At 70.0% G+C, this 57,671-nt stretch carries 42 protein-coding genes and 1 riboswitch (1 of these 43 running past the window's edge); of the genes, 36 read left to right on the forward strand and 6 right to left on the reverse strand.

Annotated elements, in window-relative coordinates; genetic code table 11:
* Positions 1-153: 153 nt before the first annotated feature.
* Both E0L17_RS00005 and rpmB read left to right on the forward strand, forming a co-directional pair.
* A complete protein-coding gene (locus E0L17_RS00005) occupies positions 154-1,512 on the forward strand; it encodes a thiamine diphosphokinase (protein WP_167929258.1) in 1,359 nt (452 codons plus the stop codon).
* A 101-nt stretch (positions 1,513-1,613) separates the two neighbouring features.
* Entirely contained in the window at positions 1,614-1,802 is a 189-nt protein-coding gene (gene rpmB / locus E0L17_RS00010; protein ID WP_072371255.1) for a 50S ribosomal protein L28, read from the forward strand.
* 329 nt (positions 1,803-2,131) lie between these two features.
* On the opposite strand, the gene E0L17_RS00015 is transcribed toward rpmB, so the two are convergent.
* Positions 2,132-3,283: an amidohydrolase gene (locus tag E0L17_RS00015; RefSeq protein WP_167929259.1), complete on the reverse strand. Its 1,152-nt coding sequence runs from the start codon at positions 3,281-3,283 to the stop codon at positions 2,132-2,134.
* Between the two features lie 77 nt (positions 3,284-3,360).
* Positions 3,361-3,531: riboswitch (Lysine riboswitch) on the forward strand.
* Between the two features lie 6 nt (positions 3,532-3,537).
* On the opposite strand from E0L17_RS00015, the gene E0L17_RS00020 reads away from it, so the two are divergent.
* From E0L17_RS00020 to ffh, 18 genes are all read left to right on the forward strand, one after another.
* Entirely contained in the window at positions 3,538-4,860 is a 1,323-nt protein-coding gene (locus tag E0L17_RS00020) for a diaminopimelate decarboxylase (RefSeq protein WP_167929260.1), read from the forward strand.
* Positions 4,861-4,918: 58 nt separating this feature from the next.
* Positions 4,919-5,809, forward strand: coding sequence for a 4-hydroxy-tetrahydrodipicolinate synthase (gene dapA / locus E0L17_RS00025; protein WP_206108915.1), 891 nt, complete (start codon positions 4,919-4,921; stop codon positions 5,807-5,809).
* Positions 5,802-6,521, forward strand: coding sequence for a 4-hydroxy-tetrahydrodipicolinate reductase (gene dapB, locus E0L17_RS00030; protein WP_167929261.1), 720 nt, complete (start codon positions 5,802-5,804; stop codon positions 6,519-6,521). Before dapA ends, dapB begins: the two co-directional genes overlap by 8 nt.
* 731 nt (positions 6,522-7,252) lie before the next feature.
* Positions 7,253-7,954, forward strand: a complete 702-nt coding sequence (dapD, locus tag E0L17_RS00035) for a 2,3,4,5-tetrahydropyridine-2,6-dicarboxylate N-acetyltransferase (RefSeq protein WP_167929262.1) — start codon at positions 7,253-7,255, stop codon at positions 7,952-7,954.
* Positions 7,955-8,255: 301 nt separating this feature from the next.
* Entirely contained in the window at positions 8,256-8,603 is a 348-nt protein-coding gene (locus tag E0L17_RS00040) for an Asp23/Gls24 family envelope stress response protein (RefSeq protein ID WP_167929263.1), read from the forward strand.
* Between the two features lie 34 nt (positions 8,604-8,637).
* Positions 8,638-10,305 carry a DAK2 domain-containing protein gene (locus E0L17_RS00045; RefSeq protein ID WP_167929264.1) on the forward strand — a complete coding sequence of 556 codons (1,668 nt, stop codon included), beginning with the start codon at positions 8,638-8,640 and terminating at the stop codon, positions 10,303-10,305.
* Positions 10,306-10,310: 5 nt separating this feature from the next.
* Positions 10,311-12,473 carry an ATP-dependent DNA helicase RecG gene (locus E0L17_RS00050; protein WP_167929265.1) on the forward strand — a complete coding sequence of 721 codons (2,163 nt, stop codon included), beginning with the start codon at positions 10,311-10,313 and terminating at the stop codon, positions 12,471-12,473.
* A complete protein-coding gene (locus tag E0L17_RS00055; RefSeq protein WP_167929266.1) occupies positions 12,470-13,087 on the forward strand; it encodes an RsmD family RNA methyltransferase in 618 nt (205 codons plus the stop codon). The genes E0L17_RS00050 and E0L17_RS00055 overlap by 4 nt, the downstream gene beginning before the upstream one ends.
* A 2-nt stretch (positions 13,088-13,089) precedes the next feature.
* Positions 13,090-13,599 (forward strand): pantetheine-phosphate adenylyltransferase, encoded by a 510-nt coding sequence (gene coaD / locus E0L17_RS00060; RefSeq protein ID WP_167929267.1) that lies wholly within the window; start codon positions 13,090-13,092, stop codon positions 13,597-13,599.
* Between the two features lie 140 nt (positions 13,600-13,739).
* The gene (locus E0L17_RS00065; protein ID WP_167929268.1) at positions 13,740-14,237 is read left to right on the forward strand and encodes an ATP synthase subunit B family protein; all 498 of its coding nucleotides are present in this window, start codon (positions 13,740-13,742) and stop codon (positions 14,235-14,237) included.
* 2 nt (positions 14,238-14,239) lie between these two features.
* Positions 14,240-14,833 carry a YceD family protein gene (locus E0L17_RS00070; protein ID WP_167929269.1) on the forward strand — a complete coding sequence of 198 codons (594 nt, stop codon included), beginning with the start codon at positions 14,240-14,242 and terminating at the stop codon, positions 14,831-14,833.
* Positions 14,834-14,956: 123 nt separating this feature from the next.
* A complete protein-coding gene (gene rpmF / locus E0L17_RS00075; protein ID WP_075280041.1) occupies positions 14,957-15,136 on the forward strand; it encodes a 50S ribosomal protein L32 in 180 nt (59 codons plus the stop codon).
* Positions 15,137-15,596: 460 nt separating this feature from the next.
* A complete protein-coding gene (gene plsX / locus E0L17_RS00080; protein WP_167929270.1) occupies positions 15,597-16,586 on the forward strand; it encodes a phosphate acyltransferase PlsX in 990 nt (329 codons plus the stop codon).
* 68 nt (positions 16,587-16,654) lie between these two features.
* Positions 16,655-16,894: an acyl carrier protein gene (locus E0L17_RS00085; protein ID WP_075280043.1), complete on the forward strand. Its 240-nt coding sequence runs from the start codon at positions 16,655-16,657 to the stop codon at positions 16,892-16,894.
* A 12-nt stretch (positions 16,895-16,906) separates the two neighbouring features.
* On the forward strand, positions 16,907-17,635 hold the full coding sequence (rnc, locus tag E0L17_RS00090) for a ribonuclease III (RefSeq protein ID WP_167929271.1): 729 nt from the start codon (positions 16,907-16,909) through the stop codon (positions 17,633-17,635).
* A gap of 16 nt (positions 17,636-17,651) precedes the next feature.
* On the forward strand, positions 17,652-21,191 hold the full coding sequence (smc, locus tag E0L17_RS00095; protein WP_167929272.1) for a chromosome segregation protein SMC: 3,540 nt from the start codon (positions 17,652-17,654) through the stop codon (positions 21,189-21,191).
* Complete coding sequence (gene ftsY / locus E0L17_RS00100) at positions 21,192-22,091, forward strand: signal recognition particle-docking protein FtsY (protein ID WP_167929273.1); 900 nt, start codon at positions 21,192-21,194, stop codon at positions 22,089-22,091.
* Between the two features lie 9 nt (positions 22,092-22,100).
* On the forward strand, positions 22,101-23,489 hold the full coding sequence (ffh, locus tag E0L17_RS00105; protein ID WP_167929446.1) for a signal recognition particle protein: 1,389 nt from the start codon (positions 22,101-22,103) through the stop codon (positions 23,487-23,489).
* A gap of 225 nt (positions 23,490-23,714) precedes the next feature.
* On the opposite strand, the gene E0L17_RS00110 is transcribed toward ffh, so the two are convergent.
* Positions 23,715-25,232, reverse strand: coding sequence for a L,D-transpeptidase family protein (locus E0L17_RS00110; protein WP_167929274.1), 1,518 nt, complete (start codon positions 25,230-25,232; stop codon positions 23,715-23,717).
* 135 nt (positions 25,233-25,367) lie between these two features.
* Between E0L17_RS00110 and E0L17_RS00115 the strand changes: the two genes are divergently transcribed.
* Positions 25,368-26,183 (forward strand): TrmH family RNA methyltransferase, encoded by an 816-nt coding sequence (locus E0L17_RS00115; protein ID WP_167929275.1) that lies wholly within the window; start codon positions 25,368-25,370, stop codon positions 26,181-26,183.
* A 414-nt stretch (positions 26,184-26,597) separates the two neighbouring features.
* On the opposite strand, the gene E0L17_RS00120 is transcribed toward E0L17_RS00115, so the two are convergent.
* The 3 genes from E0L17_RS00120 to E0L17_RS00130 form a co-directional block, all read right to left on the reverse strand.
* On the reverse strand, positions 26,598-27,578 hold the full coding sequence (locus tag E0L17_RS00120; protein ID WP_167929276.1) for a hypothetical protein: 981 nt from the start codon (positions 27,576-27,578) through the stop codon (positions 26,598-26,600).
* Between the two features lie 891 nt (positions 27,579-28,469).
* Positions 28,470-30,374, reverse strand: coding sequence for an ATP-dependent zinc metalloprotease FtsH (ftsH, locus tag E0L17_RS00125; protein WP_206108918.1), 1,905 nt, complete (start codon positions 30,372-30,374; stop codon positions 28,470-28,472).
* A 134-nt stretch (positions 30,375-30,508) separates the two neighbouring features.
* A complete protein-coding gene (locus E0L17_RS00130; RefSeq protein WP_286163172.1) occupies positions 30,509-32,401 on the reverse strand; it encodes a fructose-1,6-bisphosphatase in 1,893 nt (630 codons plus the stop codon).
* Positions 32,402-32,909: 508 nt separating this feature from the next.
* Here E0L17_RS00130 and ileS point away from each other — a divergent pair.
* The 5 genes from ileS (at position 32,910) to E0L17_RS00155 (ending at position 40,518) form a co-directional block, all read left to right on the forward strand.
* Entirely contained in the window at positions 32,910-35,687 is a 2,778-nt protein-coding gene (ileS, locus tag E0L17_RS00135) for an isoleucine--tRNA ligase (RefSeq protein ID WP_286163189.1), read from the forward strand.
* Positions 35,688-35,689: 2 nt separating this feature from the next.
* Complete coding sequence (gene lspA / locus E0L17_RS00140; RefSeq protein WP_286163173.1) at positions 35,690-36,205, forward strand: signal peptidase II; 516 nt, start codon at positions 35,690-35,692, stop codon at positions 36,203-36,205.
* 70 nt (positions 36,206-36,275) lie between these two features.
* Positions 36,276-37,304, forward strand: a complete 1,029-nt coding sequence (locus E0L17_RS00145; protein ID WP_167929279.1) for an RluA family pseudouridine synthase — start codon at positions 36,276-36,278, stop codon at positions 37,302-37,304.
* 51 nt (positions 37,305-37,355) lie between these two features.
* The gene (locus E0L17_RS00150; protein ID WP_445331026.1) at positions 37,356-38,648 is read left to right on the forward strand and encodes a glycosyltransferase family 2 protein; all 1,293 of its coding nucleotides are present in this window, start codon (positions 37,356-37,358) and stop codon (positions 38,646-38,648) included.
* A 259-nt stretch (positions 38,649-38,907) separates the two neighbouring features.
* Positions 38,908-40,518 (forward strand): ATP-binding cassette domain-containing protein, encoded by a 1,611-nt coding sequence (locus tag E0L17_RS00155; protein WP_167929281.1) that lies wholly within the window; start codon positions 38,908-38,910, stop codon positions 40,516-40,518.
* Positions 40,519-40,823: 305 nt separating this feature from the next.
* Here E0L17_RS00155 and E0L17_RS00160 read toward each other — a convergent pair whose 3' ends face one another.
* Positions 40,824-41,651: a helix-turn-helix domain-containing protein gene (locus tag E0L17_RS00160; RefSeq protein ID WP_167929282.1), complete on the reverse strand. Its 828-nt coding sequence runs from the start codon at positions 41,649-41,651 to the stop codon at positions 40,824-40,826.
* Between the two features lie 177 nt (positions 41,652-41,828).
* Here E0L17_RS00160 and E0L17_RS00165 point away from each other — a divergent pair, with 177 nt between their 5' ends.
* The 10 genes from E0L17_RS00165 to rpoD all read left to right on the forward strand — a co-directional run.
* Positions 41,829-43,340, forward strand: a complete 1,512-nt coding sequence (locus E0L17_RS00165) for an IMP dehydrogenase (protein WP_167929283.1) — start codon at positions 41,829-41,831, stop codon at positions 43,338-43,340.
* A gap of 233 nt (positions 43,341-43,573) precedes the next feature.
* On the forward strand, positions 43,574-46,135 hold the full coding sequence (leuS, locus tag E0L17_RS00170; RefSeq protein WP_167929284.1) for a leucine--tRNA ligase: 2,562 nt from the start codon (positions 43,574-43,576) through the stop codon (positions 46,133-46,135).
* A gap of 634 nt (positions 46,136-46,769) precedes the next feature.
* Positions 46,770-47,276, forward strand: a complete 507-nt coding sequence (gene rimP, locus E0L17_RS00175; protein WP_167929285.1) for a ribosome maturation factor RimP — start codon at positions 46,770-46,772, stop codon at positions 47,274-47,276.
* 10 nt (positions 47,277-47,286) lie between these two features.
* A complete protein-coding gene (nusA, locus tag E0L17_RS00180; protein ID WP_167929286.1) occupies positions 47,287-48,531 on the forward strand; it encodes a transcription termination factor NusA in 1,245 nt (414 codons plus the stop codon).
* Positions 48,532-48,589: 58 nt separating this feature from the next.
* Positions 48,590-51,220 carry a translation initiation factor IF-2 gene (gene infB / locus E0L17_RS00185; protein ID WP_167929287.1) on the forward strand — a complete coding sequence of 877 codons (2,631 nt, stop codon included), beginning with the start codon at positions 48,590-48,592 and terminating at the stop codon, positions 51,218-51,220.
* 51 nt (positions 51,221-51,271) lie between these two features.
* On the forward strand, positions 51,272-51,703 hold the full coding sequence (gene rbfA, locus E0L17_RS00190) for a 30S ribosome-binding factor RbfA (protein ID WP_167929288.1): 432 nt from the start codon (positions 51,272-51,274) through the stop codon (positions 51,701-51,703).
* Positions 51,704-51,712: 9 nt separating this feature from the next.
* Positions 51,713-52,759, forward strand: a complete 1,047-nt coding sequence (locus E0L17_RS00195; RefSeq protein WP_286163174.1) for a DHH family phosphoesterase — start codon at positions 51,713-51,715, stop codon at positions 52,757-52,759.
* A gap of 2 nt (positions 52,760-52,761) precedes the next feature.
* On the forward strand, positions 52,762-54,906 hold the full coding sequence (gene truB / locus E0L17_RS11180) for a tRNA pseudouridine(55) synthase TruB (protein WP_353652917.1): 2,145 nt from the start codon (positions 52,762-52,764) through the stop codon (positions 54,904-54,906).
* Positions 54,903-56,864 carry a DNA primase gene (gene dnaG, locus E0L17_RS00205; RefSeq protein ID WP_167929290.1) on the forward strand — a complete coding sequence of 654 codons (1,962 nt, stop codon included), beginning with the start codon at positions 54,903-54,905 and terminating at the stop codon, positions 56,862-56,864. Before truB ends, dnaG begins: the two co-directional genes overlap by 4 nt.
* A gap of 44 nt (positions 56,865-56,908) precedes the next feature.
* A protein-coding gene (rpoD, locus tag E0L17_RS00210; protein ID WP_167929291.1) for an RNA polymerase sigma factor RpoD crosses the window boundary here: on the forward strand, positions 56,909-57,671 show its 5' portion. Its footprint extends 593 nt past the window's final position; the window shows 763 of its 1,356 coding nt (coding positions 1-763); its start codon is at positions 56,909-56,911; the stop codon falls past the right edge of the window.

Consider the following 57,671-nt stretch of genomic DNA (forward strand, 5'->3'; position numbering starts at 1 on the left):
GCTTCCCACTATCCGCCCGATTGCAGGGAGGGGGCGGATTTCTTCGCACTATCCGCCTGATTGCAGGACCTGTCCCTCGGCCGAGGGCGGCCACGGCACGCCCAGCTGCTATCATGTGCGCTTGGTGACCCAACGGGAGGCAATGGGGGAGCAATGGAGATTACGGGCGCGATCTTTGACTGCGACGGGACGCTCGTCGACTCGATGGGCATGTGGTCTCACGCGTTCGCGTGGCTCTGCGAGCGCTATGGCGTCGAGGGCGTGCCCATGGAGCGCGTGGAGTCCATCTCGCTGCGCGACGGCTGCGCCCTGCTGCACGACGAGTACGGCGCGGGGTCCTCGGTCGACGAGGTCTACGAGGACATGTGCGCCCACGTGCGCGACGCCTACGAGCACGAGGTCCCGCTCATGCCGGGCGCCCGGGAGTTCCTCGAAGAGCTCGCCGCGGCGGGGGTGCCGATGATACTCGCCTCCTCGACCCCGGTCCGGGAGCTGCGCTGCGCGCTCGCGGCCAACGACCTCGCCGGCTACTTCGTCGACGTGGTGAGCACGGAGGACGTGGGCGGGCGCGACAAGGAGTTCCCCGACGTCTACCTCGAGGCGGCGCGGCGCCTGGGCACGCCGCGCTCGTCCACCTGGGTCTTCGAGGACGCCCCCTTCGGGGTGCGGACCGCCCGGCGCGCGGGCTTTCCCGTCGTCGGCCTCATGAACGACCACGACGGCCGGCGCGAGGAGGACGTCCGACCGTGGTGCGACGTCTTCGTCCACGGCTACGCCGAGCTCTCGCTCGCCCTCCTGCGCGACTACGAGCGGCCCGCCAGGGCCGCGGGGGAGCCGCTCCGCGCGCTCGTGGTCGCAGGCTCCCCGGAGCCGAGCGCGCCCGGCCTCGTCTCCCTGCTCGCCGAGGGCGCCGACTACGTCGTCTGCGCGGACGGCGGCGCGGACGTCTGCCGCGCGGCGGGCGTCGTGCCCGACGTCCTCTGCGGGGACGGAGACTCCGCGAGCGCCGCCGCGGCGGCCTGGGCCGCCTCCGCAGCCCGCACGCGCGTGACGTTTCCCTCAGAGAAGTACGCGACCGACCTCGCCCTCGCGATCGACTGCGCGCGGCACGAGGCGTCCCGTCGCGAGGCACCGCTCGCCCTCACCGTCACCTGCGCGTCGGGCGGCCGCCCGGACCATGCGCTCGCGGTGGTGGGCCAGCTCGCCGGCTCCGGCGCGGCGTCCGCGCGCATCGTCGAGGACGGATACGAGATGCGCATCGTCTCCGAGAAGGGCGAGCGCGCGTGGCGGCTCGGCCCGGACGCCGTGGGGCGCACCTTCTCCGCCGTCGCCGTGGCGCCGGGGACGCGCATCGACGAGCGCGGCATGCGCTGGGAGCTCGAGGACAGGCCGATGGGCCTCCTCGACGACCTCGGGATCTCCAACGTGGTCTCTAGCCCGGAGGCCGAGGTCGTCTGTCGCGCGGGCGCCGTGGCGGCGTTCCTGCTGGGCGCAACAAAAAAGCCACAATAAGTTGGGGTTTCTTGTTGCAGCCGCCACCGCATGTGCTATATTCGTACGGCTATGAAAGATGCGGGCGCGAGAGAGCGCCGCGCCCCCGAGGAGGTACGAGCATGTCCAAGGTCTGTGAGTTCTGCGGCAAGCACGCCGTTGCCGGTCATTCCATCAGCCACTCCCACCGTGTGGTGAACCGCACGTTCAAGCCGAACATCCAGCGCGTCACCGTCGTCGTGGACGGCCACCGTCGCAAGGCCAACGTCTGCTCTCGTTGCCTCAAGTCCGGCAAGATCGCCCGCAGCTAGTTCGCTGCCACATCGAGCATCGCAAGGGGAGGTCGCCTCGGCGGCCTCCCTTTTCGCGTCCGCGGGAGGGGGCTCGCGGCGGCCGCGGCCCCGTTGCGGGATCCGGGCTCGTGGCAGTCCCGGGCGAGCGGGCGTTGCGCGGGTGGGGGTCGTGGCAGCCCGCACTTCTCGCCATCTGCGGCTCTTCTCGACGCCGTTGCGAAAAGGGGGCCTGTGGCAGCGCCGTTTCTGCCACAGGCCCCATCCGCGCAACGCGCCCGTCCGCGCCGCTGCCGTAACCCCGCTTTCCGCAGCGGGCCCGCCGACGCCGGCGTCCGCCGCCGCCCGCGCTACGCCATCCGCAGCAGCCTCCGGTACGTCTCCACCCCCGCGAGCAGCACCCGCTCGTCGAAGTCGAACCGGTCGGCGTGGAGCGCGATCCCCGTCCCCGTGCCCAGCAGAAGGAATGCGCCGGGCAGGCACCGCTGGTAGAACGCGAAGTCCTCGGCTATGAGCAGCGGCTCCTCGACGCGCCCCATCTCCGGCAGCGCGCGCTCAACCAGCGAGAAGAGCTCGGCGTCGTTGTCCACGGGCGGGTAGCCCTCGGAGAACGTCACGTCGACCGTGCAGCCCTCGGTCCTGGCCGCCCCCTCGGCGAGCGTGCGCAGCGCCCCCCGCGCCCGGTCGAACATCTCGTCCGAGAACACGCGCAGGCTCCCCTCGGCCCGCGCCTCGCCGGCGATCGCGTTTCTCACCGTCCCGGCCTCGAGCCGGCCGAAGCGCAGCAGGCACGGCTCGCCCTTCTCGCGCGAGAGCCGCCCGCACATGGCCTCGGCCGACGGCACGAAGCGCGCCGCCGCTGCCAGCGCGTCCGCGCCCTCCTGCCAGCGGGCGATGTGGCTCGAGCGCCCGTGGAAGCTCACCGTGGTCTCGCTCGAGCGCGCGAGGAGCGGCCCCGGCCGGGAGGCGAGCGCCCCCGCGGGCAGGTCGGGCCAGAGGTGGAAGCCGAAGATCCGCGTGGCGCCCACGCGCCCGAAGACGCCGCTCTCGCAGACGACCCGCGCGCCGCCCGTGGTCTCCTCGGCGGGCTGGAACACGAGGAGCACGTTCCTCGGCAGGTCCTCGGCGCGCGTCCCCGACTCGCGGCCGGCCATCACGCGGTCGACCCACGTCGCGGCGCCGAGCGCCATCGCCATGTGGCCGTCGTGCCCGCAGGCGTGCATGCGCCCGGGACGCTCGCTCGCGTACGGGGCGCCCGTCGCCTCCGCCACGGGCAGGGCGTCCATGTCCGCGCGCAGGGCCACCGTCTCGGGCCGGCCGAGGTCGAAGTACGCGCAGAGCGCGCCCGCGCACGGCTCCCACACCTCGCAGGAGAGACCGTCGAGCACGCCGCGCACGTAGGCCGTGGTCTCGGGCAGCTCGAAGTCGAGCTCGGGAATGCGGTGCAGGTCGCGCCGCCAGCGCGTGAGGGCGGCGAGCTCCGGGTTCTTCTCGTCAGGCATGGGTCCTCCAATCGTTACGAGAGTATATCAGCCGCACATTTCCGGGCGCGCCCGGGCGGGCTCGTGCTAGAGTGACCTCACTCGATAGAGGCGCGGGCGAGAAGATCCGCGGGGCAGCCGGCAGGCGTCACGACCCCGCGGGGAGGCGAGCCCGCCGAACTCGGCGCCCGGGCGCGGGCGCGGGGTGGGCCTGCGGGAAAGACCCGCAGGACTGTCTGCATGAAACCTGCAGGAGCGCTATCAAGGGAGCTTGCATGACGTGCGTGAAGCAGCCTTTTGTGACCACCGACCAGCTCGTCGACATCGCCGAGCGGTACCCCACCCCCTTCCACCTGTACGACGAGGCCGGCATCCGCCGCAACGCGGAGGCGGTGCTCGACGCCTTCTCGTGGAACCCGGGCTTCAGGGAGTACTTCGCCGTCAAGGCCAACCCCAACCCCGCGCTCATCAAGATCTTGCTGGAGTACGGCTGCGGCTGCGACTGCTCCAGCTACACGGAGCTCCTCATCGCGCGGGCGCTCGGCGTGCCGGGCGAGAAGATTATGTTCTCGTCCAACGACACGCCGGCCGAGGACTTCCGCCTCGCGCGCGAGCTCGGCGCCATCGTGAACTTCGACGACATCTCGCACATCCCGTTCTTCGAGGAGGAGGCGGGGCCCGTTGGCCCGGTCGCGAGCTGCCGCTTCAACCCCGGCGGACTCTTCCGCCTGGCCAACGGCATCATGGACAACCCGGGCGACTCCAAGTACGGCATGACCGAGGAGCAGCTCTTCGAGGCGTACCGCATGCTCGTCGAGCGCGGCTGCACCACGCTGGGGCTGCACGCGTTTCTCGCCAGCAACACGCACGGCAACGACTACTATCCCGCGCTCGCGCGCATCCTCTTTGGGCTGGCGGTCCGCCTGCGCGATGAGACCGGCGCGCACGTCGGGTTTGTCAACCTCTCCGGCGGCGTGGGGATCCCGTACCGGCCTGAGGAGGAGCCCTGCGACATCCGCGCCATCGGCGAGGGCGTGCGGCGCGCCTTCGAGGAGGTCCTCGTGCCCGCCGGCATGGGCGACGTGGCCATCTTCGCCGAGATGGGCCGCTTCATGATGGGGCCGTACGGCTGCCTGGTCACGCGCGCCATCCACGAGAAGAACATCTACAAGGACTACCTCGGCGTGGACGCGAGCGCCGTGGACCTCATCCGTCCCGCCATGTACGGCGCCTACCACCACATCACCGTGATGGGGCAGGCGGGCGGCCCGGACAAGTGCGCGTGGCCGGCCACGCGCACCTACGACGTCACGGGCAGCCTCTGCGAGAACAACGACAAGTTCGCCGTGGACCGGGAGCTCCCCGAGGTCGAGCGCGGCGACCTGCTCGTCATTCACGACACCGGGGCCCATGGCTACTCGATGGGCTACAACTACAACGGCCGGCTTCGGTCCGCGGAGGTTCTGCTGCGCGAGGATGGCTCCACCGAGCTCATCCGCCGCGCCGAGAAGCCCTCCGACTACTTCGCCACGCTGGCGTGCAACGGGGCCGTGCAAAGGGGACAGTCACTTTTGCACGCGAACACCGTGCAAAAGTGACTGTCCCCTTTGCACGATCGCACGCCCTCCGCACACGACACGAGAGAGAGGTACCACCATGGACATGACCAACCTGACTGGATCGATCGTCGCGCTGGTGACGCCGTTCGCCGAGGACGGCTCCGTCGACTACCCCGCGCTCGAGCGCCTCGTGGACTTCCACCTGGCAAACGGCACGGACGGCATTCTCGTGCTCGGCACCACCGGCGAGTCCTCCACGATGACCGACGAGGAGGACCTCGAGGTCGCGCGCTGCGTGGTGGAGCGCGTTGGCGGTCGCATCCCCGTGATCGGCGGCGCGGGCTCCAACGCGACCTTCGAGTCCGAGCGCAAGGCCGCCGGCCTCGTCAGGATCGGCGTGGACGGGCTGCTCCTCATCACGCCGTACTACAACAAGTCCAACGAGGAGGGCATCTACCGCCACTTCACCGCCGTCCTCGACAAGGTGGACGTGCCGTGCATCCTCTACAACATCCCCGGCCGCACCGGCTGCTCCATCAGCGAGAAGAACCTCGCCCGCCTGGCGCAGCACCCCAACGCGTGGGGCATCAAGGAGGCCTCGGGCTCCATCGGCTACGCGACCATGGCCGCCCAGTACCTCTCCGACGACTTCCGCATGTTCTCCGGCAACGACGACATCGTGGTGCCGCTCATGAGCCTCGGCGCAAAGGGCGTCATCTCCGTGTGGGCCGACGTCGCGCCCGCCACGGTGCACCAGATGTGCGCGGACTTCCTCGCCGGCGACGTCGAGTCCGCGCGTCGCACGCAGCTCGAGAACCTCGAGCTCATCCACGCCCTCTTCTGCGAGGTCAACCCAATCCCGGTCAAGTGCGCCCTGGCCGAGATGGGCATGATCGGCGAGCACTACCGCCAGCCGCTCTGGACGATTTCCGACGCCGGCCGCGAGCGCCTCGTCGCCGCGATGAGGGGGGTCGGTCTCCTTGGCTAGCGCGATCGTCATCGGCGGAAACGGCCGCATGGGCCGCCTCGTGTGCGAGGAGCTTCTCGCCCGCGGCTTCGAGCTTCTCGGCTCCTACGACGTGGACAACATCGACGAGCTTGACGGGGCCGCGCCGGCGGCGGACGTTGCCGTGGACTTCTCCGCGCCCGCATCGCTGCCGCACGCGCTGGCGTACGCGCGCCGCACGGGCGCGGCGGTGGTCTCCGGCACCACGGGCCTCTCGGAGGAGCAGCTCGGCGAGCTCCGCGCGCTCGGCGAGACGAACCGCGTGATCTGGGCGTCCAACTACTCCCTCGGCGTCGCGGCCCTGCGCCGTGCCACGGCGATGGTGGCCCGCACGCTCGCGGGCTGGGACGTGGAGATCGTGGAGACGCACCACAACCAGAAGGTGGACGCGCCCTCCGGCACCGCAAAGGCGCTGCTCGCGGCCATCGACCCAGAGGGGGAGCGCCGCGTGGTGAACGGGCGAACCGGCCAGGTGGGCGCGCGCGTCCCCGGCGAGATCGGCATGCACGCCATCCGCGGCGGCACCGTCGCCGGCACGCACGAGGTGCACTTCTTCGGCACCGACGAGGAGGTCTGCCTCACGCACCGCGCCACGAGCCGGCAGATCTTCGTCACCGGCGCCGTCGCCGCCGCGGCGCGCCTGCTCGAGCGGCCCGCGGGGTTCTACGACTTCGACGAGCTGATGTTTGGCTGACGCACGTCCTTCTCGCCCCATGGCGAGAAGGACGGCGCGGCCGTCGGGGCGTCGCCGCCGATCCTGCGGCGGCGGCACTCAGTTCCGCATCTGCGTACGGGGCCGTGCGCAGTTCCGGAACTGAGTGACGGGCCTCGACTCAAATCCGGATTTGAGTCGTCTTCTGGCTCGGAACGGACGCGCAATACGCGATGTGACGTGGCCGGGGAGCCCAGGCCGGCGCTCAGTTCCGGATTTGAGCGACGGCCCGCACTCAGTTCCTGATCTGAGCAACGGCCCGCACTCAGTTCTGGATTTGAGCGCCGGGCCGCGGGGCATCGCGGGCGGCGCGCGACCTCGACCTGCGCGAACGTGGCCGGCCGGGGGCGGACGTCCCGGGCGCCGGCGGGCAGGGCCCGTCGCGCCGCTCAGTTCCGGATTTGCGTGCCGACCCGTGCTCAGTTCCGGAAATGAGTGCCGGCCCGCACTCAAATCCGGAAGTGAGCGCCGAGCCGGGCTGGGCTAGGCGGCGCGTCGGTCATCGACGTGCCGGCACCTGTGGGAACGTCGGAGCCGCGCGAGCCGCGGGGCAAGTGGCCGCGAGGCGCCGCTCAGTTCCGGATTTGCGTGCCGACCCGTGCTCAGTTCCGGAGCTGAGCGCCCGACCGAGGCACGCCCCGGTCAGGCGCCGGGGCGGCTACCATGGAGGAGACAGGACGAGACGCGGCGGGGGCCGCCGGGGAGGGGAACACATGGACGCTCAGGAGATCATCGACTTCATCGCGACGGCGCCTAAGAAGACGCCCGTCAAGCTGTACGTGCGCGAGAAGGGCGGGGCGCGCCTGGACTGGGGCGACGCCCACGTCTACGGCGGGCCCGAGGGCCGCGTCGTCTTCGGCGAGTGGGCCGACCTCGAGCCCGTCCTTCTCGCCAACGCGGACGCCGTCGAGTACGCGGACGTGGAGGCGGACCGGCGCAACTCCGCGGTGCCGCTCCTCGACCTCAAGGGCGTGAACGCGCGCATCGAGCCGGGCGCCATCATCCGCGACCGCGTGGAGATCGGCGACAACGCCGTCATCATGATGGGCGCCGTCATCAACATCGGCGCCGTCGTCGGCGAGGGCACCATGATCGACATGGGTGCCGTGCTCGGTGGCCGCGCCATCGTGGGCCGAAACTGCCACGTGGGCGCCGGCACCGTGCTCGCCGGAGTCGTGGAGCCCGCGAGCGCCACGCCCGTCGTCGTTGAGGACGGCGTCATGATCGGCGCCAACGCGGTGGTCCTCGAGGGCGTGCGCGTGGGCGCGGGCGCCGTCGTGGCGGCGGGCGCCGTCTGCGTGGAGGACGTCCCCGCCGGCGCCGTCGTTGCCGGCGTGCCGGCGCGCGTCATCAAGATGCGCGACGAGCGGACGGACGGCAAGACGGCCCTCGTCGAGGAGCTCCGCCGGCTGTAGCTCGGAGCTCGTTGACCGCACGGAACGATGCGTCGCCAGACCCCCGCACGGCCGCCCCGCGGGGGCGAGGCGACATTTCCGCGGAGAAAAACGTCGCCTCGGCCCCGCACGCCCGCCGCGCGGGGGTCCCGCGACACCCTCGGAGGGGAAACCGTCGCCAGACCCCCGCACGCCCGCCGCGCGGGGGCGAGGCGACGGATTCCGGTCGGCGCCCGCCGCCCCGCCGCCGCGTTCTTCTCGCCCGCGCTATAATCAGATGGATTCCGATAAGGAGCACTTCCTGCCAGCGAGAGGAGACCGCATGTCTGGTGTCGTTCCGGGAACGCTGAGGGTGTCAAACGACTGCATTGCCGACCTCGCCGGCTACGCCGCGCTCGAGTGCTACGGCGTCGTCGGCATGGCCGAGATTGACGAGCAGGCCGGCGTCGCCCGCCTGCTGCCGTCCTTCCGCCTGAGGAAGGGCATCGACGTCGCCTCCGCGGGCGGCCGCGTCGCCGTGGACCTCCACGTGATCGTGGAGCAGGGCGTCAACATGTCCTCCGTCGTGGGCAACCTCACGAGCTCGGTCAAGTTCCTGCTCAAGCAGATCGCCGAGCTCGAGAACGTTGACGTGAAGGTGCACATCGTGGGACTGCGCAACGCGCGCTAGGCGCCCCCGTCGAGAAGAACCGAGGTACCCCAAGATGATTTCGACCGTCATCCGCACCTGCTTCCCCGTCGCCGCGAAGGTCGTGGCCGACCGTGCGGAGGAGATCAACAAGCTCAACGTGTTCCCGGTCCCTGACGGCGACACCGGCACGAACATGTCCCTCACGCTCAACACCGTGGTCAAGGAGGTCGAGGCCCTCCCCGCGAGCGCCACGATCGACGACATCGCCAAGGCGATCACCCACGGCTCGCTCATGGGCGCGCGCGGCAACTCGGGCGTCATCACGAGCCAGATCCTGCGCGGCATCGCCGAGGGCCTCTGCGACGCGAAGAACCAGGACCACCCCACGCCCGGCGACATCGCGCACGCCTGGCGGCGCGGCGTGAAGGTGGCCTTCAAGGCCGTCCGCAAGCCGGTCGAGGGCACCATCCTCACGGTCCTGCGCGACGTCTCGGCCAAGGCCGACCAGCTCGAGAAGCGCCGCGACCTTACCTGCCACGAGATGCTCGACGCCCTCGTCGTCGAGGCCTACGAGTCCGTGGCCCGCACGCCCGAGCTCCTGCCCGTCCTCAAGGAGAACGGCGTCGTGGACTCGGGCGCCTTCGGCTTCGCCACGTTCCTCGAGGCCTTCGTGAACGCCGCCACCGGCAAGGCCGGCGAGCTCACCGACTTCAAGACCACCGTCGACGCCAAGGCCGACGTCTCCGCCAAGGTGCAGATCGAGCTCAACGACGACTGGGAGGGCTCGGAGTTCCGCTACTGCAACGAGTTCCTCTTCAAGGCCGAGAAGGACTTCGACGTCGACGCGTCTCTGGCCTACCTCGCCACGCTCGGCGACTGCGAGCTCATCGTGGGCGCCTACCCCGACTTCAAGGTGCACGTGCACTCCAACGAGCCCAACCGCGTGCTCGAGTACATGCTCCAGTTCGGACAGGTCTACGAGGTCTTCATTCACAACATGGACATGGAGTCCCACGACCGCACCGCCAAGATCGCCGCCGACCAGGCCGGCGAGGCCGAGAAGGACGGGCCGCGCAAGGCCCTCGGCTTCGTAGCCGTGGCCGCCGGCTCGGGCGAGGAGGAGATCCTGCGCTCCCTCGGCGTCGACGTGGTGGTCTCCGGCGGCCAGACGATGAACCCGTCGACGGCCGACATCCTCACCGCCATCGAGGAGGTCAACGCGGAGAACGTGATCGTCCTGCCGGGCAACGGCAACATCCGCATGGCCGCCGAGGCCGCGGCCTCGGCCTGCGAGGGCTCGAAGGTGGCCGTGGTCCCCACCAAGACCGTGCTCCAGGGCTTCTCCGCGATGTTCGTCGTGGACCCGGAGGGCACGCTCGAGGACAACGTCGAGGCCATGACCGAGGCCATCGCCGACGTCCGCGGCGGCGAGGTCACCACCGCCGTGCGCGACTCGCAGGCCGCCGACGGCAGCCCCATCCACGCGGGCGACGTCATGGGCATCCAGGACGACTCCATCGACGTGGTGGGCTCCTCCGTGGAGCAGGTCACGCTCGACCTCATCGCCAAGATGCAGGACGAGGAGGAGGGCGACTCGCTCACCATCCTCGCCGGCCAGGACATGGACGACGAGGCCTTCGAGGCGCTCGTCGCCGCCATCGAGGAGGCCCAGCCCGACCTCGAGGTCGACCCGCACCGCGGCGAGCAGCCCCTCTACCCGGTGATCTTCTCCATAGAGTAGGTCCCTTGGCGGCGCGACCGTCCATACCGGCAGCTGCGGAGAGGGTGCAGAGAACCTGCGCCCTCTCTGACTCTGTGTCGCGCCTGCGCTACGTCTCGGGCGCGCGCGAGGAGGCGCTGCGCCGCCTGGGGCTCGCGCGCGTGCGCGAGCTCATGCTGCACGTGCCGCACCGCTACCTCGACTTCACGCGCGTGACCAAGATCGCCCGCGCGGACGTGGGGACGGACGCCACGATCGTGGCGACGGTCGACCGCGTGGAGCTCAAGCGGCCGCGCCCCCGCATGCAGATCGTCGAGCTCTCGGTGATGGACGAGACGGGCGTGCTCGTGGCCACCTTCTTCCGCCAGCCCTGGATCGCCGAGCAGGTGCGCGTCGGCGACCGCGTGGCCCTCTCCGGCAAGGTGGAGTTCTCCTACGGCTTCAAGCGCATGAAGGCCCCGTTCCACGAGGTCCTGGGCCCCGCCGCCGGGGCGGGCGGCTACGCCCGCGTGCTGCCGGTCCACCCGGTGGGGGAGGGCGTCACCGCCTCGTGGATGCGCCGCATCGTGGCCGCGGCCCTCGCGGACGTGGGCGACGTCTGCGACTGGCTCCCGGCGGGCCTCGTCGCCCGGCGCGGGCTCATGACGCTCGCCCGCGCGCTTCGCGAGGTGCACTTCCCCACGTCGGTCGCCGCGGCGGGGCGCGCCCGGCGCCGCCTCGCCTACGACGAGCTCCTCTGCCTGCAGCTCGCGCTGCTCTGCCGCCAGAGCGTGGAGCTCGCCGGCGTGGAGCCGGTCTCGCACGTGACGTCCGGCCCGCACATGGACGCGCTTCTCGCCGCGCTGCCCTTCTCGCTCACCGACGAGCAGCGCGCCGCCGCCGACCGGGTCCTGGCCGACATGGCCGCCCCGCGCGTGATGAACCGCCTGCTCCTGGGCGACGTCGGCACCGGCAAGACCGCCGTCGCCGCCGTGGCGCTCGCCGCCGTCGCGGACACCGGGACGCAGGCGGCCGTCATGGCGCCCACCTCCGTCCTCGCCCGGCAGTACGCCGAGAAGCTCGGCCCCGTCCTCGACGAGGCGCGCGTGAGCTGGGCCCTCGTGACCGGCTCCACGCCGGCCGACGAGCGCGCCATCGCCGAGATGGCCGCGGCCCGCGGGGAGCTCACGGTGCTCTTCGGGACGACGGCGCTCCTCTCCGAGGGCGTCGAGTTCGCCGCGCTCTCGCTCGCGGTGATCGACGAGCAGCACCGCTTCGGCGTGGACCAGCGCGCGGCGCTCCGGCGCAAGGGGGCGGGCGCGGACCTGCTCGCCATGACGGCCACGCCCATCCCACGCACGCTCGCGCTCTCGTTCTACGGGGACGTGGAGCTCTCGGAGATCCGGCGCCGCCCGCGCCCCGGCGCCGGCGTCGAGACCCGGCTCGTGACGCCCGACAGCCTCGACCTCGCCTGGGGGGCCATACGCGAGGCCGCAGCGGCGGGGCACCAGGCCTACGTGATCTGCCCGCTCGTCGACGACGCGGACGACGGCGCCGAGCTCGACGACGTGCCGGAGGGCCTCACCTCGGCCGCGCCGCGCCTGCGCTCGGCCACCTCCACCCTCGCCGACCTGCGCTCGCACATCCTGCCGGAGCTCTCGTGCGACCTCCTCACGGGCCGCATGGCGGCGGGCGAGAAGGACCGCGCGATGGAGCGCTTCCGCTCCGGGGAGACGCAGGTGCTCGTCTCCACGACGGTCGTCGAGGTGGGCGTGGACGTCCCCAACGCCACCGTCATGGTGGTGCTCGACGCCGACCGCTTCGGCCTCGCGACCCTGCATCAGCTGCGCGGTCGCGTGGGCCGCGGCGACGTCGCGGGCACCGTCTTCCTCTCGAGCGCCGCGAAGCGCGGCTCCACCGCGAGGCGGCGCCTCTCCGCGCTCGAGCGGACGTCGGACGGCTTCGAGCTGGCGGAGCTCGACCTGCGCCTGCGGCACGAGGGGGAGGTGCTCGGCTATCGCCAGCACGGCGGCGTGACGCTCAGGATCTCCGACCTCGAGGCGGACCGCGACCTCGTGGAGGCCGCGCACGCCGACGCCCGGGCCATCGCGGACGACGACCCGCGCCTGCGCGCGCCCGCCCACCGGGCGATGGCGCTCGAGGTGCGCGACCGCTTCGGCGCCTACTTCGAGGAGCTTGACCGAGCATGAGGATCGTTGGGGGAAAGTGGCGCGGTCGCGCCATCGAGGCGCCCAGGGGGCGCGACGTCACGCGGCCGACGACGGACCGCACGCGCGAGCGCGTGGCGTCGATGGTCCTTTCGGCCATGGGGCTCGACCTCTCGGGCCGCTCGGTGCTCGACGCGTTCGCGGGGTCGGGCGCCATGGGGTTCGAGCTGCTCTCGCGCGGCGCCGCGCGGGCGACCTTCGTGGACCGCGACCGCAGGGCCGTGGCGCTCGTCCGCCGCACCGCGGCCTCGCTCGGGGCGCGCCCCGGCGAGTTCTTCTCGCTCGCGGGCGACGTCTGCGCGCTCGCGGGCCGGGGGCTCCCGGGGGCGCCCTTCGACGTCGTCTTCCTCGACCCGCCCTACGCCATGGGGGCCGACGCCGTGAGCGGGCTCGTCTCCGGGCTCGCCGGGACGGGGCAGCTCGCCCCGGGCGCCGTGGTGGTGTACGAGCACGCGGCGCGCACGCCCGGCCTCTCGTGCGCGGGCCTCGACCTCGTCCGCTCGAAGACGCACGGCGTCTCGACGGTGGACCTGCTGACCTATGACACCCCGGCCGAGGGCGCGCACGCCCCCGCCGCGGGACCGGAAGGGGAGTGAGCATGAGCTCTGAGACCATCACCCACGTCGTCGTCCCGGGCACCTTCGACCCGGTGACGCTCGGACACGTCGACGTCATCCGCCGCGCCCGGAGGCTCTTCCCCCGGGTGACGGTGGCCGTGGCGGCGTCCGTCAACAAGAACGGGCGGGGCACCGCCTTCACCCTCGAGGAGCGCGCCGACATGATCCGCGAGGCCATCGCGCTCGAGGGCATGCCCGCCGACATCGAGGTCATGCCCTTCACCGGGCTTCTCGTCGACTTCTGCAAGGAGCTCGGCGCGGGCGGCGTCGTGAAGGGCCTGCGCGCCATGACCGACTTCGAGTACGAGCTGCAGCAGGCGGACCTCAACTTCCACCTCTCGCCCGACATCGAGTCGGTCTTCGTCATGTCGAGCCCCGAGTACGGCTACGTCTCGTCCTCCATCGTGCGCGAGATCGCGTCGATGGGGTCGGACGTGAGCAGCCTCGTTCCCGCCAACGTGGACGCGCGCCTGCGCGCCCACTACGCCTGACGAAGCTGCCCCACATCCCTGACGTTCTCGTTGAGCAGGGCGTCTGCTGCCTTTGCCCGTCGCGAATCTGCTACCATGCTGAGAGATAGGGCTCGACCATCGGGCTTGGCGCCCGACGAATCACGCGAAAGGAACCATAGATGCAGCCAGGTGAGGAGATCGAGAGCTTGGTCGACGAGCTCGAGCAGATCGTGACCGAGGCTAAGTCCCCGATCATGGACAACGGGCAGAAGAAGATCGTCGACGCCCAGGACATCTACGAGATCCTGGACGAGATTCGCCGCGTCTTCCCGCAGGAGTTCGCCGACGCGCGCCGCATCCTCAAGGAGGAGCAGGAGACCATCGACCGCGCCCAGCAGCAGGCGAGCTCCATCATCGCCGACGCCCAGCAGCAGGCGATGATCCTCGCGGGCGACCAGGAGATCGTCCGCCTCGCCCAGCAGCAGGCCGACGGCATCCGCGACCAGGCCGCGCAGTACGAGCGCGACACCCGCTACAACGCCGAGGAGTACGCCGACACGGTGCTCGCCCACCTCGAGGAGAACCTCAAGAGCCTCACGAGCTCGGTCACGCGCGTGCGCCAGACGCTCGACGAGAACTCCGGCCCGCGCAACACCACCAACAACGTCCCCTGGTAGCCATGGACCCCATCATCCTGCCCATCGACGAGCGCCTCGCGGCCGCGGGCGACACCTGGTCGCTCGCGGGGCACCTCGACGAGCCCGGCTACGTCGTCGGCGACCACGAGTTCTCGCTTCCCTCCGGCATCGACTACGACGTCGTGCTCACCAACTCCGGCGAGGGCATCCTCGCCACGGGCATCCTGCGCGCCCACGTTGTGGGCACCTGCGACCGCTGCCTCGAGGACGCCGAGTTCGACGTCGACGCCGAGGTGGACGGCTACTACCTCTTCGAGGAGCCCGAGCAGCTCTCCGATGACGAGGACGAGGCCGACTTCGAGCTCGTCTCGGCCGACCGCACGATCGACCTCTCGGGCGCGCTCGTCTCCGCGCTCGTGATGGAGACGCCCTTCGTGGTGCTCTGCCGCGAGGACTGCGCCGGGCTCTGCCCCGTGTGCGGCGCCAACCTCAACGAGGAGGACTGCGGCCACGCCGCGCAGCTCGAGGCCCGGCGCGAGGCGGACCGGATCGCGTCGTCGCCCTTCGCGGCGCTCGCCGGCCTCGACCTCGGCGGGGAGGGCCCCTCGGACGCGGCCGCGCCCGACGCGGAGTGAAGAATTGCTGATGAGGTGTTCTTTGTCTCGCCCAGTCGTGCTATAGTGTCTCTTCGCATGACTGGCGACACGCCATCTCCGTGCGTGCGGAGGGGCAGAGGTTTGTGAACAGGAGAGTCTGACATGGCAGTACCCAAGCAAAAGAAGGGCCGCGGCGCCACCCACACCCGTCGTTCGGCCAACAGCAAGCTCGAGGCCTCGGCCCGTTCCGTGTGCCCCCAGTGCGGCGCCCCCAAGCTCCCGCACCACGTGTGCCCCAACTGCGGTCACTACAAGGACCGCGAGGTCATCGTCACCGAGTAGGCACGCCAGGCCGACTCATCGGAGCCTTCGGGGCCGTCCCGCTCGGGGACGGCCCCTTTTCGTTGCCTAAATGGGGACAGGCCCCTTTTAGGCAAGTTTCGCCGTGCGCCCCGCCCTTCGCCGAGCATGCCCCGGAGCACGGAAACGACCGGTTCGGGGCCAGGTCCGTGCACCAGGGCATGCTCGGCGGGTCCCGGGGCCTCACGGGGGACGGGCCGTTGCTGCCCTGAGCATGCCTCGGCGCACGCTTCCGGCGAGCATGCCCCCGTGCACGGTTTGTGTCCCCGAATCGGCTCATTCCGTGCGCCGGGGCATGCTCGGCGATTCCGTGCGAGGGGGCATGCTCGGCGAAGGGCGAGAAGGACGTGCCGCCCGCGTGGCGAGAAGAACGCGCGCCTGCTACTTGCGGCATAATGAAGGGGTATGTGACGGGGCGCGACCGCCCCACTAAGGAGGAAGCATGACCACCATCTGCGTCGACGTCATGGGGGCGGACAAGGAGCCGCCCGTCCTTCTCGAGGGCGTCGAGGCCGCGCTCGCCGCGGACCCCGAGCTCGAGGTGCTCGTCGCCGGGGCGGCCGACGTCGTGGAGCCCTTCGCGGCCTCGCACAGCCGCGCCCGCGCGCTCGTCACCACCGAGGTCATCGCCATGTCCGAGCATCCCGCCAACGCCGTGCGCGTGAAGAAGGACGCGAGCATCGTGCGCGCCGCCGCCGCGGTGCGCGCGGGCGAGGCCGACGGCCTCTTCTCGGCCGGCTCCACCGGCGCCGTGCTCACGGCCGCGACCTTCGGCGTGGGCCGCATCAAGGGCATCAAGCGCCCCGCGCTCTCGCTGCCGTTCCCGGGCGTCTCGGGCAAGGCGACCGTGTTTCTCGACATGGGCGCCAACGCGGACGTGAAGCCCGACGTGCTCGTGCAGTTCGCCCACATGGGGCGCGCCTACAGCCGCGCGATCATCGGGGTCGACGAGCCGCGCGTGGGCCTGCTCTGCAACGGCTCCGAGGACACCAAGGGCTCCGAGATGGCGCTCGCGTACCACGCCGCGCTCGAGGCCGGAGACTGCGGCTTCGCGGGCAACGCCGAGGGCACCGACCTGCTCGCCGGGACCTTCGACGTCATCGTGGCGGACGGCTTCACCGGCAACGTGGCCCTCAAGTCCATCGAGGGCACGGGCAAGTTCGTCATCAAGCGCCTGAAGGCGGCGATGGGCGAGTCGCTCGGCAACAAGATCGGAATGGCGCTTCTCGCCAAGTCGCTCAAGTCGCTCGCCGCCGAGATGTCCGGCGACGAGTACGGCGGCGCCATCCTGCTGGGGCTGCGCGCCCCGGTGGTGAAGGGCCACGGCGCCACGAGCGCCCGCGCCGTCTGCCAGGGCACGCTCGCCGCGGCCGCGGCCGTGCGCGCCGGGCTCACCGACAAGATCGCCGCCGCCTGCGAGATCGCGGGCTAGGGCCGGGGCGCGCCGACGCGCCCGGGACGGGTAGAATCACGGGGGATACCCCTTCGGAAGGAGACACCATGGATCATGAGGCCACGCTCGCAAAGGTCATCGAGGTCGTCGACGACACGCTGCAGCTCGGCGAGGGCGTGCAGCTCACCGAGGACACCAACCTCAAGGAGCTCGGCGCCGACTCGTTCGACCTGCTCGAGCTCGTGACCGCGCTCGAGGACGAGTTCGGCATGACGTTCCAGGACGACGCCGTCGGCAGCATCGTGACGGTCGGCCAGGTCGTCGCCGCCATCGAGGCCGCCAAGTAGGGGGCCCGTTCATTGAAGATGCACCAGCGGGTGGTCGCGGCCGAGGAGGTCTGCGGCCACCACTTCGAGAACCAGGACCTCATCGTGGCCGCGCTCACGCACCCGTCGGCCGCCGAGGGCAAGTCGCACGCGGCGTCCTACGAGCGCCTCGAGTTCCTCGGGGACTCCGTCCTGGGGGCCATCGTCGCCACGGACCTCTACGGCCGCTTCCCGGACATGGACGAGGGCGAGCTCACGCAGGCCAAGATCAGCCTCGTCTCGGGCAGGATGCTCTCGAGCGTAGCCGAGAAGATCGGCGTGGCCCCGCTCATCCTCATGGGGGAGTCCGAGAGGGGCACCGGCGCCCGCGGCATGCACTCCGCCCTCGAGAACGTCTACGAGGCCATCGTCGGCGCGCTCTACCTGGACGCCGGCTACGGGACCACGCACGAGTTCGTCATGCGGACGCTCGGGCCCGAGGTGTCCCCCGCGCTCGCCAAAAAGCCCATCAGCCCCAAGTCGCGCCTGCAGGAGGTCGCGCAGCGCGACATGCACTGCGGGCCCGAGTACAAGCTCGTCTCCGAGGACGGCCCCGCGCACGACCCCACGTTCACCTCCGTGGCCATGGTGGGGGGCAGGAGGATCGGGCGCGGGTCCGGGCCCTCCAAGAAGTCCTCGGAGAGCGCCGCCGCGATCGACGCCCTCGTCCGGCTCGGCTATGCCGAGCAGGACGACTTCGAGGGCGCCGGCATCACCAACTAGCACGAAGGCAGGCCCCGTGTACCTCAAGTCGCTCACGCTCAAGGGTTTCAAGTCCTTCGCGGACAAGACGCAGATGGTCTTCGACCCCGGCCTCACCGTGGTCGTGGGCCCCAACGGCTCGGGCAAGTCCAACGTCTCCGACTCGATCCTCTGGGTCCTCGGCGAGCAGAGCGCCAAGCAGCTGCGCGGCCAGGCCATGGAGGACGTCATCTTCTCCGGCTCCTCGGCGCGCGGCGCCGTGGGCGTGGCCGAGGTGACGCTCGTGCTGGACAACTCCGACCACACGCTGCCGATCGACTTCTCCGAGGTGGGCATCACGCGACGGATGTACCGCTCCGGCGAGTCCGAGTACCTCATCAACGGCGCCCCCTCGCGCCTCATGGACGTCCAGGACATCCTGCACGACTCGGGCCTCGGCAAGGACACCCACTCGATCATCTCCCAGGGCAAGCTCGACTCCATCCTCTCGAGCCGCCCCGAGGAGCGCCGCGCCCTCATCGAGGAGGCGGCCGACATCTCCAAGCACCGCCGCCGCAAGGAGCGGAGCCTCCGCAAGCTCGCCTCGATGGACGAGAACCTCTCGCGCGCCAAGCTCCTCTCGCGCGAGATATCCCGCCAGCTCAAGCCCCTCGAGCGCCAGGTCGACAAGGCGAAGCGGGCGCACGACCTCGAGGACGAGCTCAAGGGGCTCAGGGTGCAGCTGGCGGTCGACGACCTGCGCACGCTCCAGGAGGGCTACAACCGGCTCTCCGCTCGCGGGCGCGAGGCCGACGCGGCCATCGAGCTCGCCCAGTACCGCTTCGACGAGAAGAGCGCGGAGCTCGAGAAGCTCCAGTCGCTGCTCGAGCAGAAGGGCCTCTTCGTGGGGGACCTCGGCGAGCAGCGCCGGCGCATGCAGGACCTCCTCGGCCGCATGGACTCCGACATGCGGCTGCTCGAGGAGAAGGGCAAGAACATGGTCTCGCGCCTCTCCGACATGCGGATGCAGCTCTCCGCGATGGAGAAGCAGCGCGCCGACGCCGCCTCCGAGCACGAGCGCCTCGCGGCGGAGCTGTCCGACACCGCGGTTCGCGAGGAGGACCTCAAGCGGCGCGCCGCCGAGCTCGCCTCGGCCTCGCACGGGGCCGTGGAGCGCCGTCGCGCGCTCGACGCGGAGATCGGCCGCATCACCGCCGCCGAGCGCGCGGCCCGCTCCGAGGCCGACCGCGAGACGCTCGCCTATGCGAAGCTCGAGGAGCAGATCTCGAGCGCCGAGGTCGAGGATCAGATGTTCGTCTCGCGCATCGACCAGCTCGACGAGACCGCCCGGACCGCCGAGGAGGCGCTCGAGGAGCGCGTTTCGGCGGCGGAGCGCCTCGAGGGGGAGCTCACTGCCGCCCGCGACCGGGCCGACGCGCTCGCGCGCGAGATCGCGGCGCACGACGCCGCGCTTTCCTCCGCGCGCCGCGAGGAGTCGGCCGCCCGCGCCGAGCTCTCCTCGGCCGAGGCCACGCTCGACGCGCTGCGTGCCGTCGACGCGGACGTGGAGTCCGCGAGCCCGCTCGTGGCCGCCCTCGCCGAACGCGCCGGGGAGCGCGTGGAGTGCCGCCTCGCCGACCTCATCGACGCCGAGCCGTCCGTGGAGGAGCTCGTCGAGCGGCTGCTCGGCGACGACCTCGCGGCCCTCGTGGTCCCCGAGGGGGCGGACGCCGCGGCCCTCGCCGAGTCCGCCCTCGGCCTCGCGGACGCCGGCGGCCGCGCGACCATCCTCGCCCGCGCCGCCGCCCGCCCGCCGCAGGGCGACGCCGGGGCGGCGGGGGAGTCCCTCATCGCGCGCCTGCGCGTGCCCGACGGCGCGCGCCAGCTGCTCGAGGCCCTTCTCGGCGACGTCCGCATCGTCAGCGACGCGGCCGAGGCGGTATCCGCCCACGCGAAGGACCCCTCCCGCACCTACGTCACCGCCGACGGCGTGACCGTCCTGCCCGACGGGCGCGTCCACGTGGGCGACGCCCCCTCGAGCGAGGCGGGCGCGCTCGAGCGCAAGCGGCGCATCCGCGAGCTCGACGAGGGCATGGCCGCGCTGCGCGAGGCGCTCGACGCCGCCGGCGGCGCGGTCGAGCGCGCCGAGCGCGAGCTCGCCGCGGCGCGCGAGGCGTCCGCGTCCGCGAAGGGCGAGGTCGCCCGGCTCTCCGCCGAGCTCTCCTCGGCCACCTCCGAGCGCGGCCGCCTGGAGGCCCAGCTCGCGAGCGCCCGCTCCGAGCTCGCCCAGGTGGAGAAGCGCCGCGCGGCGTCGCGCGAGCGCGCCCGCGAGGCGCGCGGGAAGATCGACGGGCATCGTGCCGCGGCGCGCGAGGCCCGCGAGCGCGCGGACGAGCTGGCCGCCGAGCTCTCGGAGCGCTCCGACGCGCACGAGGAGGCCATCCGCGAGCAGGGCAGGGCGAGCCGCGAGCTCTCCGACGCGCGCCTGGAGCTCGCCATGGCGTCCGAGCGCCGGGGCAACCTCGCCACGCGCGAGCGCGAGCTCTCGAAGCGCGTCGCGGAGCTCGACGAGCGGATCGAGGCGACCGAGCGCGGGTCGCGCTCGCTCGAGGTGGTCCGCCTGCGCGTGGACCCGCTCCACGACCGCTACGACGCCATCCGCTCGCGGGCCCTCGAGTGGGCCGCGCGGCTCAGGGACCGCGCGTCGCTCGCCGAGGCCGACTCCGACTCCCTCAAGCGCACGATCGGCGACGCCAAGGCCGCCGTGAGCGCCGCCTCGGAGGAGCTCGAGCGCGCCCGCTCGGCGGCGAACGAGGTCAAGGTCGACCTCGGCAGGCTCGAGGTCCAGGTGGAGACCGCCATCAACGCCATCACGGCGACGGGCGCCGTCCTCGACGACGCGCTCGCCATCCCCGCGCCGGAGGACCGCGACGCCGCGGAGCGCCGCGTCGCCGAGATCGGCCGCCAGCTCGAGTCCATCGGTCCCGTGAACGAGGTCGCCATGGACGAGTACCTGCGGCTCAAGCAGCGCCATGACTACATCTCCGAACAGGTGGAGGACCTCGAGAGCGCCCGCGCGTCGCTCAAGAAGATCACGGCCGCGATCGAGCGCAAGATGCGCAACCGCTTCCTCGTGGTCTTCGACAAGGTCAACGAGAACTTCTCCGAGATCTTCTCGCTGCTCTTTCCGGGCGGGCAGGCGCACATCGAGATGACCGACCCCGAGAACCCCTCCGAGACGGGCATCGAGATCGTGGCGCAGCCCCGCGGCAAGCGCCTCTCCAAGATGATGCTCATGAGCGGCGGCGAGAAGTCGCTCACGGCGCTCGCGCTGCTCTTCGCGGTCTACAAGGTCCGCACGGTCCCGTTCTACGTCTTCGACGAGGTCGAGGCGGCGCTCGACGACTCCAACCTCTCCAAGCTGCTCGGCGCCATCGAGCGGCTCAAGGAGAGCACGCAGCTCATCGTGATCTCCCACCAGCGGCGCACGATGGAGCAGGCGGACGTCCTCTACGGCGTGTCGATGCAGGCCGACGGCGTGAGCCGCGTGGTCTCGCAGCGGCTCGACCGCGCGACAGGAAAGGTGGTAGATGCATAGATGGGCTTTCTCGACAGCCTGAAGAAGGGCCTCCAGCGCTCGCGCGAGGCCATCAACGAGATCTTCTACATGGGCGGCGAGGTCGACGAGGACTTCTGGGAGGAGCTCGAGGACACGCTCGTCATGGGCGACATGGGCGCCGAGGTGGCCATGCGCGTGACCGACGACCTGCGCGAGCAGGCGGCCCGCGAGAACCTCTCCCGCGCCGAGCAGCTGCGCGACGCCCTCGCGCGCCGCCTGGCGGCCGAGTTCCCCGAGGCCGGGCGCGACCCGTTCTCCGACCTCCCGAGCACGGTGCTCTTCGTGGGCATCAACGGCGCCGGCAAGACGACCACGGTGGGCAAGCTCGCCGGGCGCGCCCGCGAGGCGGGCGTCCCCTGCCTGATCGGCGGGGCGGACACGTTCCGCGCCGCCGCGATCGAGCAGCTCGAGGTCTGGGGCCAGCGCGCGGGCGTCGACGTCATCACCCGCGAGCGCGGGGCGGACCCCGCGAGCGTCTGCTACGACGTGGTGGACGAGGCCGAGCGCCGCGGGGCGCAGCTCACGCTCATCGACACCGCCGGGCGCCTCCACACCTCGGCCGACCTCATGCGCGAGCTCGCGAAGGTCGTGAACGTCACCAGGAAGCGCTCCGCCGCCCCCGTGACGGTGGTGCTCGTCATCGACGCCACGACGGGCCAGAACGGCCTCAACCAGGCGCGCGAGTTCAACGACGCCCTCGAGCTCGACGGCCTCATCGTCACCAAGCTCGACGGGACCGCCAAGGGCGGCATCGCGCTCGCCATCTCCAGCCAGCTCGGCCTGCCTATCTACCGGATCGGCGTGGGCGAGTCCATCGACGACCTCCAGTCCTTTGACGCGCTCGACTTCTGCCGCGCGCTCGTGGGTGAAGGGATGTAAGCCATGGCAGTGTTCAGCTCTCTCTCGGACCGTCTCCAGGACACCTTCGACTCCCTGCGCGGCAAGGGCCGCCTCACGGAGGACGACATCAACGTCGCCATGCGCGAGATCCGCATGGCGCTGCTCGAGGCCGACGTCAACTACCGCGTGGTCAAGGGCTTCGTCGGGCGCTGCAAGGAGAAGTGCCTCGGCGCGGACGTCCTCGACTCGCTCTCGCCCGCGCAGAACGTCGTGCGCATCGTCCTCGACGAGCTCACCGTCCTTCTCGGCTCAACGGACTCCAAGCTCACGCTGGCCCAGAACCGCACGCCCAACGTGATCATGCTCGTGGGCCTGCAGGGCTCGGGCAAGACCACCGCCGCGGCAAAGCTCGCCTACCTGCTCAAGTCCCAGGGCCACAGCCCGCTTCTCGCCGCGTGCGACACGCACCGACCGGCCGCCGCCGACCAGCTCGCCACCCTCGGCGGCGAGATCGGCGTCTCGGTCTTCCGCGGCGACGGCAGGGACGCCGTGGCCGTGGCCGAGGGCGCCATCCGCGAGGCCGTCGACCACCTGAACGACATCGTGATCGTGGACACGGCCGGCCGCCTCCAGATCGACGAGGAGATGATGCAGGAGGCCGTGGCCATCAAGCAGGCCGTGCGCCCCGACCAAATCCTCATGGTCGTGGACGCCATGACGGGCCAGGACATCGTGAACGTGGTCACCGAGTTCGCCAACCGCGTGGACTTCGACGGCGTCATCATGTCCAAGCTCGACGGCGACGCCCGCGGCGGCGGCGCACTCTCCGTGCGCGAGGTCACCGGAAAGCCGATCAAGTTCGTCTCCATGGGGGAGAAGCCCGACTCGCTCGAGGTCTTCCATCCCGACCGCATGGCAAAGCGAATCCTCGGCATGGGCGACGTGGTCGGCATCATCGAGCAGGCCCAGAAGGTCGCTGACGAGCAGCAGATCGAGGACGCCGAGCGCATGCTCCGCGAGGGCTTCACGATGGACGACCTCCTCGCGCAGATGCAGCAGATCCGCAAGATGGGCGGCCTCCAGAAGATCATGGGCATGATCCCGGGCATGGAGCGGGCCCTCGCCCAGGCCCCCCAGGCCGTGGACGACTCCCAGATGACGCGCATCGAGGCCATCATCCGCTCGATGACCCGCGAGGAGCGCCTGCGCCCCAAGATCATCAACGGCCAGCGCCGCCGCCGCATCGCCACCGGCTCGGGCCGCACCGTGCAGGAGGTCAACCAGCTCATCAAGCAGTGGGACGAGATGAACAAGATGGTCGGCCGCATGAAGGGCATGATGCAGCAGGGCGGCGGTCGCAAGGGCGCCAAGAAGGGGCGTCGCGCCATGCAGCAGATGATGCGCAACATGGGCGGCGGCAACGGGCTTCCGTTCTAGGGCGCATTCCGGACCTGACAAAGGTGACAGGGTCAACTGTCATGATTTTCATGACAGTTGACCCTGTCACCTTTGTCAGGTCCGGGACGGCGGGAGCCCGGCGACATTTTTCGGCCTCAGAATGACGCGTGCGCCCCGCAGAAAGCATCTGCGGGGCGCACGCGACGGTTCTTCTCGGCTGACGGCCCTGCCGCCCGGAGGGGCTCCGGCCAGGGCCCCCGGTGATCAGTAGTGGACCACCACGACGTCGCCGACTTTGGTGAGGTCGTAGAGCTCGGCCGCCTTGCCGAGGGGCAGGTTCACGCAGCCGTGGCTGCCGTTGCCCTGGTAGATGGTCCCGCCGAAGTTGCTGCGCCAGTCGGCGTCGTGGAGCGCCACGAGGTTGCCCACGAAGGGGATCCAGTAGTTGACGTGGCTCTCGTAGTCGGGCTCGCCGTCCTCGTCGTAGTCAAGCCCCTTGAGCGTCTGGTCGAGCGCCTTGTAGGAGTTGATGGGGTTGACGCCCGTGGGCGTGTCGTAGCCCTGGGTGGGGTCGCCCGTGACGCAGGCGGACTCAAAGATGAGCGAGCCGTCATCGCCGTACATGCGCACGTACTGCTCGGAGATGTCGATGTCGATGTAGCGGTTGCCCCAGTCGCGCCCTCCCTGGTCGGGGGCGAAGCCCGTGCTCTGCTTGAGGGGAATCTCGATGGCCTGGGGCGAGCCGCCCTTGATCGCGGAGATGAGGGCCGTCGTGGTCTCCGCCTCGTTGGTGACGATGCCCCACGACCCGCCGGAGACGCTCACCTGCTTGCCGTCGGGGCGGGTGTAGGTGCGGGTCTTGCCCACGGTGTCGAGCGCGCCGACGTTCTCGTGCACCCACTCGCCGATGGCCTCCTCGTTGAGCGAGACCGAGAGGTCCTCGCCGATCGCCACCCAGCTGGAGACGAGGTCGGGGCTCACGTCGAGCACGAGCTGGCCGCTGATGAGCAGGGTCGTTCCCGCGGAGGCGAGGTAGGTGTTCGCGGCGTCCGCGGCGGCCTGGAGCGCGCTCGCGTCGGAGAGGCACTCGTCGCCGATCTCGACGGTGGGGGAGAGCTCGGAGACGGCCTGCTTCACGCGCTCGCACACGGCCGTCGCGTCGAGCAGGCTCGCTGCGGCGTGCTCGTCGACGACGTAGGCGCCCGCCTCGGCGCTGTAGGAGACCCCAAGCCCGGTGGTCTCCTCGGCGGCGCGGACCCGCTCCTCGACGGCAGGCGTCACGATCTGCGCGAGCTTGTCGGCATCGAAGACGGGGTCGGCCTCGAGCGTGAGGTCGCGCGTGCCGGCGACCTCGAGGGGCCAGGCCCAGGGGTTCACCTGCTCGAGCGCGGCCTGCGCGTACGCGGTCCCGTCGTAGGAGAGGCCGATCTCGGGGGCGGAGACGGTGAGGTCGAGCCCCTGCCCCGTGATGTGGAGGGCATATCCGTCGAGCGACGCGGTCTTCTCGGCCGCGACCTCCTCGACGGAGCGCAGGGAGACGTCGGCCCCGTCGAGCGTGGTTCCCGGCATGAAGTTCGACTGAAAGTAGACGCCCCCCGCCACGTAGGCGCCGGCGAGAAGGACGACGATGACGGCGGGTATGGCCCACAGGAGCCGGCGGCGCGGGCGCTGGGGCGTCGGGCCGTCGGAGACGGGGCTAACGAAGGCGCTCTCGGGGCCGGGGATAAAGCTCGCGCCGGGGGCGGCCCCCTCGGCAGGGCGCGAGTCGGTCTGCTTCTTCATATGGCTAGGCATGCGATGATCCACCCTAGGTAGCTCGTGTGCGGTTCCTGGCGGCCGGCGGCCGTCTCGGCTATCGTACCCTACAGGCGCGACAGATTCCGCTCAGATCGCGTCCCGTCATCAAAAGGGGGAGGAATGGCACACACCGTTCGGCTCGAGGGGCTCGAGGACCCGAGGCTCGACGTCTTCGCCCGGCTCACCGACCATCAGCTCCGCGCGGGGGTCGAGGCGGGGCGCGGGCTCCTCGTCGCAGAGTCGCCGCTCGTCGTCGAGGTGGCGCTGGAAGAGGGGGTGGAGCCGGTCTCGTTCCTCGTCGACGAGCGGCATCTCTCGACCTGCTCGGCACTGCTCGAGCGCGCGGGGGACGTGCCGGCCTTCGTGCTGCCCGGCGAGCAGATGGAGCGGCTCTGCGGGTACCGCGTGACGCGCGGCTTCCTCTGCGCGATGCGCCGCCCGCGCCCACTTTCGGTTGAGGCCGCCCTCGAGGGGGCCCGCAGGGTCGTCGTGCTCGAGGACCTCGTGGACGTGACCAACGTGGGAGCGCTCTTCCGCTCCGCCGCCGCGCTCGGGGCGGACGCCGCGATCCTCTCGCCGCGCTGCGCCGACCCCTACGTGCGCCGGGCCGTCCGCGTCTCGATGGGGTGCGTCTTCAAGCTTCCGTGGGCGCGCGCCGACGAGGCCTCCTGGCCCGAGGCCACGCTCGAGGGGCTGCGCGGGCGGGGCTTCTCGGTTCTGGCGCTCGCGCTGGAGGAGGGCGCGCTGCCCCTCGACGACCCGGCGCTTCTCGCGGGCGACCGGCGCGCCCTGCTCTTCGGCAGCGAGGGCTACGGGCTCTCACGCCGGGCGCTTGCCGCCTGCGACCGATCGGTCATCATCCCCATGTCGCACGGCGTCGACTCACTGAACGTGGCCGCGAGCTCGGCCGTCGCCTTCTGGCAGCTCTTCAGGTAGGGCCGCGATCGAGGGGCGTTTTTCTCGCTAGCGCGACGTTCTTCTCGGTCGCGGCGCTCTGCCGCACGCCGCGCGTCTCGCCGCTGCGTTGTCCCTTGCGGCGCGCCGTCCTTTCTGGCGCGCTGGCGCCCTCGTTCCGCTGCCTCTTCGCTCTGCCTTAAGTCATGGGCACTCAGCTCCGCATCTGAGTACTGGATGGTGCTCACTTCCGGAACTGCGTACGTCGTGGTACTCATTTCCGCATTTGCGTACCACCCGAAGCCCCCATGGCCTCCAAACCTGGAATTGCGTCTCATCGACGTCGAGAGTCGGCACTCAGTTCCGCATCTGTGTACGGCGTGATACGCATCTCCGGAACTGCGTATCATTTCATGCTCAATTCTGGATTTGCGTACCGTGACCCAAGAGCCGTGACTACGTCGCCGCTTCGCGCGGGAGCTCGCGCGACCCCTCCATGAGGAGGTGGTCGGACCGCCCGGTCCAGGTGAGGCCGTCGATTCGCTCGAGGTCATGCCAGAGGCGCTCGCGCCGCGCCCGCCTCGCCTCCAGCGCCCCCGGCCTGAGCCGCAGCTCCTCGAGCCCGAGGTCGCGGCGGATGTGCGAGACGAGCCAGTCGAGGTAGTCGGGGTCGTCGTAGTGCTCCTTCTCGATCTCGTACGGCTTGACGCCGCAGGCGAGCAGCTCGTTGCGACGATTGGTGTCGCGCCCGGCCTGAATCTCGTCGCGATGATAGCCTCCCTGGTAGTCTAGGGCGCAGCCGCGAAACGGGATGGAGCCCTCCGGCGCGTCCGCTGGAGCGAGCAGCATGATGTCGGGCTTTCTGATGCGCTCGCGCGACGCGGCGAGCGTCGCATCGGCGCGCTCGACGAGGACCGGGTCGTTGAGCGCCACGACCTCGAGGCCGTACCCGCCGAGGCGCGGGGAGAACTCGAGGCGGTGGACCGTCTTGCTCTCGCGCAGCGACCCGGAGCGCTCCCGCGCGCGTCCGACGGCGCGCCGAAGCTTCGATGCCCCGCGGGGCGTGCTCGCGCGGTCGAGGTAGTCCAGGATTCGCCTCGTGTTCGTGAGCGGGTCCGATCGCTTGACGAGTCCCTTGCTTGCGCGCGGCTGAATCCCGTAGTGCCCGCAGAGCTCGTCCACGAGGAGAAGGAGCTCGAGGTCAGTGGCATACTCCGCCATCTGGAGCAGGACGAGCTCCGGCGACGCGCAGTGCACCTCGGGGGAGAGCGAGAAGAACGAGCCGGGCGGTTGGAGCGCCTGCGTCTGGTGCGCGACGAGCAGCTCGGAGCGATGTCGCGCCGTCGTTCCGGAGACGATGACGTGATAGGGCGGCCGGAGCGCCGAGAGCGCCTCGACGCGCCCCAGGGCCTCATCGCATCTTCGCAGTTCGGGCATGCGCTCTGGCGGTCGAGCAGACCCTTCTTGCCGGCCTCGCTCTAGGAGTCGTGGTGCGTTCCAGCAGCGGAGAACCTCGAGTGCAGTGGTATGTGAAAGGCAGATGGTCATCATGCGTCGAGCGTAGCGCGCTGCGGGTCGTCTCGGCTGGGGATTGTGCGAAAGCTCGCCAGCTTGCTGCCGCGAAGCGTGCGCGACGCTGACCAGACCATCCGTTCGCGCAGGTCATACAACTTGACATAAGACGAGGTACTCGAAGAAGGCGTGCCGCGGCCGACCGCGCCCGGTCACAGTCCGACCGTCCACCGCCCGTGCGCCACGAAACACGCTCGGGTGCTCAGTTGCAGAAATGAGTACGAAGCGGTGCTCACTTTCGGATTTGCGTGCGGCGCGGTGCGCACATTCGGAAGTGAGTACCTCCTCAGCGCGCAGCCGGTCGGGTCGGGCGAGAAGAACCTCGGGTTTTGGTTTGCCCGGCGCCGATGCCGGCCCGATGCGGCACTCATTTCCGAAAGTGCGTGCTGCGTCGTACACAGCTCCGGAAATGAGTACCGAGGTATGCGCAATTCTGGATATGAGTACCACGCTGCGTGCAGTTGCGGATGTGCGTGCTGCATTGAATGCGGTTGCGGGCGTGAGTGCCGTGCTGCGGCGCACTCAGTTCCGGAAATGAGTGCCGTTCCGTGCGCAGTTGCGAAAATGAGTACGGCACGGCACGCAGATGCGGAAGTGAGTGCCGCGCCATGAGCAGCTCCGAATCCGCGCGCCCCGCCGCACGCGGCCCCGGATCCGCGTGCCGTCCCATGAAGAGGCGCCTCCCTCACGCGGCTTCTGCTAAGCAGTGAGCGGTGAGGGAGGCACCTCGTGCTTGGGGCTCGCGGACAGCGGCCGCTACTCGGCGGGCGGCTTCGGCATCTTGGGGGCGAAGCCGTCGTCGCGGGTGAGGATGTTCATGAACTCCTCGCCCGTGATGGTCTCCTTCTTCTGGAGGTAGTGGGCGATCTCGTGGAGCTTGAAGCGGTTCTCGCGCAGCGTGCGCAGCGCGGTCTGGTGCCCCTCCTCGACGAGGCGCTGCACCTCGGCGTCGATCTCCTGCGCGGTGCCCTCGGAGCAGGTGAGCTGAGAGCCCCCGCCGAGGTAGCGGCTCGCGGGCTGGCCGAGCTGCACCATGCCGAACTTCTCGGACATGCCGTACTGCGTGACCATGGCGCGCGCGAGCTGCGTGGCCTTCTCGATGTCGTTGGAGGCGCCGGTGGTCATCTCGTTGAAGATGAGCTCCTCGGCGGCGCGCCCGCCGCAGAGCACGGCGATCTTGTCCTTGGCCTCCTGGCGCGTGGTGAGGAAGTGCTCGTCCTCCTCGACCTGCATGGTGAAGCCGAGCGCGCCCGAGGTGCGCGGCACGATCGTGATCTTGGAGACGGGCGCCGAGCCCTTCTGCATCGCCGCCACGATGGCGTGTCCGGTCTCGTGGTAGGAGACGACCTCCTTCTCGTGCTGAGAGAGCACCGTGGACTTCTTCTTCTCGCCGGCGATGACCACGTCGACGGACTCGAGCAGGTCCTCCTGCGTGACGCGGTTCCGGCCGAAGCGCACGGCGCGCAGCGCGGCCTCGTTGATGATGTTGGCGAGGTCGGCGCCAGACGCGCCGGGCGTGGAGCGGGCGACGACGCCGAGGTCGATCCCGCGCTCCATCTTCACGTCGTCGGCGTGGATCTTGAGGATCGCCTCGCGGCCGGCGAGGTCGGGCAGCTCCACCGGGATGCGGCGGTCGAAGCGGCCCGGGCGCAGCAGCGCCTGGTCGAGCGTCTCCGGTCGGTTGGTGGCGGCCAAGACGACGATGCCCTTGTGGTTGTCGAAGCCGTCCATCTCGGAGAGGAGCTGGTTCAGGGTCTGCTCGCGCTCGTCGTTGGAGCTGAGGGAGGAGTCGCGCCGCTTGCCCACGGCGTCGATCTCGTCGATGAAGACGATGCAGGGCGCCTTCTCGCTCGCCTGCTTGAAGAGGTCGCGCACCTTGGCGGCGCCGCGGCCGACGAACATCTCGACGAAGGCCGAGCCCGCGATCTGGAAGAACGTGACGCCGGCCTCGCCGGCGACGGCCTTGGCCAGGAGCGTCTTGCCCGTGCCCGGAGGGCCCACGAGCAGCGCGCCGCGGGGGCAGCGCGCGCCGATCTCGTTGTACTTCTCGGGGTTCTTGAGGAAGCTCACGATCTCCTGGAGGGACTCCTTGGCCTCGTCCTGGCCTGCCACGTCCTTGAACGTGACCCCGGTCTCCTCGCCCTTGATCTCCTTGGCGTTGGACTTGCCGAGGCCGCCGCCCATGCCGAAGCCGCCCCCGCCGAAGTTCATCGAGGGGCCGTCGTCGCCCATGGCCTTCTTCATGCGGCGGTTGAGCCACCAGCCGATGCCGAGGAAGATGAGGATCGGCAGGCCGTAGGAGATGAGCAGCATGAGCCACATGTCCCCGGAGGTGTCCGGGATGTTGGCGTCGGCGTCGACGTTGTGCTCGTCGAGCCGCTCGATGAGCGTGCTGTCGCCCGGCCACATCGTGGTCTCGTAGATCTTCTCGCTCTCGCCCTCGCCGGTCGTGAAGGTGAGGGTGTTGTCGCCGGTGTTGAGGTCGACCTTCTTGACCTGGTCCTGGTCGACCATCGTGAGGAACTCGGTGTAGCTCACGTCCTGCACCTGGCGCGCGGTGAGGTTGGTCCCGAGCGTCTGGCTGATCGCGAGGTACGCGATGAGCGCGATCAGGATGTAGAGCAGCATCGAGCGCCGACGCTTGTTCTCGTTCATGTCCATGAGTTGCGGTTACCCTTCGTGCGTGTCCATACCTGGGTTCTTTGATACCCAGATTATCAGCCCTTAGTTTCGGAACAGACAATCTCCCGGTTTGCGTCATGCCGCGCCAGCGGCGTCACCCATCGACGGCGTGCTCAGGCCCGCGCGCCGGCGTGCTCGGGCAGCTCTCCCGTGCGGTACCCGTCGAGCAGGGCGCGCAGGTCGGAGATCTGCTCGCGGATGTCGGCGCCCGTGTCGGTGTCGTTGATCGTGAGCGGGCGCGGGTTCACCTCGAAGCGATCGTCGTCGCTCATGATGTCCGTGTTGAGGTCGAGGACGTCGGCGATCGAGCCGAAGGGGCGGTGCGCCTTGATGCGCATGCCGTGCGGGTCGGAGATGAGCGTGTAGCCCGCGATGCCCGTCGTCTTGTGGTAGGCCTGGCAGAAGCCGCCGTCGATGACGATGAGGTGGCCGCCGGCCCGCACGGCCTTCTCGCCCTCCGAGGCGTGGACCGGCGTGTGGCCGTTGATGATGTGGCCGCGGTCGGGGTTGACGCCGAACTCCTCGAGGATGCGCCGGCAGACCTCGGGGTTGTCCGTGAGGGCGTAGTAGGGGTCGCGCGGCTCGGCCCAGGTGGAGCGGTCCTTGAAGTAGGTCCGCTCGAAGGTCTTGACCACGCGGCCCGACAGCGGCGAGTAGCGCCCGCACCACAGGTACCACATCCAGTCGAGCGATATCTCGTCGTGCTCGTGCCAGGCGCGCCGGGCGAGGCGGTCGGCGTAGTCGTAGTAGGCCTTGCCGGCGAGGAGCTGCCCCTGGTGGTTCACGGGGTGGAAGGTCCCGTCCTCGTTCATGGGGACGCACGCGTGGAAGAGCACGTCGTCGTTGTGGACGAGGTAGGCGCTGCCGCGCTCGTAGAGGAAGTTCACGTGCGCCTGCAGCTTGTACGAGGTGCGCACGGCCTCGAGGAGGTTGTCCATGACGCGGATCTCGTCCTCGGAGAGCGCGTAGGGGTCGCTCGGGTCGAGGGTGGGGAAGTCGCTCGAGACGAGCTCGTACTCGCGGCCGCCCACCGCGCACACGCCGCGCGCGGGGTCCACGTGGCCCAGCAGCAGGCGGTCCTCCATGTGCCAGTTGGGGTGGCGCGCGATGGTCTGCCCCTCGAGCTTGAAGAGAATGACCGAGATGGCCTTCTCGAGCGGCGTCATGGCGTCGTCGGCCGCGTAGGTGGCCTCGGCGAACAGGGCGAGCTCGCGCAGCGAGACGCCGTAGGCGCTCTCGAGGATCTTGAGCGAGTCGTAGCGGATGTTGTTGCGGATTACCGCCGCGAGGCACGTGGCCGAGCCCGCCGCGGCGCCCATCCACACGATGTCGTGGTTGCCCCACTGCAGGTCGACGGAGTGGTACTCCATCAGGCGGTCGAGGATCTTGTCGGCGTGCGCGCCGCGGTCGAAGACGTCGCCCACGAGGTGGAGGTGGTCCACGGCGAGCCGCTTGATGAGCGAGGCGAGGCTCACGATGAAGTCGTCCGCCGAGCCCGTGTCCACGATCGTGTCGATGATGCGCTGGTGGTAGCGCTGGCGCTGCTCGCCCTCGCCGGGGGCGGCGTGGAGGAGCTCGTCGATGATGTAGGCGTACTCCACCGGCATGGCCTTTCGGACCTTCGAGCGCGTGTAGGAGTCGGAGAGGTAGCGCGCCAGGCGCACGAGCCGCATGAGCGTGATGGCGTACCACTCCGCGCTCACGACGCCCGAGGCCTTGAGGCGGCGGAGCTTCCGGTGCGGGTAGTAGATGAGCGTGCAGAGGTCCGCCTGCTCGTCGTGGGTGAGCTCGAAGCGGAACGTGGCCTGCACGCGCTCGCGGATGACGCCCGAGCAGTTGTTGAGGATGTGCTTGAAGGCGTCGTACTCGCCGTGGACGTCGGACACGAAGTGCTCGGTGCCCTTGGGCAGGTTGAGGATGGCCTCGAGGTTGATGATCTCCGTGTAGGCCGACTGCGCGGTGGGGAACTTCTCGGAGAGCAGCTCGAGGTACTTGCGGTCTGGCATGCGGGGTCCCTTCTCGTCGCGTATCCGTTCCATGGTGTGCCGTCGGTATCGATTCCGCACCCCACAATTCGGCGAGTAGAACAAGCTTGTAACGCGTGCGCGCCAAACGTGCTACCATGCTGCAACAGGCGATGACGGGGAGAGTACCCGGGGTCGCGCGGCCAAGAGAGAGCGGGGACGGTGGGAGCCCGCGGTCGCGTCCCGGCGAAGATCACCCCCGAGCCGCGGCCCCAAAGCCTGGCGGGAAGGGCGTTCTTCTCGCCGCGCGAGTAGGCGTCGCCGGAGTGGCCGCCGACACAGGCCAGCCGAGTACGGCGGATATCCGCTCGCTGGGTGGTTCACAAGCGAAGTCGCGTGCGCGCTTCGTCCCAGCAGGAGGGGCGGGCGCGTTTTTTCGTGTCCGGGTAGAGCGTGCAAAAGTGCCTGTCACTTTTGCACACAGAAGGAGGAGAGCGTGGCGAAGAACGAGTACAAGAAGACCACCAACCTGCCGAGCACGGGCTTTCCCATGCGCGCCGGCCTGGCCCAGAACGAGCCCAAGCGCCTGGCGATGTGGGAGGAGAACCACGTCTACGAGCAGATGATCGCCAAGAACGAGGGGCACGAGAAGTTCGTCCTGCACGACGGCCCCCCGTACGCCAACGGCCCCATCCACCTCGGCCACGCGCAGAACAAGATCTCCAAGGACATCATCAACCGCTACTGGTCCATGCGCGGCTACCAGACGCCGTACGTCCCCGGCTGGGACTGCCACGGCCAGCCCATCGAGCACAAGGTCGAGACCATGCTCGGCACGGAGAAGTTCAACCAGCTTCCCACCGAGAAGATTCGCGAGCTCTGCCGCAAGATGGCCGTCGAGCAGGTGGACACCCAGCGCCAGGGCTTCAAGCGCCTGGGCGTCCTCGGCGAGTGGGACAACCCCTACCTCACCTACGTGAACGACTACGACGCCACCGACGTCGAGATCTTCAAGGCCATCTTCGACGCCGGCGCCATCACGCAGGGCTCCAAGCCCGTGCACTGGTGCTCGCACTGCCACACGGCCCTCGCCGAGGCGGAGATCGAGTACGGCGACGAGGTCAGCCCCGCCATCTTCGTGCGCTTTGAGATGACCACGGTGCCGGAGGGCCTGGAGGCCTGGGCCGGCAGGCTCTTCGTTGACATCTGGACCACCACGCCGTGGACCCTCCCCGCCGACGACGCCGTCATCTGCCACCCCGAGGCCACCTACGTGGCGCTCGTCCACGACGGCCGCGCGGAGATCGTGGCCGAGGCGCTCGCCGAGCGCTGCGCCGCCAAGTTTGGCTACGGCGAGGTTGCACTCGTGCGCGGCGAGGACGGCGAGCCCTGGCGCGCCACGGGCGAGCAGCTCGCGCACAACCGCTACAAGCAGCCGATCTTTGGCGACCAGGGCGAGACGGGCGAGTTCATCTACGCCGACTACGTCACTCTGGATGACGGTACGGGCATCGTCCACTGCGCGCCCGGCCACGGCGTGGACGACTACCTCGCCGGCCAGAAGTTCGGCATCCCCACGGTCATGCCGGTCGACGACGACGGCCGCTTCTTCGTGGGCGACGGCATGGGCACCGGCGGCCCGTGGTCCGGCATGGAGGTCAACGAGGCCAACCCCAAGATCATCGAGTGGCTGCGCGAGCGCGGCACGCTGATCCTGCACGAGGACATCAACCACAGCTACCCGCACTGCTGGCGCTGCAAGGAGCCCGTCATCTTCCGCGCCACGAGCCAGTGGTTCGTCTCGATGGACAAGCCCCTGCGCGGCGGCAAGAGCCTCCGCGAGCAGGCGCTCGAGGAACTCTCCAAGGTGAAGTTCTACCCCGGTCACGCCATCAAGCGCATCGGCTCGATGGTTGAGGGCCGCCCGGACTGGTGCATCAGCCGCCAACGCAACTGGGGCGTGCCCATCCCGGCCTTCACCTGCCAGGACTGCGGCGAGACCGTCATGAACGACGACACGCTCGACGCCGTGATCGAGCTCTTCCGCGAGAAGGGCTCCGACGCCTGGTTCACCGACGACCCCGCGAGCTACCTTGGGCAGTCGTGCGTCTGCCCCAAGTGCGGCGGGCACCACCTCAAGGCCAACAAGGACATCCTCGACGTGTGGTGGGACTCCGGCGTCTCCCACACCGCCGTCTGCCGCCACCGCGACAACCTCACGTTCCCGGCCGACATGTACCTCGAGGGCTCCGACCAGCACCGCGGCTGGTTCATGAGCTCGCTCATGACCTCCGTGGGCGCCTACGGCGTGGCGCCGTACAAGTCCGTGGTCTCCCAGGGCTTCACGCTCGACGGCCAGGGCCGCAAGATGTCCAAGTCGCTCGGCAACGTCATCGACCCCAACGCCGAGTGCGACACCCGCGGCGCCGACATCCTGCGCCTGTGGGTCACCTCCGTCGACACCTCCAACGACATCCCCTGCGACGGCACGATCCTCGACCACGTGGGCGAGGCCTACCGCCGCTTCCGCAACACGCTGCGCTTCCTGCTCGGCGAGATCGAGGGCCAGTTCGACCCGGCGACCGACGCCGTGGCTTTTGACGAGCTCCTCCCGTACGACAAGCTCACGCTCGCGCGCCTCTGCCAGGTCCACGACCAGGTGAGCGCCGCCTACGAGTCCTATCGCTTCAACGTGGTCTACCGCATGCTCTACGACTACGTGATCACGGAGCTCTCCAACGGCTACCTCAACGCCACCAAGGACCGCGTCTACTGCGGCGAGAAGAACGGCTTCGAGCGCCGAAGCGCCCTCACCGTCTGGGCGCAGATCCTCTCGATGCTCGTGCACGACCTGCAGCCCATCCTCGTCTACACCACCGACGAGGCCATGAGCTACCTCCCGGAGTCGCTGCGCGACGGCCAGGAGTTCGCCGCCCTTCTCGACTGGTACCAGGCTCCCTGGACCGCCGAGGAGTACGAGCCCTACCTCGCCGCCTACGACGCCGTCGTCGAGGCCCGCGCCGCCTTCACCAAGGCCTACGAGACCGCCATCGCCGACGGCACGCTCACCGAGAAGACCACGCAGGCCGCCCGCGCCACTCTGACGGCGCCCGCGGAGCTGCACGCGCTTCTGGCCGGCGAGCTTGGCTGCGACCTTGCCGAGCCCTTCGTCTGCTCCGAGGTCCTTCTCGCCCAGGGCGACGAGCTCGCCTGCTCAGTTGAGCCCGCGCACGGCGAGAAGTGCCCGCGCTGCTGGAACTTCCGCGAGCTCGGCGAGGACGGCCTCTGCCCGCGCTGCCACGACGCCGTGGCCGCGCTCGGGGAGTAGGCTTGGCCGGCGCGTACGCCACGAACTCCGCCCGCGCGCGGCGGCTGGCGCTCTTCGCGCTGGTCGCCGCCGCGGTCGTCGCGCTCGACCAGGCGAGCAAGGCGGCCGCTCGCGCGACGCTCGTCCCCGGCGAGCCCGTGACGCTCATCCCGGGCGTGATGGACCTGAGCCTCGTCTACAACACGGGGGCCGCCTTCTCGCTCGGCGAGGGCGGCGGCCCCGTCTTCGTCCTGCTGGCCGCCGCGATCCTCGTCGCGGGGGTCGTGGTCGCGTGGCGGCGCGTCGATGTGCCGCTGCCGCTCGTGCTCACCGCCGCCGCCGTCGCGGGGGGCGGCGTGGGCAACGCGATCGACCGCGTGGCGCTCGGCGCCGTCACGGACTTCTTCAAGACGACGTTCGTCGACTTCGCCGTCTTCAACGTCGCCGACGTCTTCGTCACCTGCGGCGTATTTCTCGCCGTCGTGCTCTGGTGGCGCTGGGACCTCGCCCGCGAGCGCGCCGCGGCGGCGGGGGAGTAGCGCCCGCCCGCGCCTCCGCCCGTGATACGATAGCCAGCCGAGGAGCCGCCCGCCGACGAGAGGAGCCCGCATGGCGCAGCGCATCGTGAACCTGCTCGTGGACCCCGCGGCCGACGGCATGCGGCTCGACGCGTTTCTCGCCACGGGCGACGGCATGCCCTCGCGCTCGGCGTGCGCCCGCCTCGTGGAGGAGGGCGCCGTCACGATCAACGAGACGCCCGCCACCTCAAAGTCCGAGAGGGTCCTTCTCGGCGACCGCGTCCGCGCGACCCTCGACGAGCCCGAGCCCGAGCTCGCGGGCGGCCTGCTCGCCCCCAACCCCTACATCCCGCTCGACATCCGCTTCGAGGACGAGTACCTCATCGTGCTCTCCAAGCAGGCGGGGCTCGTCTGCCACCCGAGCCCCGGCCACGTCGACGACACGCTCGCCAACGCGCTCGTGGCGCACTGCGGCTACGCGCACCTCGGCATGCTCCAGGGCGAGGAGCGGCCCGGCATCGTCCATCGCCTTGACATGGACACCTCGGGCCTCATGGTCGCCGCCAAGGACGACGCCACGCAGAGGGCCCTGCAGGACCTCATCCGCCTGCGCGTGCTCGACCGCCGCTACGTCACGCTCACGCACGGGTACGTGGCGCACGACGAGGGGACCGTCGTCACCGGCATCGCCCGCTCCACGCGCGACCGCATCCGCATGGCCGTCTCCGACGCCCCCGGCGCGCGCGAGGCCATCACCACCTTCCGCGTGCTCGAGCGCTTCGAGGCGGCGCGGCGCGACGAGGGCTACACGCTCATGGAGTGCCACCTCTACACCGGGCGCACGCACCAGATCCGCGTGCACATGCGCCACGTGGGCCACGCCCTCGTGGGCGACCCGCTCTACGGCCGCGGTGACGCCCGGCTGAACCTCGGGCTCTCGCGGCAGTTCCTCCACTCGTGGCGCATCGCCTTCGACCACCCGGCGACGGGGGAGCGCATCACGATCGCCGACCGCCTGCCGGACGACCTTCTCGCTATACTAGAGGGACTGAGAGAGCGCTCGATGGGCCGGACCGCGGCGGGCGAGGAGATCTGCCCCGCGCTTGGCGCCGGGGCGTAAGGAAGCGAGAAGGACCGCGAGCAGACCGCGAGGGGTGTCGCCATGCCCATGATGGAGTTCAACAGACTCGGCCTCACGCCGATCGTCATCTTCAACCTGATCATCTGGCTCTTCTTCACGCTCGCGTACTTCTATCAGATCGTCTACGTGGTCCGCGTCATGTTCCGCGGGACGGTGACGCTGCCCAAGGCCAAGAAGCAGCACCGCTACGCGTTCTTCATCTCGGCGCACAACGAGGAGCTCGTCATCGGCAACCTCGTGCGCTCCATCCTCGCGCAGGACTACCCGCGCGAGCTCATGGACGTCTTCGTGGTCTGCGACGCGTGCACGGACAACACGCACGAGGAGGCCGAGAAGGCCGGCGCCATCGTCTGGGACAGAAACGACCTCGCGCGGCGCGGCAAGAGCTGGGCGCTCGACTACGGCTTCGACCGGATCCTCAACGAGTACGGCGACAAGTACGAGGCCTTCGTAGTCCTGGACGCGGACAACCTCGTGTCCAAGGACTTCATCTCGGTGATGAACCAGGCCTTCGACGCCGGCTACCTCGTCTGCACCGGGTACCGCAACTCCAAGAACTTCGACTCCTCCTGGGTGAGCGCCGCCTATGCGCTCTGGTTCATGCGCGAGGCCAAGTTCCTCAACAACGCCCGCATGATGGTCGGCACGAGCTGCGCCATCTCCGGCTCCGGCTGGATGGTCTCCGAGCGCATCGTGCGCGGCATGCACGGCTGGGACTTCCACACGCTCACCGAGGACATCCAGTTCTCCACCTTCTGCTGCGCCAACAACGTGCAGATCGGCTACGCGCCGGCCGAGTTCTTCGACGAGCAGCCCGTCACCTTCAAGGCCTCCTGGACGCAGCGCATGCGCTGGACCAAGGGCTTCTACCAGGTGTTCTTCTCGTACGCGCGCGACCTTGTGAAGGGCATCTCCAAGGGCCGCTTCGCGAGCTACGACATGCTCATGACGGTAGCGCCGGGCATGATTCTGACGCTGCTCTCGTTCTTCGTGAACGCCACGTACCTCATCGTGGGCTCGCTCTCCCACGGCTTCATCGCCACCCAGGGGGAGCTCAACATGTGCGTGGGCTCGCTCATCATGACCTTCGCGTCCATGTACGTCGTGTTCTTCATCCTCGCGATCATCACCACGGTCTCCGAGCGCAAGAAGATCCACGCCAAGAAGAAGTGGCGCGTGGTGGCCAACCTCTTCACGTTCCCGCTCTTCATGATGACCTACATCCCCATTACGGTGGCCGCGCTCTTCAAGAAGGTCGAGTGGGTGCCCACCAAGCACGACATTGCCGTCAACGTGGACGACATCGTGAGCGGCAACGCGTAGGCAAAAGGGGACGTGTTTTTTCGCGCAGGGCTTTTGGGACAGGCCTGCCCACGCTTGGTGGGCAGGCCTGTCCCAAAAGCCCTGCGCGAAAAAACACGTCCCCTTTTGCCCTTTTGCCCCGAAGATCCGGCGCACTCTCTTGGCGGGGTGCGCCGGATCTTCGGTTTGTGGGTGATGCCCCTTCGGCCGCGGCGCGTTTCTGACCTGCGGTGTCCTTCTCGTTCCTACGATGGTCCCAGCATCGTGGAAGGAGAGGGACATGGAGAGAAGAACCTCGGGCGGGAAGGCATACCCGCTCTTCAGGCCGAGCGCGCGCAACCTCGCGCTAGCGCTCGGCGTGGCGTCCGGGACCGTGCTCTCGGCGGCAGCGGCGTACCTGCTGGGAGCGATCGTGGACGCCCTGGCGTCCGGCGCGCTCACGCTCGGTGAGATTGCGGCGCGGCTTGCGGCGTTTCTCGGCGTGTCGCTCGCGGCCGCGCTTGCGAAGTTCGCCCTCGATGACTGGCTTCCGCTCAGGGCCAACCTCCGCGCGGAGGTGGACGCCTCGGACGAGGCGATTGACCAGCTGCTCGCCATGCCGCAGCGCGCCTTCGAGCGCCACGACGCCGGCCACTTCCTGAACGTGGTGAACGGCGCGGCGTTTGGCTACGGCGCCATGGCGGTCTACCTGAACGTGAACGCGGTGGGGTACGCGATCGCGGTCGCGGCGCTGCTGGGGTGCGCCGCGGCAATCGACCTCGTGCTCGTGCCGGTCTTTCTCTGCGGGCTGGTCGTGTACTTTGCGGTCAACTGGGTTCCCATGCACTCCGCCGGGCGCCTGCTCATGGAGATGATGCCCGCGCGCGAGGCCTGGCAGGAGGAGGCCCGTCGCCTCGTGGAGGAGAAGCGCGCGGCCAACGCCTGCGGCGCCGAGGGGTTCTACGAGCGGCGCTTCGAGGGATGCACGAACGAGTACCGCGCGTTCCTCCGCCGGCACCGCCTCGCCGACACCGCGCAGACGACGCTTCCCGCCGCCGTCTCGCCGGCGCTCCAGGTCGTGGTGCTCGCCGTGTGCGTGGCGCTCTGGGTGGCGGGGCAGGTCAGCCTCGGGGCGGTCGTCGCGGCGTGGCAGCTCTTCTCGCTGCTGCAGACCCCCATGGCGGGCATCTGCTCGTTCGTGAGCTTCTACGTGGCAAACCGCCCGAACCTCGCGCTGCTGCGCGAGCACGCGGAGGAGGCCGCAGAGCCCTCCGGCTTCGAGGCGCTCGCGACGGGCGAGAAGGACCTGGTGGTGCGCGTGGAGGGCGCCCTCTGGGCGACGCCCGAGCGCGGCGAGGGCGGCAGGCGGCTCTGGGCGGGGGAGTTCGAGGTTCGCCCGGGGGAGCTCGTGGTGGTGAAGGGCGCCAACGGCTCGGGCAAGTCCCGCCTGCTCGACCTCGTTCGCGGGCTCTCCGACCCGGCGGACCTCGACGGGCGCCTCGAGCTCGCGCCGGGGATGCTCGACGCGGCCTACCTCACGTACCCGATGCCCGTGGTGTCCGGCACGCTCGAGGACAACCTCCTCGGCGGCGCGGCGGACCCGGAGGTCGCGCGCGTGCTCGACCTGGGCGACCTGCCGGAGCGCGCCATCACGGACCAGCCGCTCAACCTCTCGCTCGGCGAGCGCCAGAAGCTGGGGCTCCTGCGCGCCCTCTCGCGCCCGGAGCCGGCGGTCCTTCTCGACGAGCCGCTCGCCAACCTCGACGCCGCCACGAGCGCGCGGCTCTGCGGCTACCTCGCGGGGCTCCGGGGCCGTCGCACCGTCGTGGCAATCATGCACTCGGGCGAGCTCGACGCGGCGGCGGACCGCATCTACGAGATCTGCGACGGCCGGCTCACGCGCGTCAAGTAGGCGCGTCACGCCGATTCTTATCGACTCAGCACCGCACTCCCCGCCGGCACTCATGAGTGCCGGCGGGGAGTGCCGGCGTTCTCGAATGGTGGAAGAGGGGAGTGTCGGCACCCAATTGGCGTCTGTCGAGAAGTGCCGGCTTCGCGCTTCCGAGGAGCCGACACTCATGGGTGTCGGCCCAGGGGTCGGAGCCCTCGCGCGTCTCCGTCCGCCTCTCGGGAGACCGTCCAAAATTAATCCGCCCTGTGGCGCTGAGAAAATGAAAAAGCCCAGTTGGGCGTTAGCTGACGGACCGTCAGGGCGGATTAATTTCGCGCCGCCTCGCGCCACTCCGCGGGACCGCGCCCAAACTGAGCCCGGAACGCGCGGTAGAAGTTGCTCGTCCCGGCGTAGCCCACCTGCCGGGCCACCTCGCGCACCGGAAGGCTCGTCGCGCGCAGCAGCATCGCCGCGCGCTCCATGCGTTGCTCGGCCACGAGCTCCGTGAACGTCTTCCCGCAGCGGTCGTGGATGAGCTCGGAGAGGTACGTGGTGCTGTAGGAATAGCGCCGTGCCAGCCCAGAGAGGCTCACGGACTCCGGGTGCGCGGAGATCTCCTGCAAGATCACGGCGAGCGCCTCGTCCGCCCCCTTCGGCCCCTCCTCGGGGATGGCGGGGGAGGCCAGGGCCACTATCGCGACGCCAAGCGCCTCCACCACCTGCTCCCAGCCGTCGCGCCGCTCCACGTAGGTCACCGCAGCGGCGGCATAGAGGTCGACCATGAGCTCCTTGTCAGGCTCGGGCGCGCTGACGCGCCGCGCGGAGTGGCGCTTCGTCGCGGTGGTCGTGAGCATGCGAAAGAGCGGCGAGTCCTCGTCCGCGATGGGCGTGAGGCTCTGAACGAAACGCTCTGTCGTGAAGTACAGGGCGAGAAAAACCGTGCGGTCCGCGCCCGGGCACGACGCGTCTCCGCAGAGCACGCCGAGTGGCGCCGACATCGAGATGATGTCGTGGTCGCCGGGGTTGGGCGGCATCGCGCCCATCTCGTCCTCGAGCCACGCGAGCATGAGAACGTTGCGCCCCGCCCGTGGCGCCCGCCCCGCCGTCTCGTCCATGATCTGCCGCACCGCCGCGGCCACGCGCGCGCTCTTCATGAGGCCCCCTCTCGACGCCTTGAGTATACGGCGCGCGCCTCCTGCGGCCGCCCTCCGCGTGTCCTTATCGTGAGCTGGTACTTCTCGGCAAACGGCAGCCGATAAACCCGTGAGCGGATGTTACAATGGCGTGAACTCAGCCAGTCATCCGCCGCGGGCGGGGAGAGGAGCCAGCACATGGCCACGTTCTTCGAGGGGGAGTCCCACACCTTTTCCGAGTACCTGCTCGTCCCCGGATACTCCTCGGCGGAGAACATCCCCGCCAACGTGTCGCTCAAGACCCCGCTCGTGAGGTTCCGCCGCGGCGAGGAGCCCGCGCTCAGCCTCAACATCCCGATGGTCTCCGCCATCATGCAGTCCGTCTCCGGCGTCGACATGGGCGTGGCGCTCGCCATTGAGGGCGGCCTCGCCTTCATCTACGGCAACCAGACGCCCGAGGCCGAGGCGGCCATGGTCAAGGCCGTCAAGGACCACAAGGCCGGCTTCGTCGAGTCCGACTCCACGCTCACGCCGGACATGACGATGGAGCAGGTCATGGAGCTCAAGGAGCGCACCGGCCACTCCACCATGCCCGTCACCGACGACGGCTCCTCCCGCGGCAAGCTCCTCGGCATCGTGACGAGCCGCGACTACCGTCCCAGCCGCGACGACCACCAGAAGAAGGTCCGCGAGTTCATGACCCCGCGCGAGCGCCTCATCGTGGGGGACAAGGACATCACGCTCAAGAAGGCCAACGACGTCATCTGGGACAACAAGCTCAACGCCCTGCCCGTCGTTGACGAGAACGACCACCTCGTGGGCATCGTCTTCCGCAAGGACTACGACCAGCACAAGTCCAACCCCAACGAGCTCCTGGACGCCAACAAGCGCTACATGGTGGGCGCGGGCATCAACACCCGCGACTACGCCGAGCGCGTGCCGCTGCTCGTGGAGGCCGGCGCCGACGTGCTCTGCATCGACTCCTCCGAGGGCTTCTCCGAGTGGCAGAAGCGCACGCTCGAGTGGGTGCGCGCCAACTACGGCGACTCGGTCAAGGTGGGCGCCGGCAACGTCGTCGACGAGGATGGCTTCCGCTTCCTCGCCGACTGCGGCGCCGACTTCGTGAAGGTCGGCATCGGCGGCGGCTCGATCTGCATCACGCGCGAGACCAAGGGCATCGGCCGCGGCCAGGCCTCCGCGGTCATCGACGTCTGCCGCGCGCGCGACAAGTACTACGAGGAGACCGGCATCTACGTGCCCGTCTGCTCCGATGGCGGCATCGTCTACGACTATCACATGACGCTCGCGCTCGCCATGGGCGCCGACTTCATGATGCTCGGCCGCTACTTCGCCCGCTTCGACGAGAGCCCCACCGAGCGCGTGAACGTCAACGGCCAGTACATGAAGGAGTACTGGGGCGAGGGCTCCGCGCGCGCCCGCAACTGGCAGCGCTACGACCAGGGCGGCGCCTCCAAGCTCGGCTTCGTCGAGGGCGTCGACTCCTACGTGCCCTACGCCGGCTCCCTCAAGGAGGGCGTGGGCCAGACGATCTACAAGATCAAGTCCACGATGTGCAACTGCGGTGCCAAGACCATCAAGGAGCTGCAGGAGAAGGCGCGCCTGACGCTCGTCTCGTCCACCTCGATCGTCGAGGGCGGTGCGCACGACGTCGTGGTCAAGGACTCCCAGCACTCTGTGAGCTACCGCTAGGCGAGAAGAACCTGCGACTGCCGGCCTCCCGGACGTCTCTTTGAGAAGTGCGCTGCGCGGAACTTCTCTCCGAGACGTCCGGGAGGCCTTTCGTTGCTGGAACTTCCTCACGGCGGTCGGACGTTCCGTAGTGAGGTTTCGCGCAGCGCACTTCTCGGAGGAACACCCCTGCGGCCCTTTGAGTTGCTGCTACAATGGCACGGTTGACCATCACGCACGAAGGAGTCACGCAGATGAGCGACGCCGAGAAGAACTTCGAGGTCCCGGCCTACGACGCCGAGGAGATCGAGACCCGCTGGCAGGCCGAGTGGGACGCCGAGGAGCTCTACAAGACCGAGGAGAGCCCCGAGAAGCCCAAGAAGTACGTGCTGGAGATGTTCCCGTACCCCTCGGGCGACCTGCACATGGGCCACGCGCGCAACTACACGATCGGCGACGCCATGGCGCGCCAGGCGCGTATGCGCGGCTTCGACGTGCTGCACCCGATGGGCTACGACGCCTTTGGCCTGCCCGCCGAGAACGCCGCCATCAAGCACAACACGCAGGCGAGCGTCTGGACGCACCAGAACATCGCGCAGGCCACCAAGACCATGCGCCGCATGGGCTTCTCCTACGACTACGACCGCATGTTCAACACCTGCGACCCCGAGTACTACAAGTGGGGCCAGTGGATCTTCCTCAAGATGTGGGAGAAGGGCCTCGTCTACCGCGACAACTCGCCGGTGAACTGGTGCCCCGGCTGCCAGACGGTGCTTGCCAACGAGCAGGTCGTCGACGGCAAGTGCTGGCGCTGCGGCTCGGTGCCCGAGAAGCGCGCTCTCTCCCAGTGGTACTTCAAGATCACCGACTACGCCCAGGAGCTGCTCGACGACCTCAAGAAGCTCGAGGGCAAGTGGCCCGAGCGCGTCCGCGCGATGCAGGCCAACTGGATCGGCCGCTCCGAGGGCGCCGAGATCGACTTCACGCTGGCCGCGGAAGACGGCGTGACCCCCACCGACACCAAGATCACCGTCTTCACCACGCGCCCGGACACGCTCTTTGGCGTCTCCTTCTTCCTGCTGCCGCCCGAGAGCCCGCTCGCCGCGGAGCTCGTGGCCGGCACCGAGCACGAGGCCGCCTTCCTCGAGCTCAAGGCCGCCGCGGAGAAGGTCTCCTCGGTCGACCGCCAGGGCTCCGAGCGCGAGAAGCACGGCGTCTTCACCGGCCGCTACGTCATCAACCCGGTGAACGGCCGCCCGGCGCCCATCTGGGTCGCCGACTACGTCCTCATGGACTACGGCACCGGCGCCGTCATGGGCGTGCCCTGCGGCGACCAGCGCGACTTCGACTTCGCCAAGAAGTACGGCCTCGAGATCGCCCCGATCATCTGCGAGAAGGACGACCCGCTGTACGAGCAGCTCAAGGACGAGCGCGAGCTCGTGGTGACCTCCGTCGACTGGGACCACGCGATGGAGGCAGAGGGCTACCTCGTGCAGTCCGGCCAGTTCACCGGCATGAAGGGCGGCAAGCACTCCGAGGCCGTGGACGCCATCATCGACTGGCTTGGGCGGCAGGGCCTCGGACGCAAGACGGTGCAGTTCCGCCTGCGCGACTGGCTCATCTCCCGCCAGCGCTACTGGGGCAACCCGATCCCGATGATCCACTGCGACGACTGCGGCGACGTGCCGGTGCCCTACGAGGACCTGCCCGTCACGCTGCCGGACGCGCTCGACCTCGGCGCTGGCGAGACGCTCGCCGCCTACGCGCCGTTCTACGAGACCACCTGCCCCAAGTGCGGCAAGCCCGCCAAGCGCATCACCGACACCATGGACACCTTCACGTGCTCCAGCTGGTACTACCTGCGCTACTGCGACCCGCACAACGAGGAGCTGCCCTTCTCGCGCGAGGCCGTGGACCGCTGGATGCCGGTGGACAACTACATCGGCGGCATCGAGCACGCCATCCTGCACCTGCTCTACAGCCGCTTCTTCACCAAGGTCCTGCGCGATCTCGGCATGATCGGCATCGACGAGCCCTTCGAGAACCTGCTCTGCCAGGGCATGGTCAAGGACGCCAACGGCGACACCATGTCCAAGTCCAAGGGCAACGTCGTGCCGCCGTCCTCGGTGATCGAGCCCTACGGCGCGGACACCATGCGCCTGGCCATTCTCTTCATCGCCCCGCCCGAGAAGGACTTCAACTGGGACGAGGAGGCCGTCGCCGGCGCCAACCGCTTCATCAAGCGCGCGTGGCGCGTGGTCTGGCTGCTCAGCCAGGGCGCGGCCGCCGGCGCCGTGAGCGCGGGCACCCTCGACGCGGCGGGCAAGGAGCTCTGGCGCACGCTCAACGGCATGGGCATCAAGTGCACCACCGACTTCGACCGCGGCCAGTTCAACACCGCCATCTCCGCCGTCATGGAGATCACCAACGCGGCGTCCAAGTACGTGAACGACGTGGCGCCCGAGCAGCGCGACCCGGCGCTCAGCTTTGCCGTGGCGCACGCGATCGTGACGATGCTCGCGCCGATCTGCCCGCACTGGGCCGAGGAGCTCTGGCACAAGGCGCTGGCCCAGGAGGGCTCGGTCTACAACGCCGCCTGGCCCGAGTTCGACGCCGAGGCCGCCAAGGCCGACGAGGTGGAGATCGCGGTCCAGATCAAGGGCAAGGTCCGCGGCCGCGTGACCGTCGCCGCCGACGCCACCGACGACGAGGTCGCCGAGGCCGCCAAGGCCGCCGTGGCCGAGCAGCTCGCCGGCAAGGACATCAAGAAGGTCATCGTGATCAAGGGCCGCCTGGTCAACATCGTGGCGGTGTAGGCCCTCACGCGTGGGGCGGGCCCCTCCGTCCTGTCCGCGAGAAGTGCGCTGCGCGGAACTTCTCGCGGACAGGACGGAGGGGCCCGCGCGTCTCGGCATGCACGCGCTGCCGTCGGGGGAAGTGCGCTGCGCGGAACTTCTCGCGGACAGGACGGAGGGGCCCGCGCGTCTCGGCATGCACGCGCTGCCGTCGGGGGAAGTGCGCTGCGCGGAACTTCTCTCCGGAACATCGGCGGGCCTCCTGCGCGTCGGCCTGCACGCGCTGCCGTCAGGGGGGTGCGTTGCAGCTGAGGGAATGCGCAATCTGGTGTTTCCAGAAATGTCGGATTGCGCGTTCAGTGGCACGTGGATTTGGATACGTAGCTCGTCATTTGAAGCCATTTTTAATGCGTAGACTGACTTTATTGGCACTTTTACGGGCGAGAAGGACGCGTAACTTCGATTGTTTGAAAACGCGGGGTTGCGCGTCCTGCCTGGTGCCGCCCGCCGATGCCCGATGTGGGGTTCTCGTGGAGCCGCGGTTGACGCAAGGCGAGAAACACCGTAGACTAGCAGCGTATTCGAAGCTGTAACCGTAGGAAGTGGGGTGGATCTTCTCGCCCCGCTTCCTTTCTGTATGAAGACGGGAGGGGCGATGCCCAAGCAAGGTCTCGAGCAGACGATCATCGACGCGCTGGAGCCCACGGCCGCCGAGCGCGGCATCGACGTCGTCGACGTCGAGGTCGTCGGCGCGAGCAAGGCGCCGTGCGTGCGCGTCCGGATCGACCACGCGGACGAGTCCGCGCCCACCATCACGCTCGACGAGGTGACGGAGGAGACCGAGTGGATCTCGGCCGCGCTCGACGAGCTCGACCCCATTCCGTCGAGCTTCACGCTCGAGGTCTCGAGCCCCGGCATGGCGCGCCCGCTTCGCAAGCCGCGCGACTTCGCGCGCTTCGCCGGCCAGACGGTGGCGGCGAGCCTCGTCCCGGGCGAGGGGAGGCGCCGCTACACCGGCACCCTTCTCGGCATCGAGGGGGAGACGGTGGCCCTCGAGGTCGACGGCGAGCGCGTGGAGCTCGCGCTCGGCGATATCAGGAAGTGCACGATCAAGCCCGACTTCGGCGAGGCCGACGCCTCCGCCCCGGGCAGGAGGAAGTAAGGAGAAACCCATGGCCTCTCAGATGATGGAAGCCCTCGAGCTGCTCTGCCAGGAGCGTCACATCGACCAGCTCTACCTGCTCGACCGCCTCGAGCAGTCGCTCGCGAAGAGCTACGCGGACGTCCTGCACCTGCCCTTCGGCGCCCGCGTCACGATCGACCGCCAGACCGGCAAGGTCTACGTCTACGAGCTCGTCCCCAAGGGCGAGGAGGACCCGGAGACCGGCGAGTACACCGAGTTCGATGAGGTCGACGTGACCCCCGCCGACACGAGCCGCATCGCCGCCCAGCACGCCAAGGCCGAGATCAAGGCCATCGTGCGCAACGCCGCGCGCGTCCAGATCTACGAGGAGTTCTCGCAGCGCGTGGGCGACATCATCACCGGAACGGTCCTGCAGACCACCTCGGACTTCACGATCATCAAGATCCGCGAGGGCGTCGAGGCGGAGCTGCCGCACTTCGACCAGCGCCGCTTCCCCGAGGAGCGCAACGAGCGCCCCGCAGGCGAGCGCTACGCCCACAACCAGCGCATCCGCGCGATCATTATCGACGTGCGCGACCCCAACTCCACGCAGCCCGTGGTCCGCGGCGAGCGCCAGCGCCCGCCCATCGTGGTCTCCCGCACCCACCCGGACCTGCTTCGCCGCCTCTTCGAGCTCGAGGTGCCCGAGGTCTACGACGGCGTCGTCGAGGTCAGGAGCATCGCCCGCGAGCCCGGCGTGCGCTCCAAGGTGGCCGTCTCGTCAAACGACCCGCGCCTCGACCCGGTGGGCGCCTGCGTCGGCCCCAAGGGCAGCCGCGTGCGCACCGTGGTCTCCGAGCTTCGCGGCGAGCGCGTCGACGTGGTCCTCTGGAGCGACGACCCCGCCCGCCGCGTGGCCTCCGCGCTCTCGCCGGCGCGCGTCTCCCGCGTGATCATCGACGAGGAGACCGACTACGCGACCGTCATCGTCCCCGACGACCAGCTCTCGCTCGCCATCGGCAAGGAGGGCCAGAACGCCCGCCTCGCCGCGCGCCTCACGGGCATGCACATCGACATCAAGAACGAGTCCCTCGCCGCCGGCGTCCTGCGCGACCTGCCGCACGCCGTCGCGGAGGACGACCTGCTCGACGACGGCGAGTCGCACCGCTGCGAGTTCGTCGGCGCCAACGGCGTCCAGTGCCGCAACATGGCCCGTCCGGGCTCGCGCTTCTGCGGCATCCACGAGGCGATCGCCAGCGCCGAGGTCAGCTCCGACCCCGACTCGCTCATCTAGGGCGCCCGCTACGAATTGACAGACGGGCGCGTGCCCGAAGGTTTGGAAGGTAGGTCACATGGCAAAGACGCGCGTACATGACCTCGCGAAGGAATACGGGATGTCGAGCAAGGAGATGCTCGGACACCTCGCCGACATGAAGATACCGGCCAAGTCGGCCTCCTCGACGCTCGAGGACGCCTACGTCTCCATCGTGCGCAAGAAGCTCAAGCCCATCCTCGAGGCCCGCGCCGCGGAGATCGAGGCGGCCAAGCGCGCCGAGGAGGAGGCCAAGGCCGAGGAGGCCCGCATCGCCGCCGAGCAGGCCGAGGCGGAGCGCATCGCCGCCGAGGAGCGCCGCGAGCGCGAGCGCGCCGAGGAGGAGCGCCGCCGCGCCGCCGCCGAGGCGGAGCGCAAGGCCAAGGAGGCCGCCAAGGCCGAGGCCGAGCGCAAGGCCCGCGAGGAGGCCGAGAAGAACCGCGTGCGCGACAACGCGCCGAAGTCCGTCCCGTCCTTCTCGTCCCTGCTCGACCAGATCGCGCAGCAGGAGCAGGTCCTGAAGCAGCAGGCCGAGGAGGCCGCGCAGAAGAAGGCCGCCGAGAAGGGCGGGCGCGCCCGCCGCGCCGACGGCGCCCGGCCGGCCGGCCGGCGCGGCTCCGGCCCCGCCCCCGCGGCGCAGCCCGGCCCGAGCGCCCCGGCGTCAGACGACGGCCGCCGTCGCGGCAAGAAGGGCCGTCGCGGCGGGGAGGGCGGCGAGGACCGCTACAGCCGCATGGCGCGCGAGGCCGAGGCCTACAACCGCAGCCGCGTCCTCGAGGAGGCCCGCGTGGCCGTCGAGGAGGCGTCGCGCGAGTCCACCGGACGGCGCAAGCGCCGCAAGGAGCGCCGCCAGAAGCAGGCCGAGCAGGCCGCCGAGCAGCACCGCATCGAGGAGGCCATCGCCAACGACCAGGACCTCTCGCAGCTCGACACCGTGAGGGTCCCGCAGGGCTCCACCGTGGGCGAGCTCGCCGAGCTCCTCGGCGTGCCGGCCAACGACATCATCAAGCGACTCTTCCTGCTGGGCACCCCGCTCACGCTCACCGAGTCCATGTCCGACGAGCTCATCGAGCTCGTGGCCGACGACCTCGGCCGCGACGTCAAGGTCATGACCAAGGAGGAGGAGAACTCCTTCACGTTCTACGACGACCCCGCCGACCTCAAGCCGCGCCCGCCCGTGGTCACGGTCATGGGCCACGTCGACCACGGCAAGACGTCGCTGCTCGACGCCATCCGCCACACGGGCGTGGCCGAGGGCGAGGCCGGCGGCATCACGCAGGCCATCGGCGCCTCCCAGGTCAAGATCAACGGCCGCACGATCACCTTCATCGACACGCCGGGCCACGAGACCTTCACGGCCATGCGCGCCCGCGGCGCCAAGGTGACCGACATCGTCATCCTGATCGTCGCCGCCGACGACGGCGTCATGCCGCAGACCGTCGAGTCGATCAACCACGCCAAGGCCGCGGGCGTCCCCATCATCGTGGCCGTCAACAAGATCGACAAGCCCGGCGCCAACCCCGACAAGGTGCGCCAGGAGCTCACCGAGTACGGCGTCATCCCCGAGGAGTGGGGCGGGCAGAACATGTTCGTCAACATCTCCGCCAAGCAGAAGATCGGCATCGACGAGCTGCTCGAGACCGTCATCCTCCAGGCCGACGTCCTCGAGCTCAAGGCCAACCCGGACACCTTCGCCTCCGGCAACGTCCTCGAGGCCAAGCTCGACCGCGGCCGCGGCTCCGTGGCCACGGTCCTCGTGACGCGCGGCACCCTGCACATCGGCGACGCGCTCGTGGCGGGCATGGCCTACGGCCGCGTCCGCGCCATGCTCGACCCCAAGGGCAACTCCGTCACCGAGGCGGGCCCCTCCGACGCCGTCGAGATCCTCGGCCTCCAGAGCGTGCCCATGGCCGGCGACGAGTTCCGCGTCTTCCAGGACGACCGCGACGCCCGCGACCTCGCCGACCAGCGCGCCCTCAAGGCCCGCATCGAGGAGCAGAACCGCGTCAAGCACGTCACGCTCGAGAACCTCTTCGACACCATGGCCGACGCCGAGGTCAAGGAGCTCAACCTCATCATCAAGGCGGACGTCCAGGGTTCGATCGAGGCGCTCCAGGACTCGCTCGACAAGATGGATCAGTCCGAGGTCCGCATCAACACGATCCACTCCGCCGTCGGTGCCATCACGGAGACCGACGTCGTCCTCGCGGACGCCTCCAACGCCATCATTATCGGCTTCGGCGTGCGCCCGGAGGCGAAGGCCCGCGCGGCCGCGGAGCGCGACGGCGTGGAGATCCGCACCTACAGCGTCATCTACAAGGCCATCGAGGACATCGACGCCGCCCGCATCGGCATGCTCAAGCCCACCGAGGTCGAGGTCCAGACCGGCACCGCCGAGGTCCGCGACACCTTCAAGGTGCCCAAGGTCGGCATCGCCGCGGGCTGCATGGTCCAGGACGGCGAGATCTCCCGCGACGACCAGGTCAGGCTCGTCCGCGACGGCATCGTCGTCTACGACGGCAAGATCGCGTCGCTGCGCCGCTACAAGGACGACGTCAAGAGCGTGAAGGCCGGCTTCGAGTGCGGCATCGGCCTGGAGAACTTCCAGGACGTCAAGCCCGGCGACATCATCGAGGGCTACCGCATCGACCAGGTCGCGCGCACCGAGTAGTCACGGACGGGGCGGGGCCGCGCGGCCCCGCCCCGCTTGGGGGCATAACCAATGAAGCAGAACCAGTACTCGAGAAGGACCAACGCGCTCGCGAGGGAGAAGCTCGCGAGCATCCTGCTCTTCGAGGTGTCCGACCCCGACCTCGCGCTCGTGACCGTCACGGGCGTCGAGGTGTCGGTCGACAAGTCGCTCCTGCGGGCGTTCGTGAGCTGCGACGCCGATCGCTACGACGAGGTCACCGCCGCGCTCGCGCGCGCCAAGGGCCGCATCCGCTCGCTGCTGGGCCGCTCGCTCGGCTGGCGCGTGACCCCGGAGCTCGACTTCCGCATCGACACCACGACCGACGAGGCCGAGCGCATCGCGCGCGCCCTCGAGGACGTGCCGCCCACCATCGGCGTCGAGAAGGACGAGTTCGGCTATCCGATCGCCGGCGAGCCCGCGGGCGCGGGCGAGTCGACTGGCGAGAAGAGCGACGGGGAATAGGGGGTCCGCATGCTGGGGGGATCCATGCCCGCCGAACAGGCCGCGCAGTTCGACGCGATCGCCCGCCTGATCGAGGGGGCGCGCACGGTCGTCGTCTGCGCGCACACCTCGCCTGACGGCGACGCGCTCGGCTCGGGCCTCGCCCTGGCCGAGATTATCGAGCGCACCTGGCCGGGCCGCGAGGTCACGAGCCTGCTCGCAGACGACGACGTCGTCCCGCGCACCTACGAGTTCCTCCCGGGCGCCAACGGCTTCGTGCGCGCCTGCGCCTACGAGGGCTCGCCCGACCTCTTCGTCTGCGTGGACCTCTCGCAGCCGGGTCGTCTCGCCGACGCCCGCGCCGTGCTCGAGCGCTCGGCCCACGTGGCGGTGCTCGACCACCATCCCGGGGGAGAGCCGAGCTGGGACGCCGGGGTCGTGCGCACGGACGCCGCGGCCGCCGGCATCATCGTCGCCGAGTTCGCGCGTCACGTGGGCTGCGAGCTCACGCCCACGATCGCGCAGAACCTGCTCTGCGCCCTCATGACGGACACGGGCTGCTTCCAGTACCAGAACGCCAACGGCGAGGCGTTCTGCGTCGCGAGCTCGCTCGTCGAGGCCGGCGCCTCGCCGTCCGAGGTGTCGCTCCACGTCTACCAGAGCGACCGGCTCGCCTACATTCACCTCTCCGCCACCGTGATGAGCCGCATCACCACCTTCGAGCAGGGCAAGATCGCCTACAGCTACGCCACGTCGGCCGACTTCGCCGCGACGGGAGTGCCCGTCGCTGAGTGCGACGGCCTCGTCGACCTCGTCCGCCGCGTCGACGGCTGCGAGGTGGCCCTCTTCCTGAAGGAGGTCCCCGGCGGAAAGGTCCGCGGCAACCTGCGCGCCAAGTCCGACCGCGACATCTCCTCGATCGCCCGCGAGATGGGCGGCGGCGGGCACCCCGCCGCGGCGGGCTTCACCGTGGACGGCGACATCGACGAGGCGCTCGCCGTCGTCCTGCCCAAGCTCCGCGCCCTGTACGCATGTGCAAAAGGGACAGGCACTTTTGCACGCTCCGCGGAGAGCTGACGTTGGCCCGCCGTCCGAGCGCGTTCTCGGCGCTCATCGCCATAGACAAGCCCGCCGGCATGACGAGCCACGACGTCGTCTCCCGCGTCCGCCGCGCGGTGGGCGAGAAGCGCGTGGGCCACGCCGGCACGCTCGACCCGGCCGCCACGGGCGTCCTCGTGGTGGGGATCGGCCAGGCGACGAAGCTCCTTGGGCTGCTCACGCTCGACCGCAAGGGCTACGACGCCACGTTCCAGCTCGGCGCCGAGACCACGACCGACGACGCCGAGGGCGAGGCCACGCGCACGGCCCCGGTGCCGGACGAGCTTCTCGACTACATGCGCGCCAAGGCCGAGGTCCTGAGCCTCAGGGGCGAGCAGGACCAGGTGCCCCCGTCCTTCTCGGCCGTGTCCGTGGGAGGGCGACGCGCCTACGACGCCGCCCGGGCGGGGGAGGAGCTCGAGCTTTCCGCCCGGCGCATCCGCGTCTATGACGCGCGCCTCCTCTCCGTTGACGCCGGGGCCGGGAGCTGGGAGCTCTCGCTCGACGTCTCCAAGGGCACCTACGTGCGCAGCCTCGCGCGCGACCTTGGTCGCCGCCTCGGGTGCCGCGCGCACGTCTCCGCCCTCCGGCGCACCTTCTCCGGTCCCGTCACGCTCGCCGACTGCATGACGCTCGAGGAGCTTGAGGCCCGTGGCGTGGAGCTCGTCCACGAGCGCTGCCTCGACCCCGTTCGCGTCCTCGGCCTTCCCGAGCGCGCCCTTGGGCTCGACGAGGTCGTCGACGTCATGAACGGCCGCAGGATCGGGCTCGGGTCCGTCCGGGATGGCGGCGACCTCCGCGTGCCCGCCCCCGGCGAGCGCGTTGCCCTCACCCTGGGCGGCGGGCTGGCGGGCATCTGGCGCCGCGACGGCCGCCATCTCGTCTGCGATACAAACTTCCCGCAGGCCGTCGAGGGCGTGCGCGGGCCGGTCGACGTCCGCTCGCTGGGCCCCGAGTCGCCGCTTGGCCCCCGCGACGTTCGCGAGCTCGTGCGGGCCTCCGTTCCCGCGGGCCGCGCGTTTCGCGGCGGCTTTGGCATGCGTCTGCTCGGGGGCTCCGTCGAGTGCGTGCTCGACGTCCCCTACTGCGAGCCGTTCTTCTCCGTTGCCGTCGACGAGAACGGCGCCCGGGTCGATGACCCGCTCTGTTCCGAGAAGGCCGCGCTTGGCGAGGACCGCCGCTTCGTCTGCGCCATCGGCGCCTTCGACGGCCTGCACCGCGGGCACCGCGCCCTTCTGCGCCGAGCCCGCGCGGAGGCCGACCGCCGCGGCTGCCGCCTGGCCGTCGTGACCTTCTCGCCCGACCCCGCGCGCGTGCTCTCGCCGGACGCCGCCCCCGATGACCTGCTCTCCGTTGACGACCGAGAGCATGCGCTCATAGACTCCGGAGCCGACGCGCTCCTCGTGTTCTCGTTCACGCCCGAGCTTGCGGCCGTGCCCTACGAGCGCTTCGTGCGCGAGGGGCTCGGCCCCTTGCTCGACGTGCGCGCCATCGTGGTCGGCGAGGACTTCCGACTGGGCGCCCGTGGCGCGGGCACCGTGGACGCCCTGCGCGGGCTCGGCGGGGCCGACGGCTTTGACGTCATCGGCGTCGAGCTCTCCCGCGAGGGCGACGAGCCCATCACCGCAACGCGCATCCGCGGCCTCATCGAGCGGGGGAGCGTCGAGGAGGCGTCCGCGCTTCTCGGCCGCTGCCACTACGCCGCGGGCGAGGTCGAGCACGGGCGCGGCGAGGGCACGGGCTTCGGCTTCCCCACGGCGAACGTGCGCGTGAGCGAGGACGCCTGCCTTCCCGCGGAGGGGGTCTACGCCGGCTTCGTCGTCGTGGGCGACGGCCTCGGCACCGACCACGTGGGCGAGGTCGCCTACCCCTCCGCGATCAACGTGGGCAAGCCGAGGTCCTTCTCGCCGGGCGAGGAGGGCGAGGCCTTCCTCGAGGCGACGCTCCTTGGCTTTGAGGGGGACCTCTACGGGGAGCGCGTCCGCGTGGTCTTCGTGCGCTGGCTTCGCGAGCCGCGCGCCTTTGGCTCCGTGGAGGAGCTGGAGCGCGTGGTTCTGGGCAACGTCGACTGGGTGCGCAAGGCCCTGGGACGGGAGGGCGTCGAGCTCTCGGGGAGGTGCGCGTGATCACCGACGAGGACAAGGAGCGGGTCCGCCAGGCGACGGACTTCGTGCAGCTCGTGGCCGAGACCGTGGAGCTGCGCCAGCGCGGGCAGGAGTTCTGGGGCTGCTGCCCCTTCCACGGCGAGAAGAGCCCGTCCTTCAAGGTGAACCCGGCGACGGGCCTCTGGCACTGCTTCGGCTGCGGCGACGGCGGCGACGTCTTCTCCTACGTTCAGCGCCGCGAGAACCTCGACTTCCCCGATGCCATCCGCTACCTCGCGGACCGCGCCGGGATCGAGCTCGCCGAGGAGCGAGGCGGCCGGCGCGGCCCCAAGAAGACCCGCCTCATGGAGGCGCTCGGCGCGGCCGAGGAGTACTACCACACCATGCTCATGCGGGGGAGGGGCGCGGGCCCGGACGAGGCCAGGCGCTACTTCGCGGGCCGCGGCTTCGGCTCGGCCGTCTGCCGGCGCTGGGGGCTCGGCTTCGCCCCGGGCCGCGGGCAGCTCGTGGCGCAGCTGCGCGCCAAGGGCTTCACGCCCGCCGAGCTGATCGCGGCCGACCTCGCGCAGGAGCGCTCGGGACGCGTCATGGACCGCTTCTACGACCGCGTGATGTTCCCCATCCACGACGAGCAGGGCCGCACCATCGCCTTCGGCGGGCGCGTGATCGGGCCCAAGCGCGACAACGTGGCCAAGTACGTCAACACGCGCGACACGGCCGCCTTCAACAAGGGCAAGCACCTCTTCGCCTACGACCGGGCCAAGGAGACGATGGCGGCCACCGGCGAGGCCATCGTCTGCGAGGGCTACACCGACGTCATCGCCATGCACGAGGCCGGCTTCACCAACGCGGTGGCCGCGCTCGGCACGGCCTTCCGCCTGGACCACGTGCGGCTCATGGAGCGCCAGCGCGTGAGCAGGATCGTCTGCATGTTCGACGGGGACGCCGCGGGGCAGCGCGCTGCCGAGCGCGCGGTTCGCTACATCGACAAGACGTCGGCGGCGCTGCTGTGTGTGGTGCTGCCGGACAACCAGGACCCGATGGAGTTCCTCTCCGCCCACGGCGCCGACGCGCTGCGCCCCATCCTCGCCGGCGCCCGCCCGCTCATGGACTTCGTCTTCGAGAAGCGCCTGGCGGGCCTCGACCTCTCCGCCCCGGGGCTTCGCGTCCGCGCCCTCGCCGACATGGCCCAGCTCCTGGCGCCGCTCAAGCACTCCGTCCTTCTCGACGAGTACGCCACGCGGCTCGCGGACACCCTCGGCATGGACGTCTCCGAGACCAAGCGCGCGATCCGCGAGGCCAAGGTCGTGGAGGCCGAGGAGGACCGCGCCCCGGCGCGCGCGGCGAGAAGGACCTCCCGCCCTGTGTCTGCGGCCGCCCGACAGGCGCACCCCGAGGCGCCCCTCGCCGACGAGGCGGACTACGTGCCCGACGACTACGTGCCCGCCGACGCCTACGAGGACGCCCCGGCCCCGACGCCGGCCCGCCCCGCCGGCGGGGCGGGGTATCGCGCCCTCTCCGCCGACGACCGCATGCAGGTCGCGGCGGAGCGCGAGCTGCTCGGCGCCATGGCGCAGCGCCCGGACGCCCTCAGGCCCTACGCCGAGCGCATCGCCGGGCTCTCCTGGTCGGACGCCCGCCACGAGGCGATGGCGTGGGCGATCCTCTCCACGCCGGAGGGCACGACCCCGGCCGCGGCGGTCGCGGCGGCGAGCTCCGTCGTCCCCGAGGCCCCCTCGATCCTCTCGGGCGGGCGCGTTATGGGCGACGACGAGCTCTCGGACGCCGAGAAGCTCGACTTCATCGTGGACACCGCCGAGCTCTGCTCGTGCCGGAGGCGGATCCGCCAGATACGCGCGGCGCTCAGCTCCTCGTCGCGCCCCGACGAGGAGTCCCAGGCGCTCTTCCGCGAGGCGACCGAGCTTCAGCGCCGGGTGAACGAGTTGGTCAGGGCACTTTCCTCGGTATCGTCCGAGTAGGTTTCGGGTATAATCTCGAAGTTCATGCGTCGAAGGGGAGATACGTGGCAGGAAGCAAGAAGAAGTCAGACAGCAAGCTCTCCGAGGAGCTGACCCGCGTCCTCGACGAGCTCGCCGGCGGCGCCAAGGCGTCCGCGAGCGTCTCCGAGGACGACATCCAGCTCGCCATCAGGGACATCGACGTCGACTCGGAGGAGCTCTCCGACCTGTACGACGCGCTCCGCGCGAAGGGGGTCGAGATCACGAGCAACGAGTCCTCGAGCCAGGAGTTCTCCTCGGGGGACGACTCGGAGGACGACTTCGACGACGATGACGTCTCGAGCGACGAGTTCGACGACGAGGAGGGCGAGTCGGAGAGCGCGGCCGAGGCGAAGGCCGTCAAGGAGGCCCTGCGCTCCGTGCCCAAGGCCAAGACCGCCAAGCCCAAGCGCTCCAGCCGCGCCCGCGCCCGCAGGCAGGACACCTCCACGGTCATGCTCACCGGCGACCCGGTGCGCATGTACCTCAAGGAGATCGGCAAGGTCGACCTGCTCACGGCCTCCGAGGAGGTCCACCTCGCCATGAAGATCGAGGCGGGCACCGAGGCCACCGACAAGCTCGAGGCCGCCGAGGCGGGCGAGCTCGAGCTCACCCGCGCCGAGCAGCGCCGCCTCATGCGCATCGAGCAGGTGGGCCTCGACGCCAAGCAGCAGCTTATCTCCGCGAACCTGCGCCTCGTGGTCTCCATCGCCAAGCGCTACGTCGGCCGCGGCATGCTCTTCCTCGACCTCATCCAGGAGGGCAACCTCGGCCTCATCCGCGCCGTGG

Source organism: Olsenella sp. SW781, assembly GCF_012027725.1.
Lineage (GTDB): Bacteria > Actinomycetota > Coriobacteriia > Coriobacteriales > Atopobiaceae > Thermophilibacter.

Coding starts and splice junctions, on each gene's coding strand:
- E0L17_RS00155 (WP_167929281.1), top strand. CDS start 38,908: ATGGAGAGAAGAACCTCGGGCGGGAAGGCATACCCGCTCTTCAGGCCG.
- dapD (WP_167929262.1), top strand. CDS start 7,253: ATGGACGCTCAGGAGATCATCGACTTCATCGCGACGGCGCCTAAGAAG.
- plsX (WP_167929270.1), top strand. CDS start 15,597: ATGACCACCATCTGCGTCGACGTCATGGGGGCGGACAAGGAGCCGCCC.
- dapA (WP_206108915.1), top strand. CDS start 4,919: ATGGACATGACCAACCTGACTGGATCGATCGTCGCGCTGGTGACGCCG.
- rbfA (WP_167929288.1), top strand. CDS start 51,272: ATGAAGCAGAACCAGTACTCGAGAAGGACCAACGCGCTCGCGAGGGAG.
- E0L17_RS00020 (WP_167929260.1), top strand. CDS start 3,538: ATGACGTGCGTGAAGCAGCCTTTTGTGACCACCGACCAGCTCGTCGAC.
- E0L17_RS00120 (WP_167929276.1), bottom strand. CDS start 27,578: ATGCCCGAACTGCGAAGATGCGATGAGGCCCTGGGGCGCGTCGAGGCG.
- E0L17_RS00015 (WP_167929259.1), bottom strand. CDS start 3,283: ATGCCTGACGAGAAGAACCCGGAGCTCGCCGCCCTCACGCGCTGGCGG.
- E0L17_RS00145 (WP_167929279.1), top strand. CDS start 36,276: ATGGCGCAGCGCATCGTGAACCTGCTCGTGGACCCCGCGGCCGACGGC.
- E0L17_RS00055 (WP_167929266.1), top strand. CDS start 12,470: ATGAGGATCGTTGGGGGAAAGTGGCGCGGTCGCGCCATCGAGGCGCCC.
- E0L17_RS00195 (WP_286163174.1), top strand. CDS start 51,713: ATGCTGGGGGGATCCATGCCCGCCGAACAGGCCGCGCAGTTCGACGCG.
- nusA (WP_167929286.1), top strand. CDS start 47,287: ATGGCCTCTCAGATGATGGAAGCCCTCGAGCTGCTCTGCCAGGAGCGT.
- rimP (WP_167929285.1), top strand. CDS start 46,770: ATGCCCAAGCAAGGTCTCGAGCAGACGATCATCGACGCGCTGGAGCCC.
- E0L17_RS00165 (WP_167929283.1), top strand. CDS start 41,829: ATGGCCACGTTCTTCGAGGGGGAGTCCCACACCTTTTCCGAGTACCTG.
- E0L17_RS00065 (WP_167929268.1), top strand. CDS start 13,740: ATGCAGCCAGGTGAGGAGATCGAGAGCTTGGTCGACGAGCTCGAGCAG.
- E0L17_RS00040 (WP_167929263.1), top strand. CDS start 8,256: ATGTCTGGTGTCGTTCCGGGAACGCTGAGGGTGTCAAACGACTGCATT.
- rpmB (WP_072371255.1), top strand. CDS start 1,614: ATGTCCAAGGTCTGTGAGTTCTGCGGCAAGCACGCCGTTGCCGGTCAT.
- rpmF (WP_075280041.1), top strand. CDS start 14,957: ATGGCAGTACCCAAGCAAAAGAAGGGCCGCGGCGCCACCCACACCCGT.
- infB (WP_167929287.1), top strand. CDS start 48,590: ATGGCAAAGACGCGCGTACATGACCTCGCGAAGGAATACGGGATGTCG.
- E0L17_RS00150 (WP_445331026.1), top strand. CDS start 37,356: ATGGAGTTCAACAGACTCGGCCTCACGCCGATCGTCATCTTCAACCTG.
- E0L17_RS00070 (WP_167929269.1), top strand. CDS start 14,240: ATGGACCCCATCATCCTGCCCATCGACGAGCGCCTCGCGGCCGCGGGC.
- E0L17_RS00005 (WP_167929258.1), top strand. CDS start 154: ATGGAGATTACGGGCGCGATCTTTGACTGCGACGGGACGCTCGTCGAC.
- leuS (WP_167929284.1), top strand. CDS start 43,574: ATGAGCGACGCCGAGAAGAACTTCGAGGTCCCGGCCTACGACGCCGAG.
- E0L17_RS00110 (WP_167929274.1), bottom strand. CDS start 25,232: ATGAAGAAGCAGACCGACTCGCGCCCTGCCGAGGGGGCCGCCCCCGGC.
- E0L17_RS00130 (WP_286163172.1), bottom strand. CDS start 32,401: ATGCCAGACCGCAAGTACCTCGAGCTGCTCTCCGAGAAGTTCCCCACC.
- E0L17_RS00085 (WP_075280043.1), top strand. CDS start 16,655: ATGGATCATGAGGCCACGCTCGCAAAGGTCATCGAGGTCGTCGACGAC.
- E0L17_RS00160 (WP_167929282.1), bottom strand. CDS start 41,651: ATGAAGAGCGCGCGCGTGGCCGCGGCGGTGCGGCAGATCATGGACGAG.
- ftsY (WP_167929273.1), top strand. CDS start 21,192: ATGGGCTTTCTCGACAGCCTGAAGAAGGGCCTCCAGCGCTCGCGCGAG.
- E0L17_RS00045 (WP_167929264.1), top strand. CDS start 8,638: ATGATTTCGACCGTCATCCGCACCTGCTTCCCCGTCGCCGCGAAGGTC.
- E0L17_RS00115 (WP_167929275.1), top strand. CDS start 25,368: ATGGCACACACCGTTCGGCTCGAGGGGCTCGAGGACCCGAGGCTCGAC.
- coaD (WP_167929267.1), top strand. CDS start 13,090: ATGAGCTCTGAGACCATCACCCACGTCGTCGTCCCGGGCACCTTCGAC.
- ftsH (WP_206108918.1), bottom strand. CDS start 30,374: ATGGACATGAACGAGAACAAGCGTCGGCGCTCGATGCTGCTCTACATC.
- ileS (WP_286163189.1), top strand. CDS start 32,910: ATGCGCGCCGGCCTGGCCCAGAACGAGCCCAAGCGCCTGGCGATGTGG.